General features: G+C 42.8%; 50 protein-coding genes, 1 tRNA gene and 2 pseudogenes (2 of these 53 running past the window's edge). 19 read left to right on the top strand and 34 right to left on the bottom strand.

Features of this window, described 5'->3' with window-relative positions; all coding sequences use genetic code 11:
* Both recN and EHV08_RS06265 read left to right on the top strand, forming a co-directional pair.
* Positions 1-412 carry the final stretch of a DNA repair protein RecN gene (gene recN / locus EHV08_RS06270; protein ID WP_126678557.1) on the top strand. Its footprint begins 1256 nt before the window's first position, so the window shows 412 of its 1668 coding nt (coding positions 1257-1668); its start codon lies beyond the left edge, outside the window; it ends in the stop codon at positions 410-412.
* A gap of 54 nt (positions 413-466) precedes the next feature.
* Positions 467-2143 carry a tetratricopeptide repeat protein gene (locus EHV08_RS06265; protein WP_148108147.1) on the top strand — a complete coding sequence of 559 codons (1677 nt, stop codon included), beginning with the start codon at positions 467-469 and terminating at the stop codon, positions 2141-2143.
* A 301-nt stretch (positions 2144-2444) separates the two neighbouring features.
* Here the strand turns inward: EHV08_RS06265 and EHV08_RS06260 are convergent, their stop codons facing one another.
* The 5 genes from EHV08_RS06260 to EHV08_RS06240 all read right to left on the bottom strand — a co-directional run bounded on the left by EHV08_RS06260 (position 2445) and on the right by EHV08_RS06240 (position 7555).
* Positions 2445-3443, bottom strand: a complete 999-nt coding sequence (locus EHV08_RS06260; RefSeq protein WP_126678555.1) for a DUF6261 family protein — start codon at positions 3441-3443, stop codon at positions 2445-2447.
* Positions 3444-3797: 354 nt separating this feature from the next.
* A complete protein-coding gene (locus EHV08_RS06255; RefSeq protein WP_126678554.1) occupies positions 3798-4133 on the bottom strand; it encodes an addiction module toxin RelE in 336 nt (111 codons plus the stop codon).
* Positions 4130-4369: a hypothetical protein gene (locus EHV08_RS06250; protein ID WP_126678553.1), complete on the bottom strand. Its 240-nt coding sequence runs from the start codon at positions 4367-4369 to the stop codon at positions 4130-4132. The genes EHV08_RS06255 and EHV08_RS06250 overlap by 4 nt, the downstream gene beginning before the upstream one ends.
* 173 nt (positions 4370-4542) lie before the next feature.
* Positions 4543-7302: a fimbrillin family protein gene (locus EHV08_RS06245; RefSeq protein WP_126678552.1), complete on the bottom strand. Its 2760-nt coding sequence runs from the start codon at positions 7300-7302 to the stop codon at positions 4543-4545.
* A 49-nt stretch (positions 7303-7351) separates the two neighbouring features.
* Positions 7352-7555, bottom strand: a complete 204-nt coding sequence (locus EHV08_RS06240) for a hypothetical protein (RefSeq protein ID WP_126678551.1) — start codon at positions 7553-7555, stop codon at positions 7352-7354.
* Positions 7556-7660: 105 nt separating this feature from the next.
* Here EHV08_RS06240 and EHV08_RS06235 point away from each other — a divergent pair, with 105 nt between their 5' ends.
* Both EHV08_RS06235 and EHV08_RS11930 read left to right on the top strand, forming a co-directional pair.
* Positions 7661-8386, top strand: coding sequence for a hypothetical protein (locus EHV08_RS06235; protein ID WP_126678550.1), 726 nt, complete (start codon positions 7661-7663; stop codon positions 8384-8386).
* 150 nt (positions 8387-8536) lie between these two features.
* A pseudogene (locus EHV08_RS11930) lies at positions 8537-8653 on the top strand (IS982 family transposase); the annotation flags it as partial.
* A gap of 104 nt (positions 8654-8757) precedes the next feature.
* Here the strand turns inward: EHV08_RS11930 and lpxA are convergent.
* The 5 genes from lpxA to EHV08_RS06210 form a co-directional block, all read right to left on the bottom strand.
* The gene (lpxA, locus tag EHV08_RS06230) at positions 8758-9531 is read right to left on the bottom strand and encodes an acyl-ACP--UDP-N-acetylglucosamine O-acyltransferase (protein ID WP_126678549.1); all 774 of its coding nucleotides are present in this window, start codon (positions 9529-9531) and stop codon (positions 8758-8760) included.
* A gap of 141 nt (positions 9532-9672) precedes the next feature.
* Entirely contained in the window at positions 9673-11058 is a 1386-nt protein-coding gene (locus EHV08_RS06225; RefSeq protein WP_126678548.1) for an efflux transporter outer membrane subunit, read from the bottom strand.
* Positions 11059-11079: 21 nt separating this feature from the next.
* Entirely contained in the window at positions 11080-14337 is a 3258-nt protein-coding gene (locus EHV08_RS06220) for an efflux RND transporter permease subunit (protein WP_126678547.1), read from the bottom strand.
* A 63-nt stretch (positions 14338-14400) separates the two neighbouring features.
* Complete coding sequence (locus tag EHV08_RS06215; RefSeq protein ID WP_126678546.1) at positions 14401-15594, bottom strand: efflux RND transporter periplasmic adaptor subunit; 1194 nt, start codon at positions 15592-15594, stop codon at positions 14401-14403.
* Between the two features lie 137 nt (positions 15595-15731).
* The gene (locus EHV08_RS06210) at positions 15732-17345 is read right to left on the bottom strand and encodes a CCA tRNA nucleotidyltransferase (RefSeq protein WP_238988023.1); all 1614 of its coding nucleotides are present in this window, start codon (positions 17343-17345) and stop codon (positions 15732-15734) included.
* Positions 17346-17676: 331 nt separating this feature from the next.
* Between EHV08_RS06210 and EHV08_RS06200 the strand changes: the two genes are divergently transcribed.
* From EHV08_RS06200 to EHV08_RS06175, 6 genes are all read left to right on the top strand, one after another.
* Positions 17677-18135 (top strand): outer membrane protein assembly factor BamD, encoded by a 459-nt coding sequence (locus EHV08_RS06200; RefSeq protein WP_126678545.1) that lies wholly within the window; start codon positions 17677-17679, stop codon positions 18133-18135.
* Between the two features lie 135 nt (positions 18136-18270).
* Complete coding sequence (locus EHV08_RS06195) at positions 18271-18825, top strand: DUF1599 domain-containing protein (protein ID WP_126678544.1); 555 nt, start codon at positions 18271-18273, stop codon at positions 18823-18825.
* A 150-nt stretch (positions 18826-18975) separates the two neighbouring features.
* A complete protein-coding gene (locus tag EHV08_RS06190; protein WP_126678543.1) occupies positions 18976-21105 on the top strand; it encodes a BT_3928 family protein in 2130 nt (709 codons plus the stop codon).
* 69 nt (positions 21106-21174) lie between these two features.
* Positions 21175-21813, top strand: a complete 639-nt coding sequence (locus EHV08_RS06185; RefSeq protein ID WP_126678542.1) for an SPOR domain-containing protein — start codon at positions 21175-21177, stop codon at positions 21811-21813.
* 4 nt (positions 21814-21817) lie between these two features.
* Positions 21818-22411 carry a GTP cyclohydrolase I FolE gene (gene folE, locus EHV08_RS06180; RefSeq protein WP_126678541.1) on the top strand — a complete coding sequence of 198 codons (594 nt, stop codon included), beginning with the start codon at positions 21818-21820 and terminating at the stop codon, positions 22409-22411.
* A 97-nt stretch (positions 22412-22508) separates the two neighbouring features.
* Positions 22509-23123: a DUF4840 domain-containing protein gene (locus EHV08_RS06175; RefSeq protein WP_126678540.1), complete on the top strand. Its 615-nt coding sequence runs from the start codon at positions 22509-22511 to the stop codon at positions 23121-23123.
* Positions 23124-23325: 202 nt separating this feature from the next.
* Here EHV08_RS06175 and EHV08_RS06170 read toward each other — a convergent pair whose 3' ends face one another.
* The 21 genes from EHV08_RS06170 to EHV08_RS06070 all read right to left on the bottom strand — a co-directional run bounded on the left by EHV08_RS06170 (position 23326) and on the right by EHV08_RS06070 (position 44681).
* Positions 23326-24435: a nucleotidyltransferase family protein gene (locus EHV08_RS06170; protein ID WP_126678539.1), complete on the bottom strand. Its 1110-nt coding sequence runs from the start codon at positions 24433-24435 to the stop codon at positions 23326-23328.
* Positions 24435-25397 (bottom strand): capsular polysaccharide synthesis protein, encoded by a 963-nt coding sequence (locus EHV08_RS06165; RefSeq protein WP_126678538.1) that lies wholly within the window; start codon positions 25395-25397, stop codon positions 24435-24437. Before EHV08_RS06165 ends, EHV08_RS06170 begins: the two co-directional genes overlap by 1 nt.
* A gap of 46 nt (positions 25398-25443) precedes the next feature.
* Positions 25444-26232, bottom strand: coding sequence for a WecB/TagA/CpsF family glycosyltransferase (locus EHV08_RS06160; protein WP_203227059.1), 789 nt, complete (start codon positions 26230-26232; stop codon positions 25444-25446).
* Between the two features lie 241 nt (positions 26233-26473).
* Entirely contained in the window at positions 26474-27607 is a 1134-nt protein-coding gene (locus tag EHV08_RS06155) for a glycosyltransferase family 4 protein (RefSeq protein WP_126678537.1), read from the bottom strand.
* Between the two features lie 19 nt (positions 27608-27626).
* Positions 27627-28799: a glycosyltransferase gene (locus EHV08_RS06150; RefSeq protein WP_126678536.1), complete on the bottom strand. Its 1173-nt coding sequence runs from the start codon at positions 28797-28799 to the stop codon at positions 27627-27629.
* A gap of 30 nt (positions 28800-28829) precedes the next feature.
* Positions 28830-29633 (bottom strand): hypothetical protein, encoded by an 804-nt coding sequence (locus tag EHV08_RS06145; protein WP_126678535.1) that lies wholly within the window; start codon positions 29631-29633, stop codon positions 28830-28832.
* Positions 29634-30057: 424 nt separating this feature from the next.
* Positions 30058-30774 (bottom strand): glycosyltransferase family 32 protein, encoded by a 717-nt coding sequence (locus EHV08_RS06140; protein ID WP_126678534.1) that lies wholly within the window; start codon positions 30772-30774, stop codon positions 30058-30060.
* The gene (wecB, locus tag EHV08_RS06135) at positions 30771-31934 is read right to left on the bottom strand and encodes a non-hydrolyzing UDP-N-acetylglucosamine 2-epimerase (RefSeq protein WP_126678533.1); all 1164 of its coding nucleotides are present in this window, start codon (positions 31932-31934) and stop codon (positions 30771-30773) included. Before wecB ends, EHV08_RS06140 begins: the two co-directional genes overlap by 4 nt.
* A 2-nt stretch (positions 31935-31936) precedes the next feature.
* Positions 31937-32860 carry a hypothetical protein gene (locus tag EHV08_RS06130; RefSeq protein ID WP_126678532.1) on the bottom strand — a complete coding sequence of 308 codons (924 nt, stop codon included), beginning with the start codon at positions 32858-32860 and terminating at the stop codon, positions 31937-31939.
* Complete coding sequence (locus EHV08_RS06125) at positions 32857-33276, bottom strand: acyltransferase (RefSeq protein ID WP_238988022.1); 420 nt, start codon at positions 33274-33276, stop codon at positions 32857-32859. The genes EHV08_RS06130 and EHV08_RS06125 overlap by 4 nt, the downstream gene beginning before the upstream one ends.
* Before the next feature lie 292 nt (positions 33277-33568).
* Entirely contained in the window at positions 33569-34246 is a 678-nt protein-coding gene (locus EHV08_RS06120) for a CatB-related O-acetyltransferase (RefSeq protein WP_125233915.1), read from the bottom strand.
* The gene (locus tag EHV08_RS06115) at positions 34243-35058 is read right to left on the bottom strand and encodes a glycosyltransferase family 2 protein (protein ID WP_126678531.1); all 816 of its coding nucleotides are present in this window, start codon (positions 35056-35058) and stop codon (positions 34243-34245) included. Before EHV08_RS06115 ends, EHV08_RS06120 begins: the two co-directional genes overlap by 4 nt.
* Positions 35059-35060: 2 nt before the next feature.
* On the bottom strand, positions 35061-36029 hold the full coding sequence (locus EHV08_RS06110; protein ID WP_126678530.1) for a glycosyltransferase family 2 protein: 969 nt from the start codon (positions 36027-36029) through the stop codon (positions 35061-35063).
* A 3-nt stretch (positions 36030-36032) separates the two neighbouring features.
* Positions 36033-37187, bottom strand: a complete 1155-nt coding sequence (locus EHV08_RS06105) for a CDP-glycerol glycerophosphotransferase family protein (protein ID WP_158676060.1) — start codon at positions 37185-37187, stop codon at positions 36033-36035.
* Positions 37188-37191: 4 nt separating this feature from the next.
* The gene (locus tag EHV08_RS06100) at positions 37192-38460 is read right to left on the bottom strand and encodes a protoporphyrinogen/coproporphyrinogen oxidase (RefSeq protein WP_126678528.1); all 1269 of its coding nucleotides are present in this window, start codon (positions 38458-38460) and stop codon (positions 37192-37194) included.
* Positions 38457-39368, bottom strand: coding sequence for an NAD-dependent epimerase/dehydratase family protein (locus tag EHV08_RS06095; protein ID WP_126678527.1), 912 nt, complete (start codon positions 39366-39368; stop codon positions 38457-38459). Before EHV08_RS06095 ends, EHV08_RS06100 begins: the two co-directional genes overlap by 4 nt.
* 183 nt (positions 39369-39551) lie before the next feature.
* Positions 39552-39992, bottom strand: a complete 441-nt coding sequence (locus EHV08_RS06090) for a dTDP-4-dehydrorhamnose 3,5-epimerase family protein (RefSeq protein ID WP_126679437.1) — start codon at positions 39990-39992, stop codon at positions 39552-39554.
* The gene (gene rfbG / locus EHV08_RS06085; RefSeq protein WP_126678526.1) at positions 39989-41089 is read right to left on the bottom strand and encodes a CDP-glucose 4,6-dehydratase; all 1101 of its coding nucleotides are present in this window, start codon (positions 41087-41089) and stop codon (positions 39989-39991) included. Before rfbG ends, EHV08_RS06090 begins: the two co-directional genes overlap by 4 nt.
* Before the next feature lie 4 nt (positions 41090-41093).
* A complete protein-coding gene (gene rfbF / locus EHV08_RS06080; protein ID WP_126678525.1) occupies positions 41094-41900 on the bottom strand; it encodes a glucose-1-phosphate cytidylyltransferase in 807 nt (268 codons plus the stop codon).
* 157 nt (positions 41901-42057) lie between these two features.
* Complete coding sequence (locus EHV08_RS06075) at positions 42058-43524, bottom strand: lipopolysaccharide biosynthesis protein (RefSeq protein WP_126678524.1); 1467 nt, start codon at positions 43522-43524, stop codon at positions 42058-42060.
* A gap of 23 nt (positions 43525-43547) precedes the next feature.
* Positions 43548-44681, bottom strand: coding sequence for a transcriptional regulator (locus EHV08_RS06070; RefSeq protein ID WP_203227058.1), 1134 nt, complete (start codon positions 44679-44681; stop codon positions 43548-43550).
* Positions 44682-45101: 420 nt separating this feature from the next.
* Here EHV08_RS06070 and EHV08_RS06065 point away from each other — a divergent pair, with 420 nt between their 5' ends.
* A complete protein-coding gene (locus EHV08_RS06065) occupies positions 45102-46265 on the top strand; it encodes a nucleoside recognition domain-containing protein (protein WP_126678523.1) in 1164 nt (387 codons plus the stop codon).
* A 272-nt stretch (positions 46266-46537) separates the two neighbouring features.
* Here the strand turns inward: EHV08_RS06065 and EHV08_RS06060 are convergent, their stop codons facing one another.
* Positions 46538-47632, bottom strand: a complete 1095-nt coding sequence (locus EHV08_RS06060) for a mannose-1-phosphate guanylyltransferase (protein ID WP_126678522.1) — start codon at positions 47630-47632, stop codon at positions 46538-46540.
* Positions 47633-47788: 156 nt separating this feature from the next.
* On the opposite strand from EHV08_RS06060, the gene EHV08_RS06055 reads away from it, so the two are divergent.
* Together EHV08_RS06055 and EHV08_RS06050 are read left to right on the top strand one after the other, a co-directional pair.
* A tRNA-Leu gene (locus EHV08_RS06055) sits at positions 47789-47870 on the top strand.
* 186 nt (positions 47871-48056) lie between these two features.
* Positions 48057-48689, top strand: coding sequence for a DUF559 domain-containing protein (locus tag EHV08_RS06050; RefSeq protein WP_238988021.1), 633 nt, complete (start codon positions 48057-48059; stop codon positions 48687-48689).
* Positions 48690-48726: 37 nt separating this feature from the next.
* Here the strand turns inward: EHV08_RS06050 and EHV08_RS06045 are convergent.
* Positions 48727-49908: pseudogene (locus tag EHV08_RS06045) on the bottom strand (IS4 family transposase).
* A 535-nt stretch (positions 49909-50443) separates the two neighbouring features.
* Here EHV08_RS06045 and EHV08_RS06040 point away from each other — a divergent pair.
* The 6 genes from EHV08_RS06040 (at position 50444) to EHV08_RS06015 (ending at position 57050) form a co-directional block, all read left to right on the top strand.
* A complete protein-coding gene (locus EHV08_RS06040; protein ID WP_455430455.1) occupies positions 50444-51382 on the top strand; it encodes a PorP/SprF family type IX secretion system membrane protein in 939 nt (312 codons plus the stop codon).
* A gap of 89 nt (positions 51383-51471) precedes the next feature.
* On the top strand, positions 51472-52893 hold the full coding sequence (gene porK / locus EHV08_RS06035; protein WP_238988083.1) for a T9SS ring complex lipoprotein PorK/GldK: 1422 nt from the start codon (positions 51472-51474) through the stop codon (positions 52891-52893).
* 18 nt (positions 52894-52911) lie between these two features.
* On the top strand, positions 52912-53727 hold the full coding sequence (gene porL, locus EHV08_RS06030) for a type IX secretion system motor protein PorL/GldL (protein WP_126678520.1): 816 nt from the start codon (positions 52912-52914) through the stop codon (positions 53725-53727).
* A 38-nt stretch (positions 53728-53765) separates the two neighbouring features.
* On the top strand, positions 53766-55322 hold the full coding sequence (gene porM, locus EHV08_RS06025) for a type IX secretion system motor protein PorM/GldM (protein WP_126678519.1): 1557 nt from the start codon (positions 53766-53768) through the stop codon (positions 55320-55322).
* Positions 55323-55344: 22 nt separating this feature from the next.
* Positions 55345-56385: a type IX secretion system ring subunit PorN/GldN gene (porN, locus tag EHV08_RS06020; RefSeq protein WP_126678518.1), complete on the top strand. Its 1041-nt coding sequence runs from the start codon at positions 55345-55347 to the stop codon at positions 56383-56385.
* Between the two features lie 65 nt (positions 56386-56450).
* Entirely contained in the window at positions 56451-57050 is a 600-nt protein-coding gene (locus EHV08_RS06015) for a porin family protein (protein ID WP_126678517.1), read from the top strand.
* An 83-nt stretch (positions 57051-57133) separates the two neighbouring features.
* Here the strand turns inward: EHV08_RS06015 and EHV08_RS06010 are convergent, their stop codons facing one another.
* Positions 57134-57671, bottom strand: the 3' portion of a protein-coding gene (locus EHV08_RS06010) for an aminotransferase class IV (RefSeq protein ID WP_126678516.1). It continues 59 nt past the right edge of the window; 538 of the gene's 597 nt are visible here — the last part of the coding sequence; its start codon lies off the right edge, out of view; its stop codon occupies positions 57134-57136.

The raw sequence follows: 57671 nt of genomic DNA, 5'->3' as shown, positions 1-57671 counted from the left end.
GAGTACAGAGATGAGACCTGTCAGCGAGGTGGCTTCGGGAGGTGAAATTGCCCGCGTAATGCTGTCGGTAAAGGCGATGATAAGCGGTGCTGTGAAACTGCCGACAATTATCTTCGATGAGATTGACACCGGAGTGAGCGGTAAGATAGCCGAGCAAATGGGAAACATAATGCAAGAGATGGCCGGAAACAACCGTCAGGTAATAAGCATTACGCACCTGCCACAGATAGCCGCGCGTGGTGAAAACCACTATAAAGTGTATAAGGAGGAGACCACAAACGGCACCGTCTCGAACATGATAATGCTCTCTGAAGAGGAACGGGTGCAGGAGATTGCGCAGATGTTGAGCGGTTCTGACATAACAGAGGCGGCTGTTAATAATGCAAGAGAATTGTTGAATAAGATGCCGTGAAACAGCGGTGGGATAGGGGGGCTTTTCTCCCAAACTCCTTTTTAAAGAATAAATATGGATAATTCATCAGTAAGAAAGTTTATTATGGCATTTGCGATAATGGTTCTGCCATTGTTGGCAAATGCACAACCTTCGGCGGTAAAGAATGTCGGCAAGGCGGTGTTCACACTCACTACGTTCAAGGAAGACGGAACGTTGCTGGTCTCGTCACGCGGTATTTTCGTTGGAAAGAACGGCGAGGGGATAAGTATGCTGAAACCTTTTGAAGGTGCGGCAAGTGCCGTTGTGATAGATAACAGCGGTAAGAAGATGAACGTTGTGAGAATACTGGGGGCTAATGACATGTATGATGTTGTGAAATTCCGCGTGGACGGTAAGACAACTCCTGCCAAACTCGCCTCCGGACAGGAACAGACAGGCGCGAAAGTGTGGGTGGTGGGCTATGCAAAGGACGCGGCAGCACCCACGGAGAACAGCATAAAGAGCGTTGAAACATTCAATGGAAGTTTTCCGTATTACATACTATCTGAGACCGCTCCGGAGTCTTTTGCTTCGTGTCCGTTGGTGAATAGTGCCGGCGAGGTGCTGGCATTGGTGCAGCCTTCGCTGACATCGAGTGAAACACATGCCACAAGTGCTTTGTTCGCAAATGGTCTTACCGTGAGCGGACTGTCGCACACCGACCCTGTGTTGCGTCGCATCGGTATTACCGCAGCACTGCCTGCCGACTATAAACAGGCATTGGTGGCACTGGCTATGGCGCCGCAGATGCTTGACGAAAAGAAATATGAGGAACTGGTGAACGACTTCATAGAGCAATTTGCCGACTATCCCGACGGATATTCGGCACGTGCACGTATTGAGATGTCAAAGCAACTGTTCGCCGAAGCCGACCGAGATATGCAGACAGCGATTGCCAAGTCGGGGAACAAAGCCGATGCGTATTACTCCTATGCACGTCTGATGTACGACAAGGAAACATTGTTGCCCGATGTACCTTATGCCGAATGGAGTCTCGACAAGGTAGTAGAGATGGCACAGAAAGCATTTGAAACAGACCCACAGCCGTTGTATAACTATCTGCAATATCAGGCAAAGTATATGCAGAAAAAATACCAGGAGGCTTACGATGGTTTTATTTCTCTTACCAAAACGCAGTTTCGCAGCCCGAATATCTTTCATGAAGCGGCACTCTGTAAGAAAGAGATGGGAGCACCGATAGATGAGGTTATCTCGCTTGTTGACAGTGCTATAATGTCGGTTGACACGCTCCGACTGAACGAGGCCGCGCCTTATCTGATTATACGTGGAGGTCTGCTTGACGAGGCCGGGAAATATCGTGATGCGGTGTTCGACTATGCAAGGGCAGAGATTTTGATGCAGGAAAATTTATCTGCGGAGTTCTATTATGGTCGCGAACAGTTGGAGATAAAGGCGAAGATGTATCAACAGGCACTTATTGACATCAACCATGCCATACGCTTGGACTCTCAAGAACCGTTCTATTATGCAGAGAAAGCCTCGCTGCTGTTACGTCTGAACATGAAAGAAGAAGCCGTTGATGTGGGGCGGCAGTGTGTTGGTATAGCACCGGAATATAGCGAGGGCTATCTTGTTCTCGGCATAGCATTGGTCACATCGGGAAAGAAAGAGGAAGGATTACAGAATCTTCAGAAAGCGAAAGAACTCGGAAACGAACAGGCGGAGGGAATGATTTTGAAGTATCAATAAGGTTTCCGTAAGTCGGAGGCATACCGGTGTGTTGATGATACGGCGCGGATAGGGATATTGTGCGTTTGGATTTTCAGCGGATTATATATCGACAAATAAAAACGAAATGCTCCAAAAGTCTTCCACATGACTTTGGGAGCACTTCGTTTGTGTGGTTGAAAAGTTTTGCAGTAGTTGAAACAACACGCTCGGAAAATGTTCAAATAGCGTAATCGGAGGCATAAAAGCACCGGCACTTGGGTTGACATCTATGTCAGGTGCCGGTGCTCTTATCGTTTTATGAACTCCCGTTGCGGATGTCTTACGTATTTTTGGAAGAGGATTTTTCAGTGCCCGTAGGTGTGGCCGGTTTGCCACTCTCTTTATCCCAAATGTACAGAGTACCATCCTTGTTTATACCTACCCAGATGTTCTTGGGCTTGCTGTCTTCGGCGGTTTTGCCTTTCACTGCGAGTTCGTAGTGACGGTTTTTGCCCGTACCCTCGGTTTTGCCCGTGAACGAAAGGGCTCCGGAGGAGAGTTTGAGGAACTGCTCCAAGGAGGCGAAGCCTGGTTTCAGGAGTGCCTCATACCCTGCGGTGCGCTTATCGCGCGCAGTCTGTGAGGTGGCTGCACGGTGTGATAGCGTGTTGCGTTTCTTGTCCACGAGGGCGTTGTACAGAGTTATGAGTTCTGCAAGTCCGGACGTGTTTGGTTCGAGGTCGTCAAGCGAGTCCATACGACGGACTACTGCGTTGATGGCTTTGTCTGTTGCTGCGCGCAATGCCTTGATGTCGAACGTTCCCGACGGTATTGCACTTTTCAGGCGTGAGCGGTATCGTTGGTCAAAGGCAGTGTTGGCCTTGTCGAGGCGGTCGATGTAGGGCTTGGCAAGAAGTTTCGTCACGTGGAAGGTCATTGCTTTGGCACGCAGGTCGGTGATGAGGTTCTTGAGCATGCCGCTTTCCTTGTCGTAGTTTACATGTAGCATCTTGGGATAGCGTGCAAGTACCTCCGATATACTTTCGGCGGATGTCTTGAAGGCATCATCGTCAGAGTGCAGGTGCAGGTCTGTCAGTATTTGCAAAGAGCGGTAGGCTTGGTCGCGAATCCTGTCAAGTACCTCCAATTCTTTCGTACCTTCTTCCTGTCGCGGCAGATTGAGAGCCTTGTCCTCGTCCTCAAATGCCTTTTGCAGTGGAAAGAGTATTTGGGTGATTTTGGCGATGTTCGCCTCCCGACATATTGCCAGCACATGGCCGGCGAACTGGAAATGCTCCATGTTTTGGAGTGATGTCAGTGCAATAGACTTGATTTTCATAAAAACAGGTTTTAAGAGATAAAAAAATATGGTTTTGATATTTCCGAGCTCTCGGACAACCGTCCTACGGACTTTTTCTCGTTTCCGAGCCCTCGGAAAGCATGGATTTTTATGTTTTTCACTAATCCGAGTTCTTGGAAAGTCGGAAAACTCTATTTTACGTCTTTCCGACCACTCGGAAACGTTGTTTTTCCTGTTTTCTGACCGTCCGTGCCCTCGTATGGCGAGAAAACAGGGACATTCTATACTGACCACATGACGGAAAGCGAAAATCTCGACAAGTATAGAAAATAATCGTCCCACGTTCTTGATTGGAGCGTGGGACGGAAATAGTTTTTATTAAAAGTTCTGAGGTCAGAGCAGCCCGGTCAACAAACTCTTGAGATAACTATCAGAAACATTGGCGAGTTCGCCCTTGTCATAGATGGTGAGTAGGTTGATTTCAATGTGTTCGTGCGTAAGAACCACATGGTAGGCTATCACTCTTGCACCGCTACTCTTGCCCTTGCCTTTCGATGCAATAGCCATTCTTACCTTGCGCATGCTGTTGCCGAGGTCTACCCCTTGCATAGGGTCAGTTTCCATGGCTTGCATGAAAACCTTGAAGTCGTTCGTGAGCGAATGGTATTTCTTGGCCAATCGCTTGAACTGTCGCTTAAACTCTTCGCTAAGATAAATCTTCACTGTCATACGCCTTCTTCAAGTTCCTTGATGAAATCTTCAGCCTTCTGCATTTTCATGCCTTTTTTCTTCGCGGTCTTCAATTCGTCAACGGCGCGTGTCAGTGTTTTCTTCACATACGCCTTGCGTGCCTGCTCCTCTCCTTTATAGATAGAGGTGGAAGCCACGCCACGAAGCATGCTTATTGCGCGTCGTATGCTTTGTGCGGTAGAGTCTTCGTTAAGTGTTACCAAAATCTGTGTCATATTCTTGCCTCCTATTTTCTGCAAAAATACAATTTTCCGGCGACAATTCCAAATATCAGAGGAGATTTTCGTTTCCGCCGTGTGTCAGTATGTCAAAGAGCGAAGGGTGCGGACACTGCGATGCGCCGCAGCCCATGATTGTTACTAAATATTGTTGTCCGGTTTTCAGCAGATTATTTTGCCACGGGGCGAACGGAGAATCCCCATGACCGGCCGTCGAATCCCCGCGGCCCAATCTTGTTCAATCCGAAATACAGATCGCAACCGCGTTGCGTGTCGCCCGGAACGGCCAACCAATAGTCGCCGAAGTTCCCCACGCTGTGTAACGTGCCGTCATGCCCACGATAGCCCGAAGCGGGGAAATAAACCGTGGCATTAGGACTGGTAATCTTGTTGTTGAAATTCCAACCATAGTCCCAGTTTCCATAAACATTAAACTCGGATTGATTTTCGGAGTTGTTGCCAGTGGTAGTGAATCCGGTAAAGGCATAGCCGGCAGCCATGTGGAAGCCCGCGGGACAAGGATCGTAGATGGTTTTCACGACAGGGTTGTCGTTGTGGCCGTAGCCGGTATTGTCCATAGACCAAAGGTTGTTGTAAGAGTAATTATTGATCCATGACGAACCTTCAGTATAGAATATTTCGGGATGGCGGATGCCGTTCTGGATGGACATGTTGTTGCCACCGTTCTTGTTGAAAGAACCCTCGGAAATTGCGTCCGTACCGGGGAAAGCGTCCTTACGGCCGAATTGGTACAACGTGCTGTAGCCTTGCCGCACTCCGCCGTTGTTCTGGGTGATGGTAATGATGCCTTCCTGCTTTACACCACCATTGGCAACGGTCTGCTCCACCTTGACTTTTACGCTGCGGGGAGCTGAATAGGTGCTAGCTTTCCAAACGGTGTATTTCCAGCCGAGTGTCTCATTGGGGATGTTGTAAACCTTCTTCTGGAAATTCGTGCAAGCCGTAGTCTGAAGTACGCTTTGGGGAGCGAACCACAGGTGCCAGGACCATACGACCACACCGGCTTTGGTCACGGCGATGACTGCATTTCCGTTTTTGATGGCAGAGGCGGGCACTTTGAACTTGACAAAAGCGTTGGTACCGCTGCCCGACACGGCGAGGTTGGTTACGAGTCCGCTTTCGTCTGCCCAGACAATTTTGGCACCATTGGGTGAATTGACTCCGCCGTTGCTCTCCGTAATCCAAGGTCTGGTAATATTTTGGTTATTATGATTCTTGAAATGTTTGAGGATATGACTACCCGTATTGCTGGTTTGTACGGCATGGACATTAGTCGTGCCGTTCTTGATAGCATTGCCATAGACCAGCGGAATACGGTAATGTCCCGGTGCGGAGATGACGTAGCAGTTGGCTGTGCTGCGCTGAATCGTGCCGCCCTTTGTGGAAAGGTCGTAGGGAGTGCCGGAGGAACCTAATGCCGTTGCATTCTTTAAGGCCTTGTTGCGTTTGGTAAGCAGGTCGGTAATGTTGGTCGTGAGCGTGCCGAATCCGCTCTCGGCAGAAGTTCCGCCGTTACCCTCGGTCATGCTCAGAGAGGTAAGCCATGCGGGTTTGACCGTTGTCTCGGCTCCCCATGTCTGACCGCCATCAGTACTCTCCTGATAGCTCACTACTTTCCACTTCACGGGTTGCTGTATGTGGGTGACGGGATCCTCGCGATAACTCTTGACAGTGTAATCGCCGGTCGTGGTGACATCGTAGCCGACGGCGGCGGGACTGGTCACGGTGAGTTGATAGTCCCATGTAGATGTATTCTGCGACAGGGCATAGGTCTTCGTAGTGCCGGGCTTCCATGTGCCCGAGAGATTGGCTGTGATAGGCGTTGAGCCATCGGAAAAGTGCACTTTTACTTGTACGCCTGCGAGCGACTGTGGTATCATATAAAAGGTGTAGTTGTCGCCGTTGTTGCCCAGAATGATGTTGTTCACAGCTGTTGATGTGCTCACGTTCACTGTGCCATCACCGCCGAGAGTGAAGGTCTGTGGAGTGGAGAGGTCGCTCCATGCAGCACCCGTTCCATCAGTTTGCGTGGAGAGCGTGTAGCGTCCCTTGCTCATGGCTCCGATAATTTCTACCTTGGTGATAATCTTGTTATACGAAAGGTTCTGCCCCACTTTGAAGCGAACGGCTGTCAGGGCATGACGGAAACGGAGATTAATGTCGGGTGCAACGAACTGCGTAGCATAATGCACAACGCCCGAGCAGGCCGTCATGAGGTCTTTCTGGTTCTTCACATCTTTCTCTACCTCTAAGTCTATGTAGGGTGTGCCGATATAGGTCTCGCCCGAAAGTTTTAACTTGCCGTTGGCATTTTGCTCGCGTGGGAATATGGCGAAGAACTTGCCGTAGGGCTTTTCCCATGACCAGTAGATAGGGTTGACGAGCGTACCGTCGGGATTAGTGTCCTTGTCGTAGAACCACGGTGTATTGCTGATGCCGACCTCCGTGGTACCACGGTAGCCGATGGTGGAGAATTTGCCGAGCGTAGCCATCGTGGTAATGTTGGCGCGAGTCTGCCCTCTCTCCTCTTTCACGGGAGACACGCCTGCCGTGGTGGTCTCGATTATGCACAGGTCGTTTGCACCCGTGCCGCCGTTGACGGCGAACTTCTGCGTGGTAAGATCCTCGGGTGTGAGAGCCTGCATGGCAAGTCCTTTGGCAAAGTCTGCACTGGTTATGGTGCCATCGAAAGGTGCAATCTTGGCAGCAGCTCTCGCCGCGTCGTTTTGAGCATCGCTCACGTTGAATGTTACGGTAGTGCCTTTGTCGCCACCGTTGCTATTGGCGAGATCGTCGTCGGTACACGAACCGAGCATGAGACCGGCCAAAAAGACGAACACCGCGGAACATATACTTATGAGCACTGCTCCTTGTAGTTTGCACTCCGGATTTTCTTTGAATCTTCTCATATTATTTACTTGTTAATTGATGGTTGTTAATTCTTTAATCTTTTCATTCTCATTCATCTTCCCAGCAGTCTAATCCAATGAATGTCTTGGCTCCGGAGATTTCCGTATCCTCGTCATCCTCCACAGGGTCTTCGATACTGACGTTCCCGCCGACATTCGGGCTTCCTACCATGAGACATTCTTCAATGTTCATGCCTATCAGCTCGCAAAAAGGAGCGATATAAGATTTCTTTTCTTCTTTTCTTTTGTTCATAATTCTTATGATGTTAAAATGATACTTTTTAGCATAATAAAACGGTCTTGTTTCTTCTTGTTATACGGAAAGAAAAAACACGGTGAAACGAGGCAATGGAAACTTGTGAAAGTCCTTTGCCTATTGGTGTTGCGCGGGGGCATCTCGCGCGCGTATGATAAAGTGTATAGTGAGGGTATAAGCGACGGTGCGCCTATGAGAGAGAGAGAGAGAGAGAGAGAGAGAGAGAGAGAGAGAGAGAGAGAGAGAGAGAGAGAGAGAGAGAGAGAGAGAGAGAGAGAGAGAGAGAGAGAGAGAGAGAGAGAGAGAGAGAGAGAGAGAGAGAGAGAGAGAGAGAGAGAGAGAGAGAGAGAGAGAGAGAGAGAGAGAGAGAGAGAGAGAGAGAGAGAGAGAGAGAGAGAGAGAGAGAGAGAGAGAGAGAGAGAGAGAGAGAGAGAGAGAGAGAGAGAGAGAGAGAGAGAGAGAGAGAGAGAGAGAGAGAGAGAGAGAGAGAGAGAGAGAGAGAGAGAGAGAGAGAGAGAGAGAGAGAGAGAGAGAGAGAGAGAGAGAGAGAGAGAGAGAGAGAGAGAGAGAGAGAGAGAGAGAGAGAGAGAGAGAGAGAGAGAGAGAGAGAGAGAGAGAGAGAGAGAGAGAGAGAGAGAGAGAGAGAGAGAGAGAGAGAGAGAGAGAGAGAGAGAGAGAGAGAGAGAGAGAGAGAGAGAGAGAGAGAGAGAGAGAGAGAGAGTAGCAAATTATTTGGAACTGCCAAATAATTCAACGACTTTTTTACAAGAAAACTGTTGTTTTCCTGTTCCCTGCATATACTTTTATAATATAAAGATTGGTGCGTAGGATTGTTGTATCTCTCTAATACGTTCAATTTCTGCTTCTTCTTAGAATTGTGGGGGCAAAGGTAATGATTATTTCCTTAACTGCCAAATTATCAGAAATGTTTTTACTTTGCAGGGAGAAAGAGTATATAAGAAAAGTGTTTAAAAAGTTATGCGTAATGAGTTTTCCCGAATATCATTTGATATGATTGCTTTGCAAGAACGTCAGGCTCGTGTCCGTTTGCATCCCATGCTGTTCTTACAGACACGTGCATTGGGAAAATGCACCTGAATATCCATTATTGACTCTACTCCTAAACTTTTTAACCCAAATCTCTAAGTTTGCAATTCATATTGCAAACTTAGAGATTTGGGTTAAAGAACATTATGTGGTTACATCTTGCTTATAATGCCAAGCGATGTGGCGCGTATGAAAGCGATGATGTTACGAATTTCTTCTCCGTCGGGCACCTGTTCCTCTACCTGTGACACTGCATCGAGAACGCTTGTCTTTCCTTGGAATATCAGACGATAGGCATTTGCAATGTGCTTTTGGTTTTTTTCATCAACTCCGTGGCTTGAAAGCACATGTGAGTTGAGTCCGCTATAATTCACAGGAATTCCGCTTGCCACGATATATGGCGGCACGTCCTTGCTTATGCGGCATCCGCTACTTATCATTGCGGCCGTTCCGACACGCACTTCGGGATTTACGATGACGTTTGATGACAGTATCACTCCGTTCATGAACTCGGTATCACCGGCAATCTTCGTGCCATAACCGAATACGCATCTGTCGCCAACCTTTGTGTCGTGCGAGAGATGCACACCCTCCATTATGAAGTTATTGTTGCCGATACGTGTCAGTCCTTCGCTTCGGGTGGCGCGGTTTATCACCACGTTCTCTCGTATGATATTTCCGTCTCCAATCTCCACACGGGTCATCTCTCCATGATAATTGAAGTCTTGCGGTACGGCACCAATCACCGTTCCCTGATGTACATTGTTCCCTTTGCCCAACGTAGAGCCTCTCATGATGCTCACGAAAGGATAGATAACACATCCGTCACCGATAACAACGTCATCCTCTATATATGCAAAAGGATAGATAGTAACGTTGTTGCCTATTTTCGCGTTAGGGCTTATCACTGCTTTGTCGCTTATCATAGTCTTGTGCCCCCCTCACGTATTTCTCGGCTACAGTTTGCATGTCGCGTATATACGGAGGTTGTAGGGGCGTTTTTTTAAAGGTTTTTATTCTATTTTATTGCCATTCCTGATTGTCATGTAAGGCGTATGTGGGTAACTTTATCTCGTCCCTCCGCCCAATGCTTGATAGAGGCTTACCACGGCCTGCATCTTGTTGAAGTCGTCGGTAAGTTGTGAAATTTCGGCGTTGAGCAACGAACTCTGTGCCTGTATCACCTCAAGATAGGTGCTCGAAGACTCCGAAACGAGCATTTTTGCGTGTTCCACGTTCTGACGCAACACCGCAACCTGATGTGCATCGAGTTCGCTCTTTGCCGCATTGGAGTTATATTTCACAAGCGCATTGCTCACCTCACTGCCTGCCTGGAATATTGCATTCTGCCAGTTGTTGTAGGCCTGTTCGTACTTTGCTTGTGCCACCACGAGTCCTGCTTTCAGTTGTCCGTTCATGAATATCGGTTGCACGAGCGAACCTATTGCCGATGCGAGTATCTTTCCGGGGTTCACAATCATACCGCCACCGTTGTTTGTATATGCACCGCTACCGCTGATAGTGATTTTCGGATAGAAGCGCGAGCGGGCTGTGTTCACATCGTAGAAACATCCGGCAAGAGTCATCTCGGCACGGTGAACATCGGCACGGTTGGCCAGAAATTGCAGTCCGACGCCGGTAGAGAACTCCGAAGGGAGAGTCTGATTGGCAAGTTTTCCACGTGCAATGGCCTGCGCCGGCTGTCCTATCAGTATCGATAACGCATTCTCCGTCTCACGTATCTGCCTCTTCATGTCCTCTGCACGTGCCAGAACATTATAGTGGGCGGCCTCCGCACTCTGCACACTGGTGGAGCGATAGCGTCCCAGTTCCATCTGCATTTTCATCACATCCCATGTGTCTTTGGTCAGAGTGCTCATCTCGTTGATTATCTCCAACTGTCTGTCGAGCATCAAAAGGGTGTAATAAAGATTGGCAATGTTAGACACGATTTGTGTCTTCACTACCAGTTGATAGTCCTTTGTTGCAAGCAGAGCCATCTGTGCGGAGCGTTTCTGATTGAGCAGATTGCCGAACAGATCGATGGTCCATGAGGCATTGACCGGCAGCGAGTAAGTTTGCCTTGCCTTATCGAAATCCCATGAAGACACGGTGGCCTGCGGTGTGAAGGTGAACTGCGGAACAAACGCAAGTTTTGCTGCCGTCAGTTGTGCCTCCACCATTTTCACGTTCAGTGCGGCATTTCTCATGTTCACGTTGTTGTCTATGCCTTGCTGAATGAGGCCTTGCAGCATCGGGTCGGTAAACACCTGTCGCCACGGCAGGTTTCCGAACGAAGCCGTATCGGTGGTTTCCTTCATATCGGATGCCGACATCCGGTCGCGTATTATGCCATCGGTATTGATGTCTGGGCGTTCATATTTGCTGTATATTCCGCAACTGCCCATCATCATTGTGGCCGACAACATTGCAATTATAGTTGTTTTTCTCATTGTATATTAATGTCACATTCTTTATTTAACATTGTCATTCTTCTTATCATCGATAGGTCTGCTGTATTGCAACAGTTCGCTATCCACGTTTGCATTGTTGTCTTCAAACGTAATAGGCTTCACTTTCTCTTGCAACCATTGGAACATAACAAAGAGTGCCGGCACAACGAATATCTGTAGAATCATACCGATGAGCATACCACCCACTGCCGCTGCACCCAGAGTCTGGTTACCGTTGGCACCCACACCATTGGCGAACATCATCGGCAACAGACCGATTATCATTGCGAACGAGGTCATAAGGATAGGACGCAGACGCGATGCCGCTCCCAACACTGCCGACCACTTGATTGCCATACCCATGCGTCGGCGTTCCAAGGCGAACTGAACTATAAGGATAGCGTTCTTGGCCAACAGTCCGATAAGCATGATAAGCGAAATCTGCATGTAGATGTCGTTGCTGTGACCGAACAACTGCGTGAAGAGGAATGCACCTGCAAGACCGAACGGTATGGAAAGGATTATCGACAGTGGCAGCAGATAACTCTCATACTGTGCACTGAGAATGAGATATACGAACACAATACATAGCACGAAGATTAGTCCCGTGGTGTTGCTTGATCGCGCCTCTTCGCGAGTCAGTCCGCTATATTCGTAGGTGTAACCCTGCGGCAATGTCTCTGCCGCAACTTCCGAAATGGCTTCCATTACTTCACCGGACGAGTACCCTTCGTTCGGTGTCACGTTGGCCGAAATACTTGTGAAAAGGTTGAAGCGGTTGATGTTCGAGGGGCCATATACGCGATTCAGACTACAGAATTCGGTTATCGGCACCATGCCCGATTTGGTTCTCACGTAGATGTTCTTCATTCCGTCCGGTTTCATTCGGCTCTCCACGTCACCCTGTATCATAACGCGATAGAGTTTACCATACGAGTTGAAGTTAGACGCATAGAGTCCGCCGTAATATCCTTGCAGTGTGGTGAGTACTGCTGATGGTCCGATGCCGGCCTGCTTACACTTTGCCACATCAACGTCAACCATATATTGCGGGTAGTTCGGGTTGTATGATGTCATGGCCGTTTGCACCTCCGGACGTTTCTGCAACTCGGCAAGGAACTCTTGCGTACGATTGAAAAAGTTACCCAAATCGCCACCGGTCTTATCTTGAAGGTTCAACGTCACGGCATTGGTAACAGAGAATCCGGATACCATTGGTGGTGGGAATGCCAAGATTTTAGCATCTTTTATTGTTGCCGTTTGCTTGTATATCATTCCCAGAACAGTACCATTGGCACGCGGATTAAGGAAGAAACGCATAATGCCGTCGCCCTCCCAGAGTCCGGAAAGTTTATACCAGAAACCGCCGATACGTTCTTCGAAGGGTTTCAGTTTTATGATGAATGTGGCCTGGTCGGAGCCTTGTCCGGAGATGAAGTTATAGCCCTGTATCTGCTCGCGGCTTTGTATCGCAGGGTTGGATGCCAACATCGAGTCCACTTGGTCTATCACTTGCTGCGTGCGATGAATGCTGGTTCCGGGCGGCATGGAAATCATACAGAAGAGTACTCCCGTGTCTTCGTCAGGCACAAGACCGGTCTTTGTCGTTGCCATACCTAAAACGAGGGCAGCAACGCCCACCGCAACGGATATTCCAACTGCAATTTTATGATTCACGGCACGCTCCACTCCCCTCTTGTATTTTCCAAGAATCTTGTTGTATTGAGTGTTGAAAGAGGCGTGGAAACGGTCAACCATGCTCATTTTCTTCTCCCCTTCCTCGTGCGGCTTCAGGAAAATGGCACAGAGGGCGGGCGAGAGTGTAAGGGCGTTCAGTGCCGATATGAAAATAGACACGGCCATGGTGACACCGAACTCTTTATAGAATGAGCCGGACACACCGCCGATAAACGACACCGGAATGAACACTGAAGCCATCACAAGCGTTATGGATATGATTGCACCCGAAATCTCATTCATCGCATCTATACTTGCCGAAAGTGCGCTCTTATAGCCCATGTCGAGTTTTGCATGTACCGCCTCGACCACCACAATGGCATCATCGACCACAATGGCAATGGCAAGGAGCAACGCCGAGAGGGTGAGCAGGTTTATCGAGAAGCCGAAGATATTTAGGAAGAAGAATGTTCCTATCAGCGACACAGGCACCGCAATGAGCGGGATAAGGGTGGAACGGAAGTCTTGCAAGAAGACATACACCACGATGAACACGAGTACAAGGGTCAGCACAAGCGTGAAAATCACCTCCTCGATAGAGGCATAGAGGAAGTCCGTTACATCATAGTTCACATTCAGTTCGCAACCCGGCGGCAGCATCTTCCTTTGATTTTTAAGTTCTTCTCTACAGTTTTGTGCAATCTGATTGGCATTTGAGCCGGCCACTTGTTGCACCATACCTACTACCGAAGGCTTGCCGTCGTGGCGCATCGATACCGAATATTGCAGTCCGCCGAGTTCTATCTTGGCTACGTCTTTCAGTCGCAAGGTCTGTCCCTCGGTGTTGGTAGAGATAAGAATATCTCCATACTCTTCGGGAGTTTTCAGACGTCCCTTGTAGCGCATCACATATTCGTATGCCACATCACTCTGCTCTCCGAACGCTCCGGGGGCAGCCTCTATGTTCTGGTCGGCCAGTGCTGCCGAGATGTCTGAAGGCATCAGACTGTATTGTTTCATTACCTCTGGCTTCAACCATATTCGCATCGAGTAGGTCTTCATACCCGGACTATTCACCTCACCGACACCCTCAACACGTTTGAGAGCAGGGATTATGTTTATCGCGAGGTAGTTTGTCAGGAACTCATCGTCATAACGCCCATCGGTTGACGAGAGCGAAAATATCATCACCTGCGATGTCTGACGCTTCGATACCGTAACACCGGCACGCGTAACTTCGGCCGGCAACAACGATTGAGCCTGCTGAACGCGGTTCTGAACGTTTACGGCAGCCATGTTGGGGTCAATCCCTTGGCGGAACATTACGGTAATCATCGCCATACCGTTGTTGGTGGCGGTGGATGTCATATAGTCCATTCCTTCCACACCGTTTATGCTCTCTTCAAGCGGTGCGAGCACAGAGTTTTTGACGGTCTCGGCATCTGCTCCCATATACGCGGCTTGCACTGACACGGTAGTAGGGGAGATATTTGGATATTGCTCCACCGGAAGTGCCACGAGACCGATTATTCCCAGTATCACGACGAGCACCGAAATCACCGTTGATAGTACCGGGCGTTTTATAAAGTTTGTAAATGTCATATATCAGTATTTTACCGGCATGGCCGGTGTTTCTTTATTCATAACTCAAAAAACAGCAACCGCCTACTTGCTCATTGCGTTGATAAAGCCCTTGGCGGAGTTTTGGTTCTCGCCGAGTTTTGTGGCCTCCTCTATTTTCTTTTGGTATTGGGCGGTGGTGATTGGCTTAATCTCCATACCGTCGGTGAGTTTTGTAATGCCGTTGGTGACATACTTGTCGCCGGCCTTAAGACCTGAAAGCACTATGTAGTTTTTACCATCGTTCTGGGTGTCAACCTTGATTTCGGTATATTTTACCTTATTGTCTTTACCCAACAAATAAACGAAAACCTTGTCTTGAACCTCAACGGTGACGCTCTGCGGGATAACGATAGCGTTGTTATCTGAGCGCGGAACGACTATCGAACCGGATGCTCCCGACTTCAACAACCTCTGCGGATTGGGGAAACGGGCTATCATCTGCACGCTTCCCGTGGCAGCATCCACCACGCCGCTTGCCTTCACCAGTCGGCCTGCCTCAGAGTATATCGAGCCATCTGAGAGTTGAAGTTTCAGTTCAGGATATTGGTCTATGGCTGCTTGCATGCTGCCGGCGGTCTTTGTCATTTCAAGAATGTCTTTCTCGGTCATTGAGAAATAGGCCTCGATGGTACTGATGTTAGACACCGTTGTCAGGGCAGGCATGCTCGAAGCACTCACCATTGCGCCTTCCTTGTATGGCAATGTGCCCACCACACCGGCCGTCGGACTCTTCACATAACAGAAACTCAGCATCTCCTTCGCCGATGCAAGACCGGCCTGTGCCTGCGCAAGTTGTGCCTTTGCACTCTCGTAGTTGTTCTTCGCACTTTGCAGTTCAAAGTCTCCTATCACCTTATTCTCACGGAGTTTTATACTGTTCTCGTAGGCCATCTTCACCGTGTTACACTGCGCCGTGGCAGTGTTCACCGAAGCCTGTGCCTGTCTCACGGCCGCCTGATATGTTGCATTGTCTATTACGAAGAGCAACTGGCCGGCGCCCACCGTCTGTCCTTCCTTCACACAAACTTGCGTAATGAATCCCGCAACCTTCGGACGTATCTCTACGTCCTGTATTCCTTTCAGTGACGTGGGGTAAGATGTCTGCATCGAAGTGCTTTGACTCTTTACGGTCTCAACCGGGAATTCGTTGTCATTGAAATCCGTATTGCCTTTCTTGCCGCACGAAACGAGCACGGCAACGATAAAGGCGAACAGTAAGATTTTATCTCTCTTCATATCTGTTATATATTGTTTTTATCTGTTTGTTTTAAAATATAATTAATCGTATTACGGGAAAACTATGTGTAACTTGCAAGTTTTCGACACGCAAAGATATACATTTTATTAATACATGCGACACTTCACGCGAATAATTAAATAGAATTAACAATATTAAGCCCCATGCTCTTTGCCTTTTCCATGAGCAGTTGCATCAGCGGTTCGCGTTCGTTGGCAACGCTGTTGTCAAGCACGGCCTCTTTCAAACATTTCTTTAGTTCGCCCACTTCGCGTGACGGTTTCAGTCCGAACATCTGCATTATCTCGTTACCATCTATCACCGGCTGCAACTTTCGCTTGTAATCATCCTCCTTGAGTTTTGCAAGTTTCTCGCGCACAAGGCGGAAATTGTCACGGAAACGAGCCTTGCGCACTTCATTCTTCGACGTTATGTCGGCCTCGCACAGCGTCATCAGGCTGTCTATGTCGGCATCAGCATCGTTGATGAGTCGGCGCACAGCACTGTCGGTCACTTCTTCATCGGCAATCACTATCGGGCGCATGTGCAGGTCAACCATTTTCTGCACAAACTTCATTTTTGAATCGAGCGGCAGTTTTATACGGCGGAATATCTGCGGCACCATTCTCGCCCCGATGTAGTTATGGTTGTGGAACGACCACCCCACGGCATTGTCCCAACGCTTGCTCTTTGGCTTGCCCACATCGTGCAGTATGGCCGACCAGCGCAACCACAGAGAATTATCGTCGCTTGCCGCCACATTGTCGAGCACTTCAAGGGTGTGGTAGAAATTGTTCTTATGAGATTTTCCGTTACGCGTTTCCACAACATCGAGGGCGCACAGTTCCGGAAGGATATACTGTAGCAGTCCGGCGCGGTAAAGGTCATAAATGCCTCGACTCGGCTTTTCTGTCATTATTATTTTGTTCAGTTCCTCTTGTATTCGCTCGCCGCTGATTATTTTCAGTCGGTGAGCGTTTCGTTGCAGGGCATCGAAAGTCTCTTCTTCGATGTCAAACTTTAACTGCGCCGAGAACCTTACACACCGAAGCATGCGCAACGGGTCGTCAGAGAAGGTTATGTCGGGGTCGAGCGGGGTGCGTATTATCCTGTCTTCCATGTCGTATATTCCATCGAAGGGGTCAACGAGTTCGCCGAACCGTTCTTTGTTAAGACATATCGCGAGTGCGTTTATTGTGAAATCGCGTCGGTTTTGGTCGTCTTCCAGCGTGCCATTTTCAACTATCGGCTTGCGCGAATCATGACTGTAACTCTCTTTTCTTGCCCCTACGAACTCCACCTCGATTGGTTGAGCGTTGAGCGTTTGGCGTTGAGCGTTGAGCGATGAGGGTTGAGGGTTGAGCGATGATTGTTTTTCTTGCTTCTCGCTCATCGCTACATCCTCATCACTCAACGCTACACGCTCAACGCTCAACGCTACACGCTCATCACTCAACGTTACACTCTCATCGCTCAACAAAAAAAACTTCACCTGTGCAGTTCCGAAATTGCGGAACACACTGAGGTGAGCGCGTCTTCCGAGACGCTTTTTCAGTTCGGTGGCCACGGCGATGCCGCTACCCACAACCACCACATCTATATCATTTGACGGCCGTCCAAGAAATATGTCGCGCACAAAACCGCCCACAACATAACATTCCACTCCGAGCGAGTCGGCAGCATCAGAAATCTTGCGAAATATGTCCTTATCGAGAATCTGAGCCAATTCGGCATCACTATACAATCTCATACGTAACAGAATTTGAGTGCAAAGATAAGGTAAAAAGGGCATAATTCAAAACTAACAACCCCTTTTTTCATTACAATAAATGCCCTTTTGCAATGCAATTTCGCCCATTTTGCTCAGCAATTTCGCCCAAATTGGTCGGCAAATTCGCCCAAATTGCTCTGCATTACATCATAAATGGGAAAAGGAAAGGTGTGAAAAGGCAAAGGTGGAAGGGCGGAATGATGATGGATAAAGAGGAAAAGCATGACGTTTTGCTATGAAACTTTTGCCATTTCAATAAATATCAGTACTTTTGTAAACCGAAAAAGAACAAGAGAACAATCATAGAGCAATGAAAAGAATAATATTTTTGGCAATTACAGCAGTATTCGTATTGGCATCGTGTAAACAAACCAATGCACAGAAGGAGGCGGAGGGGCTGCTGAAAAAGGCTACACTGGAATATGAAAACGAGAAGTACGAGGATGCTCTGCGCAGCATCGACTCCCTGCGCAACGTCTATCCCAACTCCATTGATGTGCGCGAACGTGCGCTGATTCTGTATCAAGATGTGTGTCTTGGACAGGCACAGAAGAACGTGGAGAGACTGGATGTGGAATTAGAGAAACTTGAGGCGGAATACAACTCAAAGAAATCACTCGCCGAAGCGCATCATGCCGAGGGAACGGCCACCGAGGAAGAACTCGAAGGGGTGAACAGAATGAGGCTGCAACGCGACTCGCTGAAAGTGAAGTTCGACACAGAATGCGCCAAGGTGAAACTGATAAAGCAGAAGCAGAAAGAGGGATAAAGCGTGTTGGAAAACAGAATTGACACATAACCCGATATGGGTCTCAAATATTGGGGGACAAGTCATTTTTATCATTATTCTCTTCTCAAATTCAGAAAAATAGATTAATTTTGCACCCGACTAAGGTATAAAATAATGTGTAACACACAGAACAACACGGAGGAACAATTCAAGACCGCGATGAAAGAATGTCGCGAGTTGTTTCGGAGCAAACTGCACGACTACGGTGCTTCATGGCGTATCCTGCGCTCATCGTCGCTCACAGACCAACTCTTCATCAAGGCGAAACGCATACGTTCGCTCGAGATAAAGAGAGAGTCATTGGTGGGTGAAGGCATACGTCCGGAGTTCATCGCCATTGTCAACTATGGTATTGTGGGACTGATACAACTCGAACGTGGGTTTGTTGACTGTGTTGACATATCGGCCGAGGAGGCTATGGCACTATACGACCGCCATGCCGACGAGGCATTGCAACTGATGTTGCGCAAGAACCACGACTACGACGAGGCTTGGCGCTCGATGAGAGTGAGCAGTTATACCGACTTCATACTGACAAAACTGCAACGAATAAAGGAGATTGAAGACCTCGACGGAAACACACTCGTGAGCGAGGGGATTGATGCCAATTATATGGACATCATCAATTATGCTGTGTTCGGGGTGATTAAGTTGAGCGTTGAGGGATGAGCGTTGAGCGATGAGCGTTGAGCGTTGAGGGATGAGGGATGAGTGTTGAGGGATGAGTGTTGAGCGTTCTTTCTGCACTTCGCTTTGAAAGCGTTTCCTGTCGGAGCCGGGCGGAGTGTTGAGCGAAGAGCGTTGAAGTAAATACGAAAGATGAACGAAGGGAAGAATGAAACGAACGGAAGGACGGCAGAAGAAACTGTCGTTAGTCGTACCACGCTGTTCGTTCAACATGCAATAGTAAACCTGTGCCGTCTGGTTGTAGCCGTGACGTTTATCGTTTCCGGTTTCGTCAAAGCAATTGACCCGTTAGGCACACAATATAAGATTGAGGACTATGCCGCAGCAGTAGGAATAATGCAACCGGCAGGTTCTTTGGCAACATTAGGGCTTTCGGTAGCGTTATCGGCAGTGGAGTTCAGCCTTGGTGTGCTGCTATTGTTCGCCATTCACCGAAGAGTGGTGTCGCGCATCACGGCAGTGTTCATGGCCATAATGACCATTATAACGCTGTGGCTCTGGATTGCCGAACCGGTGAAAGACTGCGGTTGCTTCGGTGATGCGATACATATCAGCAATGCCCAAACGCTGATGAAAAACATCGTGCTGCTGGCAAGTGCTGTGATTGTGGCATGGCGACCGCTGCAAATGGTGAGGTTCATCAGTCGCTCCAACCAATGGATAGTGATAAACTACACAGTGCTGTTCATCGTCGGAGTGAGCATCTACTGCCTGTATATGCTGCCACTGTTCGACTTCCGCCCATATCACATCGGTGCAGACATAAAGAAAGGCATGGAGATGCCGCCTGGAGAGAAAGGTCCGGAGTTTGAGACGACATTCATAATGGAGAAAGACGGGGAGCGTCGCGAATTCTCGCTCGACAACTATCCCGACTCCACATGGACGTTCATAGACAGCAAGACGGTGCAGGTGAGCGAGGGTTATGTGCCCCCGATCCACGACTTTTCAGTCGTTATGCAACCTGACGGTGTGGATGTCACGGAGGATCTGCTTGCCAATAAGGACTACACATTCCTGCTCGTGTCTCCGCAATTAGAAAAAGCAGACGACTCAAACTTCGGTGACATAGACCGTATCTATGAATATGCCACCGGCAACGGCATGAATTTCATCGGACTCACGGCAAGTTCAGATGAGGCGATAAGCCGCTGGAGAGATATTACCGGAGCAGAATATGACTTCGGAATAACCGACGGCACAACGCTGAAAACAATGATAAGGAGCAATCCGGGACTCTTCTTGCTGAAAGAGGGGCGCGTGATTGGAAAATGGAGCCATAACGACCTGCCCGACCCTGCGTCGCAGGAATTTAAGGCACTGATAAAGAATGGTATCGACAATGGCAACTTCGACACGGCAAAGAAAGTGGTGAAAGTTGTTATATGGTTTGTCATTCCGCTCTTCCTCCTCACACTTGCCGACCGCCTGTGGGCGTGGAGCAGCATAGTAAGAAACACGAGAAAAAAGAACAAATTATATAAACTATTAAAAAAGAAGAAAATGAGAAAGAAAATCGTAGCAGGTAACTGGAAGATGAATCTCAACCTGCAGGAAGGCGTGGCTCTGGCAAAAGAACTCAACGAGGCACTGACAGCAGAGAAGCCAAACTGTGACGTGATAATATGCACGCCATTCATTCACCTTGCATCTGTTGCGCAGGCAATAGACCAAAACGTACTCGCACTCGGAGCAGAAAACTGCGCCGACAAAGAGAAAGGGGCATATACAGGTGAGGTAAGTGCAGAAATGGTGAAGAGCACCGGTGCACAATATGTCATCATCGGCCACTCGGAGCGTCGTAGTTACTATGCCGAAACTCCCGAAATACTGAAAGAGAAAGTGCTACTCGCACTGAAAAACGGACTGAAGGTGATTTTCTGCATAGGCGAAAGCCTTGAAGAACGTGAAGCAAACAAACAGAATGAGGTGGTGAAAGCCGAACTCGAAGGCTCGGTATTCAACCTTTCTGAAGAGGACTTCCGTAAAATTATCATCGCATACGAGCCGATATGGGCCATAGGAACCGGTAAGACTGCAACCTCAGATCAGGCAGAAGAAATACATGCTTACATACGTTCGATAATAGCAGAGAAGTATGGCAAGGCCGTTGCCGAAGACACGTCAATACTGTATGGCGGTTCTTGCAAGGCAAGCAATGCCCCCGAACTGTTTGCAAAGCCTGATATCGACGGCGGACTTATTGGTGGAGCGGCACTGAAAGCAGCCGACTTCAGAGGAATTATCGATGCTTGGAAATAATAAGTTGAGCATTGAAAAGTTGAAGGTTCTACAATAAAAAATCACTAAACAACAATACCCAACAGCATTATGAGACATATAATACTGACAATGATTTTGGCAATAGCAGGCTTTACGACTGCCGGTGCACAAACTTTCCTGCAGCATTTGCAGCAGAGGCAGCAAGGCCAGGGGATGGTCACCGTGAACGAAAGCAGGGGGATTGACAGTCTGGTGAACAATATTCTGCCACCGGTATCGGAAAGGAAAACCGATAAATCGAGCAAAAAAGACAGCGAGAAAATATCCGACAAGGATAAGCACGACTCGGCCAAGAACGAAACTGACAAGCACGACTCTGCCGGAAAAGAACCTGACAGAACAAGGACTGAGTATAAAAGACACGAACCGACGACCGACGAGAATGTGACCGTGGACAAAAGAAAGAAGGTCATGGTGAACGGACACCGCGCCAACGGTTACAGGGTGCAGGTGTATCGTGGTGGCGGAACGCGCGATGCCAAGCAAAAGGCTCAGTCTATCGGCAACAAACTGAAGAATAGTTTCCCCGGACAACCGGTCTATGTGCATTTCTATTCGCCAAACTGGATAGTGAGAATGGGTAATTTCAGATCTCAGGAAGAAGCCGTTAGAGTGCTCAGGCAAGTGAAAAACGCAGGATTTGGTTCAGCAACTTTAGTGAGAGGACCTATAACAGTATCAAGATAAATATATGAATCCGGAAATAGAATTTCGCGAAGGTCTCGACGAACTTGCGACACATTATAAGGAAATAATACAACTTCTCGGCGAGGATACCGAGAGAGAAGGACTGCAGAAAACACCGATGCGAGTGGCAAAGGCAATGCAGATACTGACACGCGGATATACACAGGACGCAAACAAGGTTCTGACCGATGCCCTCTTTGCGGAGAAATATAACCAAATGGTCATTGTCAAGGACATAGACTTCTTCTCTCTCTGCGAACATCACATGCTGCCGTTCTATGGCAAGGTGCATGTGGCATATATACCCAACGGATATATCACGGGACTTTCTAAAATTGCACGCGTGGTGGACATCTTCAGTCATCGACTACAAGTGCAGGAGCGTCTCAACTTGCAGATAAAGGATTGCATCCAGAATACCTTGCATCCGCTCGGCGTTATGGTCGTAATTGAGGCAAAACACATGTGCATGCAGATGCGCGGTGTCGAGAAACAAGGGGCTGTTACCACGACAAGCGATTTCAGTGGGGCTTTCAATCAAGCGAAGACTCGCGAGGAATTTATGAATCTCTTGCACAGTGAGGGAAAGCATATATAACCATTTGTGTTAAATAATGTGAAGTAAATACGCCGCCGATGCAATATTTTGCATGGCGGTGTATTTATATTACAGAAACTTTTAAATAATAAAGAATATGAAAAATTACAATTATCTCGCAACGTTAATGTTTGTAGCAATGTTCTCTTTAGTGATGTCATCGTGTCTGGGAAATGATGATGAACCAAGGAAACAAATCGACCCCATCTACTACAAACACGTAAGTGGAAGTTATTCAGGATTCGTGCAGTATCTGGTAAATTGGGAAACAAAAGAGTTCAAAAAGGAGGATGGCATAAATATGACTGTTACCCCTGACTCAACAATAAAGATTACAGGCATACCCGCTGCAGTTTTCGCAAAGAACATCAGTGACGAAAAAATCAAGGCAGCAATATCGGCACTGCCAAGTCCGACGTTGGTGGTACGCTTCCTGATAGTAGATGTCAACGCGAACGGAGTTGCCATGTATTCAAAACCATTGCCATTGGAGTTCAAGGGAGTAATTGTTGACGGGAAGTCGCACGACTACCTCATAAGATTCTACGGTCCGTCGCTTGCCGGAACTACACCTGATTATTCTAAATTCTCTCTGAACGCATACCTATACAGCCTTCATGAGGACGGTTTAGAGAAAGAAAAGTTCATAAAGAAGAATAACGTTGTGAATGAAAACACAATAATATTCGTGGAATGTCAAAGGGCGAAATAACAGCGAACACATATAAAACAGAAAGAGAGAAAGGGAAGCATAAAGCCGCCCTTTCTCTCTTTTTGATTTATGTCCGGTATGAATAAACTTAGAGATTGGAGTTGAAGGATAGAATAGATGTCATGCTCTTCGATATGATCTACTATTCCACACAGATTACATCTTTTTGTTTTAACACGAATAATTAACATCGTGGCATTTCTCAATTCATCTTTCGCCGCCAATACCAGTGGTAAAGTTTGAACAAAGGATTCCACAGTACCTCCTCGGGATAATATCGGAAAAACTTCATGTCATAACCTACTACTCTAACAATTCTGTGCCAGTTGCTCTCCTTTGATTTGTCACCGAACCGAGTATCCATTTGTCCGAAGTTTCCTGTCGCTTCAATTTCTTCAAGCAACAATCGCCCTACCTTTTCGTCCGGTTCTACATATTGAAATTCCTTTTCCAATCCGAAAACCTCCTGCATTACCCACATCACGGCTTTTGCAAAGTTCAGCATCCCAGAGCGTCTTATTATCATTAGAGCATCCTGCTGTTTCTCTGTATTTATAGGAGTGTTTTTCAACACATAATAATAGTCCATCAACTGTCTTAGTCCTACACCCTCCTCGAACAAATGCTTGTAGATATGGCACAACTGGAACACCATGTTGAACTCTCTCGTAGGCATTATTATTTCGCCATATTGTGTATTCACCACATTGCGGAACTGCTCTTCCGAATTTTCAAGAAACCATTGCTGAAGTCGCCTGTTGCGATAAGGAGTGTAAAGGAATGCCGGACGATAATGCACCTCTGTCTCAACATTTTTCATGGCAGGGAAATCAATGTGGTGATATGTTGCTTTCGTGCCGGGCGTCAATTTATGGACATAATCTATCACCATTCTTATCGACTCCAACTCACCTTTTTCTTTATAGCCCTTTGGCAATGTCCATACATCAATATCTCCGCTCATGCGTCTCTTTCTCAGATGCTCCGGATATAGCAAAGCATTGCCTTGTCCTTTCAGTATGCAAGCCTCGAAACTATTGCTATGAAGATGTTTTATCATTTTCACGCACGATTCAGTGAGTTTTTCGTTTCTCGTTTCTATATGTTGCACAAACATATATTGTCTGATAATCGTATCTCTTGGCGGTCGTTGCTCCTTCGGCAAGCGTTCTATTGCAGAGAAAGCCACCCCAATCATGGTCTGCTTGTTTGCAGTTTCGATAAGGCTTTCCCACTCTTTTTCAGTAGGAGCTACATCAAATCTATCCTTTCTGCCTATCGCAATAAGAAGAAGTTCTATAAATCGCTTCATTATACAATATAGGTTTCGATGATTTTATCATAGAATGTCGGCTCTGCATTTCTGTTGTCAGGCTTTATTCTGTAGTTCAGTTTATGAAAAGCACAAGCAGATGTAAGTTTCTTCATCCAAACATCATCATACTTATGTGTTATTCTTTTACCTAACATCAATGTCACGCTATTGTTGTTCTTTAGCATCTTGGACATTTCTTCCGGACATTCATTGATAATCATAGAGAAGAAAAGGTGGAAAATATAGTAATCAATGACACAATCATAGTCGCGCCAATATTGATAGAGCATTTCACGTAGCACGAGCAGCACGCGGTTATTGGTACACGATGTTATGAACCAATTGGAAAAGCCAACAATCTTGTTTGTCTGCGCATCACGATATTGAAACAGGAAAAGGTCAGAGTCCAAGACCTTCTCGGGGAAATTGTTTCCGGTGCAAAGTACGGTGGAATCAATCCAAGTTCCTCCATATTTTATTAACAGTTCAAGACGAATGAGATCGGAGAATTGAGGATGTGGTATCTTTCCCTGCTTGTGTTTCTTAACAATATAATCGGGAAGTTCAATGAATTGGCCGTATGTATCGTATGAAATCAATTCTATCTTCTTTCCCACAAGGTTTCTTTTCTGTGACTCATAGCATGCCTTGACCAACAATGGCGCATTTTCCATGCCCTGAAGCCAGCAGAACCATATCTTGTCACTACGCTTCTGTTCAGGATTTACCGTGTTATATTTTTCAATCAGACCGTGCATGGTTTTCTCGTAACGTTTACGAAGAATCGGTTGCACCTTACGTTCAAGTGCTGGATAAATCTCTTTCGGGGGCAATCCCTTTCTTTGAATACGCACAATTTCCTTTACGAGAATATGCAATGCGCCGATGCGTGCATATTCTCTTAAAAGAGTAAAACCGCCAAGTTGGCGGAATTTTGTTATAAGTTTCTTAATGTCCACAGAGAGAGTATCTTTTCAGATTCCCTGAAACCAACATACAAAAGAACTATGCTTTCTCTTTTATTATGTTCCAAAGAAACAGTGCGTTTCCTATGATATACCTGCGCCACATGCGTCGAGGCTCTATAATAAGACGGTAGAGCCACTCCAACGAATGTTCTTGCCACCATAAAGGAGCACGTTTTGTCGTGCCTGCAAAGAAGTCGAACACGGCACCGATTGTTCCGCAATGGCAATTTATATCCAGTTCGTGCCAGTGCTTATAAACCCATTTCTCCTGCTTGGGGGCAGTCATGCCTATCCATAACAAGTCGGGATCAGCATCATTAATTGCTTTCACAATTGCTGCGTTATCCTCATCGGAGAACTCCGGTTTGTAAGGTGGGGAATAAGTAACTGTTTCAAGATTAGGATATTCGCGTTTTGCTTTCTCACGTATCAGTTCCAACACTTTTTCGGAACTTCCCATGAACATTACTTTTGGCTGTTTCCTGTCGTCGTTTGGTTCAGAATTTACGTTCGCCGCCTGTACATTGCTTCCTACTCTCAATTGTTCATCATTCAGTCTTCTCATCTCGAAAACGAACAAATCCCAGCCTGCAATTCTCTCTCTTGGTTGCGATTTTGCATTCAACCACTTGCAGGCCTTTACGATACTTGCTCCGTCCGGAATCAATGCGTCGCCATTCAAAAGTGCTTCAGCAAATAACGCGTCCTTTTGTGCAGTATTGTAAGAATGAGCATTGATTGTATTGATAAGACATTTGCCAATAGGTAGTGTACTCAAACTCCCCTTACTTTCTATTATATCGAGCGTCTTTAAACGAAATATCATTTTTACGTTATTTCAAAGTACTAAATTCTTATATTGATAAATCTTGTGTATTCAGTAATCAATTTTATAAGTATAGAGTTATATATCATAGATTTAGCATTTTAAATTAATTTTTCTTTCATATCTTTTACAAGTCTTTTTATAATAAACACAACACCCTAACTTTTCTATCAATGTAAGAAAACATATAACATAAAAGAGTCTTTTAATATAAATTATAAGTATAAATATAATAACTCATTTATGAACTAAAATTATTATAATCTATCACTGTTTGTAAGATATTAGTAATGCGTTTTTCAAAAACTTTTATATTGAATTCTCGTTCAAATTTCATACGTCCACGTTCTCCCATCAATTTCGCTTCATTTGGATTCTCAAGAAGCCATTGAATCCTATCTGCCAAAACATTTGCATTGCGTGGCTCTATAACAAAACCTTCTTCTCCATTCTCTATTTCTGCAGGTATTCCACCAATAAACGTGGAAATTACAGGTAACTTATGTGCCATTGCTTCTATATTCACTAGTGGGAAAGCTTCATTTGAATAAAAAGAAGGGAGAACAAATATTGATGCTCGCTGAAAAATCTCATCTTTTTCATCTCCCATCTTTTTACCATGATATTTAGTATAACCCTTTAAATCTCTTTTTATTGTTTCAATTTCAAATTTTTCTCTATTTATTTCCATCGTTTCTCCACCTACAAAATCGCAGAAAAATCGAACATTCTTCGTCTTTAAAATATTAAGTGCATCCAAAAGAACAAAAACCCCTTTGTCAATTAAAAGATTACTAAGAAATAAAATATGTGGAATAGTTTTGTCCAATCTTTCTGTTTCTAAAACAGATCTTGAGCATAAAGATATGTCAGGAATACCATTTGGGCATATATACACATTCTCGCGATTGACGTATTTTTTCATGTCATCATATAACTGTTCCGCTAATAAAATAACTTTTACTTCGGAAAAGAAATCCTTGTATAAAAGATTGTCAACAAATCTGTCCTGTCTGTTTTTAACACCTTTATTGTGATAATGCAAAACAACTTTATATCCCAATACTTTTATCATTTTTACTATTAGAAAATCTTTGTAGAAAGCGAATCCACAAGCATTTGGAGTTATATATACTAATTTAGGTCTTAATTTATGAAGTGTTTTGCGAATTTTTATAAGTTTTGTAAAAAAATCCCAGACCTTGTAAAATCCAAACTTTCCAATATCTTTCAAGTTTTTTGCTGTCGCAAGATTAATATAATGACAATCAAATGTTTTATTGATTAATTCACTATCATGAATATATTTTCCTACTACTGCAGCTCCATGAATAGGAGGTGGCATATGCATAATAAAAAGAATATTAGATTTCATATAAACATTAAAATATGTTTTATTGATCCGTAAAAGAATAACAACTATTTAAAACATTGAGCAAATCATTTTTCAAATTGCTTACCGCAAGACATGAAAAACGTTTATCATATTCCATAACTGCCAAACGATCTAATTCTAGAGCCATTAACATTTTTTTTGCAAATTCTTTCTCATCACGTCCAACAACAACAAACCCATTCTTTCCATCACTAATCATTTCTTTTGAACTACTAAAATCTGACACAACACAAGGCACACCACAAGCACATGCTTCAACTAAAGTAGTTGACCACCCCTCTCTCATTGAACCCATAACAAAAACATCCGCATCGTTAAGTATTTTCCCAATTTCTGCAGGCGTTTTTTTTCCGTCGCAAAATACTTTTCCTTCTAAATCTTTAGTTCTAATATAATTATTTATTTTTTTTTCGTCTTCACCATCTCCAATAAAATGAAATTCAGAATCTTTATTTTTTTTACTTACAATTTTGAAAGCATCTATCATAAGTTTCCAACCTTTGAACCAACCTAGACGACCTACCGTAACAAAAATATTACCTTTTTTTCTCTTTCTCGTATTATCCATATAGTAATATTTATCATCGTATCGTGTGGGAAATTGTATTATGTTTTTGGCTTCTATCATACCACTACTCCTTTTAGCAAATTCATCACGAGCTTCATAATCTGCTGCAGCTAAAAGCCACCTCGCTTTTGCGGCCTTTGGCATAAAGAAAAATTTATCGTAAATTTTTGCAAAATGATGTGCTAATGGGTATCTTGAAATTAACAATGGATTTCCCACTCCAGGAAGGATATAACAAGTTTTATTAAGAACTCTATCAGGAAAGAAATATATGACTTCAGGTTTCTGTGTTAATATTATATCGAAATCATTCCTGTCCAATATTTTCCGAATATATTTCCTTGTATATATGCAATTTTTTATCCGTTCTGGAATCAATGGTCGTTTGGAGGATGCCGTAACCTTTGCCATAGAGAAATAATCGTATTCTTTTCCATCGATTTTCTTTCTCGTCCATCTTCCCACAAGTGTTTTAGCATCGGTAGTTATCCCGGCAAGTAATAAGTCATTGCCAAAAGCAGGTAACATATTACGGTAAAAGTTCAATATTCCTCCGGTAGGATAGTCTTCGTAATTTACATTATCTATAACAAGAATCCTCATATTTTACTTGATTTTGCTATTTGTATTTTCTTATATTTGTTTATTATCAACAGCATTTATTTTATTTTTTTTGCGTATGGTATATGAGCCGCGTATAGCCATGGCAAGTAGCATGAAATATCCCATACCCTTTCCCGACAGATAACTCGTATCGGCAACTCCCTCAAAGAATAATGCCAACATACACATCAATGCAATTTTATAATTCAATAAATTACTTATTCTATTTATATCTTTATACCTTCTAATCCAAAACCATAAGAAAAAGAAAATTCCCATCAAACCATACTCTGCCAATGTTGGGAAATAGGCATCTGCAAGAAACATAGGATTATCTTTAGTGAGCCCCCATATCATATTCATTCTATATTTATAATATAATGGAGAGTAATGCACTGCAGCAGCATTGGTAGCAAATGTCCCAAGACCGCTACCAAATGGAACATAATCTTTGAAGATAATAGTTCCCGCAGTGGTATATGTCGCAGGACGCGCCAGCATCTCGGAAACTTTTGCTTCCTTAAATCCTTCTACATAATATGCGTTGAACTTATACCATGTGAAAAATACAATTGCGCATACAAGAGCCCCAATTTGAATATAAGACAACAAGTTATTCAAGCGGAATTTATTTTTAAGTAAGAAAACAAAACCGATAAGCATAACATACTCTCCATAAAACTTGGATTTGCCGGAGAAAAGTCCTAATGTAGCAATCAATATGCCAATATATATATGTTTTTTCTTATCCCCTCTAAAGAATATATATAGCAAACTACATTGGAAACATGCCTGTCCGATTGTCGCATCCTCACTTCCAAAATTAAATCCCATGAAATATAGGAAGATTCCTATTATATAAACATATAAAATTGTGTTCTGTTGTCGCTTAGTGAATGATGGCGCGAGCAAATATGTACAGAAGAAAATAGCATACGGACGCACTTGTTGCTGCAAATCAAGAAAAACTGCACTCGGGACGTTTACAGCCATAACTAACGAATAGACAACATAAAATAGCATCAATGCTCCATATACATATATCTCTTTCTTTATCTCATATCCCGAAGTGCTTTTTATGAATGTGAATATAACAAGACCAAGTGTCATAAACTCATCTATATACTGCAAACCTGACTTGTCGTAAAACAAGATACAGAAAGGAAGATATAAAACCCAAAACCAAGTAAAAAAAGTATTTGTTCTCATTTATAACAAAATCTTTTTGCAAATAAAAAAGAATTTATTTTTCTCCGTTTTAATCATTAATGTGTTTGATTGAGATTATTGCTCGAGTGATCTTTTTTCCGAGTATTTTCTTTAACCAATATTTAATGTTTTTTTTTGAAGAAACCCATGAGCCTGCAAAATGATGTATTGTCGCACTATTTTTAGTAAGATGAAGGCTCTTTGTTGTAATGTTTATAGGACAGAAGAATTCCGAAGGATAAAAAGTTACATATTTAGGAAAGTCTTGAAACATATCTTTCCTTTTCAATCCATGCAATACCATCAAGTTTGTAATGATTCTAACATTGGTGGTCATGTCGAAGGAACCATCTTTCATAAGAAAATGTTTACCCTTATAGTAATCTAAATTATCTTTAGCCCATTGACTACTTTTCTCTGCACCCATTATTCCTGTGGGGACATCACGGCTACTTTCAAAACCGGAAAATGCCGAGTGATGCAAAAACTCGTCCAAAGGTCTTAATACCTCTACGTCAGTATCCATATATATACCTCCTTCAGTATATAGAGCATACAATCTCACTATATCTGTCACGAAAGCAAATTTCCTATTGTCATACGCCTCCCTTGCATAAGGATACAAGTCTAAATCGAAATTATCCTCATTCCACTCTTTTACCTCATAATCCGGAAGATGCTTTTTCCAAGAATCAATGCATTTAACAGCAAGTTCTGGCATTTCTCCCCTGCCAAACCAACAATAATGTATCTTTTTAGGTATCATATATTTATGTTTTTTACAAATTCTACAATTCTCTCACATGCCATACCATCACCATACGGATTAACTGCATGACTCATTTTTACATACTCCACATCAGAGTCTATCAAATTTGATATTTCTTTTACTATTTTATTATAATCAGTACCAACAAGTTTTACAGTTCCTGCATCCAAAGCCTCTGGTCTCTCAGTAGTATCCCTCATTACAATTACAGGCTTACCCAAACCTGGAGCCTCTTCTTGTATTCCACCACTATCAGTTAGCACAACAAAGGATTTGCTCATAAGCAAAACAAACTCCAAATATTCTAATGGCTCAATGAAAAACATATTATCAATTTTCAATGAATTATCGCCAAATACCTTATGTATTGAGTTTCTAACATTTGGATTAAGATGCATCGGATATACGAAATCAACATCTTTATATTTTATCGCAAGATATTTAATAGCATTACATATATTTAAGAATCCATCTCCAAAGTTTTCTCTTCTGTGACCTGTAATTAAAATTAGTTTTTTACCCTTATCCAAACGCCTCAACTCATAACCTGCAAATAATAATTTTTCTTCTATATGAGCACGTAATTCGTTATCATTTTTTATTCTGTCAATAACAATGTGAAGTGCATCTATAACAGTATTTCCAGTAACTAAAATACTAGTATCTTTCACATTCTCTCTTATTAGATTTTCTTTGCTAAGTGATGTGGGAGAAAAATTATATGTTGCTATCCTTCCCGTAATTTGCCTATTCATCTCTTCTGGCCATGGGCTATACATATTATGAGTTCTCAATCCTGCCTCAATATGCCCTACGGGAATCTGCATATAAAAAGCTGCTAAGGCAGCAGCAGTACTTGTTGTAGTATCTCCGTGCACAAATACAATATCTGGTTTTGCTTCATTTAATACATCACGCATACCAATCAATACTTTTACCGTTACATCATAAAGATCCTGCCCTTTTTGCATTATATTGAGGTCATAATCTGGATGTATCTCAAAAATATTAAGCACTTGATCAAGCATTTCCCGATGTTGGCCAGTCACGCATACTACTGTACAAAAATCATCTGGATATTTTTGGAAAGTTTTAACAAGTGGCGCCATTTTTATAGCTTCAGGTCGGGTGCCAAAGACCAACATTATTTTTTTCATAATTATTTATATTCTAAGTTATATAAAAATTTCTGTATCTGTATAATCCTCTCTCTCCAATTACCTTTTTTCATCGCAGTATCAAAATTCTTGTTTACGAGATTCTGATATTCTTCTATATTTTCGAAAACATCCAATATTTGCCCATATATATTTTCCTTATTTAAATCAACAACAGGATTATAACCAATAAGCTCTGTCAATTCTTTTGGTGCCCTTCCAATCATTATTATTCTTGAAAGCATATTTTCCCAATACCGTTGAGTTAATGTTTCAATACCACCTGTAACTTCTGGCTGTACATCACACCTTGGAACACAAATTGTTATTTTCGTATCTTGAAGAGCATTATAAAAGTCAGCATTATTAACAAAAAGGCGACCGCCTTTACTATAAATATGATTAAATCTAGATGGAAGTGGTTTCTTGAACAAATATCCATTATTTCTACCGAACTCTAACAAGTCTATTTTCCTATATTTTAGTTCTTTTCCAGGTTTATATAATGATGTGTCTATACCCTCTGTAATTGTCATGATATTCATGTTGGGAAATCTCTCACGCATTCTTTCTGCTGTCTGTGAAGATGTGAAAATTGCTGTCTTTACATCATGTTTAACAAACCACCGGCAAGTCTTCTCAAAAAATATTGGCCAACAATCCCATACCAATGGAATAATCTCATATCGTGCATAGTCTGGAAAGGTGTCGAAACTAAGACTCACCGGTTCCACAAAACGTAATTGTGCAATATCATTATTTTTTGGAATTGTCGGCAGTTCGTAATTATATGCAAACCTATGAAATAGTCGCCAAGGATAATGGCTCGGCATTGTCTCTCCTCCCATCTTAACCCAGGCATCGTAAACCTGCATCTTGAAATTCACACCATGATTGTATGGTGCTACAGCAACTACTTTCTTCATTTTAAGTTTTTAATTACACGCGCAGGATTACCTACGGCAATACAATCAGAAGGAATGTTTCTTGTCACGACACTACCGGCTCCAATTATCGAACGAGCACCTATTCTTACCCCCTTTAACACCATCACATTTGCACCAAGCCAAACATCATCTTCAATAACTATGGGAGCAGACTTTACTTCTCCCTTTATTTCTCCACGTCGCGCTTTATAGTCAATTTCATGAGCATCATTATCCATGATAATACAATTTCCACCAACATTCACATTATCTCCTATAGTCAAACTATTCCTCACCCATATACATGGAGAACTCATTCCTACATTGTTACCAATCTTTACCACTCCACCATGAGTGATGTGTATGCATGCACGAATATTACGACATAGGGGATTGATACAATTACCGCTAGTCAAAGTGAAGTTATCTCCCACAGTAAGTGTACCATTTCTTACTTGCAAATACATCTTTTTATATATTTGCAGTTTTTTTGCAAACTTCACCCCTTTTATTCGAAAAAGTATTCTGTTATACCAATTCCATAGTACGAAGATTGCTAAAGAATAAAACGTATATGTTTTTTTAAACAAAGACTTCATTAGTAATATTAATTATCTTAGTTTTTGTCTTTCTTACAGACAACTTATCTTAATATATTAAATATCATTATGTAAATATTCCATAAAATTTAGCATGAGATTAACAAACTCATTTTTCGAAATACTTTTTTAATGCATCAATATCACATAACAAATCAGAATGACCTGAAAACCATTCAGGAGTATTATTCCACCATTTAATTCTCATAAGAAAATCAATGGTTTCTTTATCATATCTATAAGCAATTACTCTGGCAGGAATTCCTCCAACAATTGCATAAGGAGGAATATCCTTCGTAACAATACTGCCTGATAACACAACAACTCCATCAGATAAGGATACTCCACCGATGAAAGTTACATTATTGCCGACCCAACAATCATTACCAATATTTAATGCAATACTATTTTCTTCATCATAAAAACGATATTCCTGAAATTTCTGCTCTCTCGCAAATGTATGCCCATTTTGTTTTTTTATCGAAAAGAACATCGGACAGGTAGTTACGAATGGACTTTTCATAGGATGGGTCTCAACAATTTGCCGAGCTTCAGAGCCTATTGATGTAAAACGACCTATATAAGCAGTTATATGATTGTTATTTCCAATGTAAGTACCATATCCCATTTTTCCATAAAACGTAGAGTTCGCCCCAACTGCATTACAGCACTCGAATTCGGAGCTATGGGATATTTGTGCGGAATATGGAAATTTAACTTTTCCTTTCAACCTATGTTTGTTGTAAAAAAATAGCAAACAATGTTTTACCCTGTTCCTTATACTCATTTGTAAAATTTCCTTATAATTTTATACATTATCAACAAGTCATACCTAAAATGCAAGGAAGGATAAAGTTTGCGAATCTGCTTCTTGTAATAATTACGTTCACCCAAATATAGTTTATACAGACACATCTTTTCCCAAAATGACTTCCCCCTAAAATCCAAATGCCCGACAAAATCTTCACTAATATCTTTTCTTGCATTACTTGCTGAAGAAAAATTCGCATTTATCTTTGCTACAACGGAATCAATCAAAAAAACTTTATTTGTTCTATATTTTCGAAATAAGCAATCTAAATCTTCATAACGTCTAATACACTCATCATACATGTGTTCTTTACATAATTTATTATGATATAATGTACTTCCGGAACATTGATATAATTTATTTAAAAAAGTAGCTTTATAAGCATTCTCAAGTTTTCCTTCAATATATTTAGTTGCTATCCTATTGTTTATGTAAACCTCTCCACAATACATCATATATTGTGAATTATTTATAACACCTCTCCATAAGCAATCCAGAGCATTTGGTAACATCTCATCATCCGCATCTATAAAATACAACCAATCTGCCTTTGCATTTTTTATACCCGTATTACGCGCTTTACTCGGTCCACCATTACTCTGAACAATAATTCGAATTCTTTCATCTTTAATTGATTCTACTATTTTAAGACTATTATCAGTTGAACCGTCATCAACAATTATCAACTCGAAATCCTTGAATGACTGGTTTAGAACACTATTAACCGAACGTTCTACAATTTTTTCCTTGTTATATAAAGGTATTATAACTGATATTTTAGGGGTCATCTTTAATTATTTATTCTTAATATTCTAATAAACAAATTACCGAGTTTAGATTTTAGGAATAAGTCAGATGGCATGTAATTCCAAATATTGAAAAATATATATTCAAAGTTAGTAAGAATTGAGCAATATTTATTTATTATTTTTTTTCTCTGTGCTTCGTTAGTCAAATATCCCGAACTCAAAAGTAATCTTAAAGTATCATATATTAAAACTTTTTGTTCTCCTTTTAATACCGGATCTATATTATCACAAAAATCTTCAATCATTGTTTTGAAAGCATTTATTTCCTTTGATGTGTTAATCGATTTTGTAATCGAATTTGGATTTTCATAATAAATGTAACATTTATCTCTATATAATGCAAAAACGTGTATATGCTTTGCCAAGAAAAATGTCCAATAGTTATCCTCGTGGATAATTCCCTCTTTCATAAACAATCTTTTATCCAAGAGCAATTTGCGACTAAGCATTTTATTTGCCACACAAACAGGCAACATGTTATAATCGAGCAACATCTTTTTAATATGCAAATGATTATCCGAATAAGAAGGTATATCTTTATTCAAGAATTGTTTCATATATGGAGAGTCGTGCTCAAAAAGACCTTGTATAAGTTCTACTTCAGGATGTTGATTTATAATATTAACGAAGCCTTCAATACACGTTGGAACAATTGCATCATCACTGTCTAAAAAATATAGATATTTACCTTGGGCATTCTTTATCCCCGTATTACGAGCACAAGATAATCCCCCGTTTACATCATGCTTAATTATTTTAAACTTAATGTGTCCCTGGTAATTATTGATATAAGATTCTGCAATCTTTATGCTGTCATCCTGCCCGCAATCATCAACCAACATGCATTCAATGCTTTCTGTTAATGTTTGGTTCGCAACAGATTGCAAGCACCGTTCAATATAAGAGGCTACGTTATAAACTGGAATTATAATTGATACTAAAAAATCCATATACTATTGCATTACAGTTTTAAGATGTTCGATAACTCTTTCAGAGGCATGACCATCGTCAACACTTCCATATATCTTTTGGAATTCATCAATCTTTTTAAAATACTCTACTTCGTCATAATTCTCAATTGCATAAAATAACTCTTCATTAGATTTACACAAACTAAAAGGAACTTTCATGAACCAAGGCTTCAGTCCTCTCATATTCTGATATTCGTCAATGTCTTTCACATAAAGAAAAATAGGACGTTTCATAAGATTAAAATCAAACATTGTACTTGAATAGTCTGATATTAAGATATCCGAAGAAATAAGCAATTCCTGAATATCTTCATATTCTGTCACGTTTACTACATTCACATCTCTGATTATATCCGGTTCCCCGAACCAAATATAATTGGGATGTAGCCTTACAAGAAGTTTCCATTGTCCTCCAAATCTCTTTGATAGGGCTTGCAGAAGTTTAGTTGCATCAATATCATACACCTCATTATCTCCATTGTCACGAAAAGTTGGTGCGTAGAGTACAATTTTTATGTCAGTTGTTATGTTGAGCCTCTCTTTTATCTTTGCCACCTTTTCTTGTGTATAATTAAAAAATATGTCGTTTCTTGGTAATCCTAACTCCATAATATCACAATTGCACCAAAAGTAGTCCTTCATCTCTTTCGTCTGCATGGCACTGCTTGACAAAAACAAATCGGATACCTCTGAGTGCCATTTGCTACCATCTATATATCCTTGGCTTAACTTTTCTAAAGCCCCGGCCTCTACATATTTTGCACCGCTTTGTCCATGAGGGATATACACAAAATACTGTGCTGGTTTCTTCTTCAAATCGCAACGTCCTTTCATTGTTGTTACAATAACTTTTGCAGTTGCAAGTTCATAGGCACATTTTATTCGTCCCAATTTTGCTTGTTTTATCCATTTCGGTACAGAGTATCCGAATTTGTTCACAAGCCAGGTAATTTTTATGTTATTATCATTTTTAAGTTTTTCGGCTATATATTTAGGACTATCAGCATATCCATTTCCAAAATCATAAAGCATAACGATTTTGTTTTTTTTAATAGGAAGATAGTAGAATAATTTAACGGAAAATCTTTGCAATGGAGAATATATATATTTCCATATAAACGACTTAATTTTATTCATGCTCTTAAATTTTAACATTCAAACCTGTCAATAGACTTTGATCCGTCCACAAATAATCCCATTCTCCGAATCTTCCGATAAGTTTAATACCTTTGCTTTTTATGTAGCCTTGAACTTTCTTTCTATTATAATATACTGATTTTGAAAAAATGACATTGGCATATTTTTCAAAACCTATATGTGTAAACAATATGTCTTTTTCATTTATGATTCCTTTATCTACCAATTTCCCAACAGTTCTTTCCAGTAATTGTTTTTCTGAGTATTCTCCTTCTTTACAATAGACTTCCATCTGCAAACTACTACAACCGTTTGGTACATTGTCCGGAGATTTTATTGATGGCGAGTAAACACGTGCCGCAATTATGTCTTCATCATAAATATACCACCAAAGATATGGAGGAATGTTTTTTGTCTTAAGTGCAATGGAAATATGATATCCGGAAGTGTTTTCCAATTCGCTTGCCGATTTTTTTATATCCAGAGGTACATCATCCATCATAAGTATAATTTCCGGCAGGGGCAAACTACTAATGAGTTCATCGTAATGGTAAAGTTTCCCATCTTTTGTTTTTATTGTTTTCTCCCTATAATTTATACTCTGAACTTCTTGATTTAATCTAATATCTGCATCTTTAGCCAACTCTTTTAAATAAGCTTTAAAACCTCCCTTTGCTGGGTAACGCATCTCTTTGGCATAATATGTTACAGGTGTATCCTCTGTCTGACTGCCCTTTATTACTTCATCAATAGATGGCTTGTAAATTCTCGAGCCAACCCATTCCGTACGCAATTCGCAAGCTTCCTTCATCCAATATTTTCTCGTATAGACCATTGGAAAATGTTCTGCAAAATAGTTTCCGAATTGAAAACGAAGCCATTCCTCATAATTCTCTATTTTCGGAATTTCTGTCGGTCTTTTTAGAAAATCATTTATTATCAACTCCTTCTCATCATCATCCAAAACAAACAAATTATTTTGTACAGGATGTTTTACCCATTTGCCTTTATAAATATTATATGGGTTAGGAATATGCGTAATAATTTCAGGGGAAGATGCTTTAAAAATAGCATTTACACTTGTGTCCTTAGCAAAGGAAAGGTGAACAAATCGATCAAAGCGGAATCCATCAATCTCAAAACTACCACACAAACCTCCGTAATCTGCATCTTTTTCAAGAATAATCGGATTATATCCTTTTTTCCTTAAAGTGTATCCGGCACCTAAACCTGATATACCGGCACCTAATATGACTATTCTCTTATCTTTCATCTATTTAACATCTGTTCTTTCATCATCCTAATACCTTCCACTACATCTATATTTGCTCTCCAATTTACCATTGATATGTTTTTGGCAATTGGAGCAACTGCGTGCATCGTTTCACGCTCACGATAAGGACGTCCACCCCATTTTATATTACAAGTTTTGCCATATGTTTTTTCAACAATTATTGCCAAATCCTTTATGGAAAGTCCCTTACCTGTTCCTATATGAAACTCTTCACCGTTGTCTATCCCCCTGAACAATTCCATGTTTTTGAGAATATGAACATAAAAGCCTGCAAGATCACTAACATGTGTAAAATCAAGGATTTGTTCTCCATAGGTCATATCAACAGGATTTTCTGCATCCATACTTTCTATGATATAATCCATAATTCGTTTTACAGTAGGAATTCCTCCATAAATACTATATGGAACAACAGTAATATATTTATAACCAGACAATTTGGAGTAGTAATCGACAAAATGCCTGAAAGCACTCTTGGTCGCAGTATATAATTGGGCATCTTCTATCTTCCCAGGCCCATACATGTATTCTGCAAAAGAACCCGTATTGACAAAGAGTTTCAAAGATGGGCAATTACGTAGAGAGTTCAATAGGAATACACCGAATTCAATATTTGCGGCAAGCATAGGCTTTATTATCTCCGTGTCATTGCGAGGTGTCGTAACAGTTGCTAAATGAAATACCACTTCGGGATCAAATTTTTCCACGGCAACAAAATCGGTTGACAACACATGCTTACATTGTGGATAATTATACTTCTGCAATGCAAGTGGCTGATCTTTTGGAATATTTAATGTCAATATTTCAACATCAGGAAATTCAGATAGAATCATTGGCATAAGATTCTGGCCGACAAATCCTGTTATACCAGTTAATAGCAATCTCATTTTCTTCTAATTAAATGTAATTTTATTTATGCTTAATTATTACATACATAATTATAGAATTCAAAATTATAGAATTCAAATATTTTAACTCGATAGGTATAAGTAAATGTAATATGTATATATCAAAACAAGAAAGGTATAATTGAAACTAAAATCGATTCTTTTAATATGGGATAAAAAGAGTCATTTATCTTTAAAAGCATAAATAATTTCATTTATATTTTTCCTATCCGTTTCATCATCATCATGAGGCTCAGGGATAACATCCATAAGCATAGATGTATCGTTGCCCTCGCCATAGAATGCCATCCATAATCCGGGTGCGACTGTAAGACGTTGATAGTTTTCCTTGGGTGATAAGGTTATTTCTTGAAACATTCCTTTGGTTTCGCTACCGTCACGATCGTCATAAATTACAAATTTTATTTTGCCGACAATGACAATGAGATTGAGTGTCATTCTGTTATGCCTTTTCCATCCTTTTACAACTCCATGATGAATCTGTGTAAAATAAACTTCTCCAAACCCTTTATATCCCTCATCAAAAGAACGAAGTGCATGATATAAATCCCCTTTGGGATTTTCTATTTGCTTCAATGGATATAATGCCACTCCTTCTATCATAATGCCCATTCAAGTTTTTGTTTCTGCGCGATAGAAACGTATTCTTTTATTTGGTTGGCAGTCAATTGGTACATATCTTTGTCTTTGTCAATATAGAACGCACGATACCAATCTGCGATAAATTGCACACACTTTTCATAAGAAAGAGTAGAATGCCAATGAAGATATGCTAAAGCCTTGTCGCAGTTAAGTTTCAGCAAAGTGGCCTCTTTAAAAGGAACATTGCCCGTAAGTTTGGTTACATTATGTTTGTCAAGTCCCCATAAATCTGCAATATCCTGTACCAATTCATACACTGTCTTTGTCTGTTCTGCCCTTGGGCCAAAATTATAGGCACTCCCATTTTCACTTTTTCCTTCTGCAAGAGATTGAGCCAGTATCAGATAACCACTTAATGGTTCCAATACATGCTGCCATGGGCGAGTCGCTTTGGGCGAGCGTATTTCTACGGTTTTACCTTTTGAAAAAGCATTGACACAGTCAACAATAATTCGATCCTTTGCCCAGTCGCCACCACCTATTACATTACCGGCTCGGGCTACACCAAGTTTGATGTTGTCCATTCCTTTTATAAAAGAATGCCAATAACTCTTAATAACAAGTTCTGCAGCACCTTTGCTGCCGGAATAAATATCCTTGCCACCCATATTGTCTGTTTCACGATACCCCCAAATCCATTCCACATTGTCGTATGCTTTGTCAGAGGTTATCAGAACACAGGTACATTCCCATGAAATATTCTTAATTGCCTCACATACAGCCGCAGTACCCATGACATTTGTTTCAATCGTATCAAACGGTTCATTATAAGAGGTTAAAACTAAAGCCTGCGCTGCAAGATGAATTATAAAATCAGGTTTGACAACCTGAACATATTTGTCAAACTCCACTTTATTACGGATATCTCCATAATAATGATGAATTTTCTCCTCCATTTCCAATGTTTTAAACATTGAGGGGCTTGTAGGTATATTCAGAGAATAGCCATATACATCTGCCCCAAGCATGTTCAACCATGCTGACAGCCAAGTCCCTTTAAACCCTGTATTTCCTGTTATCAGGACTTTCTTTCCTTCGTAAATATTGTTAAATGCCATAAAATCACACAAATTTATTGATTGGTATTTCTCTTTCCCATTTCTTCCATGGGGCGTTGTTTGACGACAATAATTTTTCGAGCATAATTTTCTCTCTTATATTATCCATGCACTGCCAAAAGCCTTCATGGATATAAGACATTAACTGTCCTTCTTTTACCAGATTTTCTAAAGGTTCTTTTTCAAATACACACATGTCATCTGTAAGATATTCAAAAATCTTCGGTTCCAAAACCATATAGCCCGCGTTTATAGGTGCACCATCTGATAAACTTTTTTCACGAAAAGACTTGACCGCATTATCGCCACCGATATTCAGTACTCCTTTATCTTGGCTCATTTTTACCGCAGTCAAAGTGGCGGTTTTGCCATGCCCTTTATGAAATTCCAATAGTTTATTTATATCTACATCGCAAACTCCATCACCGTATGTCATAAAGAAAGGCTCATTGCCAACATATTTCTTTACACGTTTGATACGTCCTCCTGTCATTGTATTGTATCCGGTATCTACAACAGTAACTTTCCATGGTTCGCAATTGTTCTTATGTACAGTCATTTCATTCTTTCCGTTTCTGTAATCAAAAGTAACATCGCTATTATGTAAGAAATAGTTTGAGAACCATTCTTTTATATACTCTTGACGATAGCCGGCACAAATTATAAATTCCGTATGACCATAGTATGCGAATTCTTTCATTATATGCCACAATATTGGCATCCCTCCAATTTCAATCATTGGTTTTGGTTTGAACTGACTCTCTTCGCTGATACGAGTGCCAAAACCGCCGGCAAGCAAAATAACTTTCATATTTTATTGATTTATTTATTTTTTAAAACAGGAAATAAAAATAGTGTGACAAAATTAATATTGTATTATTATTGCATTATAAAATATTAATATATTTCATGTCAAATTGTTAAAAACATTAAGTAAGGAATATCGTATTTCAAATACTTATTTCAATTTAATTTTGCACTACGATATGACTTTTGTTTTTTATTTGATTTAGTATCATGTCTCTAACAAAAATATAACTTTCATTCTTGGTTAACATTGAAATAATAATATAATAAGCAATACCGAACATTATTTGAAGAAGCAAAACTATCAAATCGTTGAATTGTAAAATAATTCCAATGAAATAAACTACACTTCCCATTGATAACGCAAGTATGGAATTACTTCCAATATCTTTTAGTTGTTCTATTATTGGATATGAAAGCAGTTTGCGATTTGGGAACGCATTTACAACAAAAGAGTAAAATGAATATACCAACATACCTACACAGATTGCCAAAGGACTTATAAAAGCTGTAAAAATAAGTATTGCCAACATTAATGGTTTCTTATAGAATTCCAATTTCAATACAACATCTGCCCGCCCTATAGCATTAAGTGCTTGTAAATTAGCCGTAGCCAATAAACTTATACATTCCATAATACAAATTACCTGCATGAAAGGTATGCACTGACTCCATTTGTCTGTGTATAAAAGTATTACCAATTTGTCAGAAACTGCCGCCAAACCAATTAGAAGAGGTAGCATAATATAACTGCATGTCTTCATGGAACGGCTTAATGCGCGTTTCACGGCAAACTTGTCATCCTGTAGTTTTGTCAAAGCAGGAAAAAGAACACTGCTAATAGTTCCTGAAACATTCTTCGTTATTATTCCGGGAATTCCCTCACCCCTGTTATAAAAAGCCAAATCTGCTTTAGAATAATAGAAGCCTATGATATATCCACGTAATTGACTACAAATAGTTCCAATCAGACCTGCACTCGAATATTTCCACCCATACGAGAATAATCCAAGAAATCTCTCCTTGGAAAATTTCAGACTCGGCAACCATCTTACTTGTAAATATACAGTCAGTGTTCCAATTATACTGCTTGACATATATTGTCCAACCAAGGCCCATGCTCCATAGCCTTTGAAAGCCATGACAATGCCGATTACTCCTGATAATAACGAACTGGCCAAAGTACTGTAAAAATAAGTCTTAAATGCCATCTTCCTACTTATTATGGAAGTCTGTATGGTTGACAATGTACCGAGAGGCATTAACAGTGCAGACACGCGGAGTATAGGTGTCAATCTGTCGTCTTTGAACATTTCAGAGAAATATGGCGCAGAAAAGAATAGCATTGTGTATATTATCGTGGCAAAACACAATTGTGCCCAGAATATTGTGGATAAATCCAAGTCATCTACATCCTTTTTCTGAATTAAGGCTGCACCTAAACCGCAGTCGATGAATATTCCGAGCAATACGGTGTACATTCCGGCAAGGGCAACAGTACCATAGTCTGAAGGTAATATAAGACGTGCTAATACTACTGATACAGTGAATGTGATTATCTGTCCAAGCATCTTCTGCATAAATTGCCAGAAGACACCGGACATAGTTTGCTGTTTTAAAGAACTCATTGTCTCAAATTATTATCAGCCATTTATTCATGGACAGTAACTTGTTCATCTATTGCGCCGTTAGGTTTAAAAACTTCTCGTTGATACGGGAAATGTAGATTTTTATATTTTTTGAAAAACATTATTATTATCTGTTTATTATGCTTGGACTCTTTCTCCTCCTCCCATCTGTTTATTATATTACTTGCCTGTACCTGATAGCAAGCATTTCCTGTGCATCCATAGAGAGTTGTAAGGAGGAGGGCGGCAACTTGTTCTGCCTTTATTCCGCTTAATACGCTGTCAGCCTTGTGGAGCAAGGCGTTCATGTCTTCTGTTCGGCCGAGTACGAGGTAGGCGGGGAGTAGCAGAGAGTAGTGCTTGCAGCGGAGTATCGGTGTGGGCATTTCGAGAGAGCCGAAGAGGTTTATTATTTCTTGAGCCGTTCGGCGGTCGTCATCGGTCACTCTTTCTGCCGAATGGTAGTGGATTATGGCCTCGTGCATTTTCGTGAAAAGGCGGTCGTTATTGAGTTTGGTGTATATGTGTTTGCCGCTTTCGTTTAAAGCCACTACTTCATATTGCCCTTGCTTCACATATAGCAGCGGCACCCAAAGCCAGTCTTCCACACATACCATAACACTCTTTTGTCCTGCACCGGGTTGTATCATTACCGTTGCCTCTATCCCCATGAACTGCCCATCGGTTATTCTCACCCTGTCGCCTCTCATCAGTTTGTCCGGTTCGGGTGTATATACCGGCAGTACGTCATCGTATGCCCGCGCCACCCAGCGCAGGTTTTCCATTGCCGAATCGGTGAGATAAGGGTAGTATTGTCTGTCATCTTCACGAACTCGCGGCAGGAAATTATACTTATGCAACGTGCTGCGCTTCATTTTGTATATTTCGGCCTCGGAAGCATGCACAAAAACATAATTGAACAGAAGTGGGCGGGAGGTCTTGGTCATTTTTCCTCTGACGCTTTTCACCTCCATATAAGATGGGGCGAAATACTCGAACTCCTTTTCGCCCTTCCTTTTGCGCAATTCCAGTTCTGCTTGAAGTCCTGCTGAGGGCGAACCACGATGCCCATAAGGTAGTAAAAGTACATACCACCTCACCTCATTACAGTCGTTGGAAACTGTACGAATAGTTGCGTCTTTACATAACTCGGCCATATCGGCAAATATTGCAACTTGCTGATTTTGTGAACTTTAGCAAAGGAGGAAGATGCGTTTCTGAAAATTTCGGCATCCTCTTATACATACATTGAGTGCCTATAATTTTTATATTTTAGGTTGGCTGTAAAGCCTGTATGTAAAAATCAGACCTTGAAGAAAGGTTGAGATTGAGTGCAAAATTACAAATAAATTTTGATAAATGTTACATTTTTCAAAATAATTTTCGGGGTCATTTCATTTTATATGTGTAAAAAACAAAGAACCATTCAATGCTTCGTTACTGAAATGTGGGGGCACACAGAGTTTGTTCTTTCCGCCAAGAGAATATTTATTTGAATTTTTTCGTGACAAAATGTTTGTATTACAAATCTTATTCTTATCTTTGCGGCCAAAATAAAAAACCTTAAAATACTTGTAATGAAAAATCCGACAAAAATCATTGGTCGTTTCATTCCTTCGGGCATTTTATGCCTCGCCATAGTGGTTGGCATCTTCTGTTATATCGGTTCGATAATGGGTGTTTCACAAATGATGAACACTATCATGAAGACTGCTCACGACTTGTTGCTGAACACGTGTTTGTATCTCATGGCAATATGTGTGCTTACAGGTGCCGTAGGTAAGATTTTCATGGAGTTTGGTGTTGTGGCACTGCTGGAAAAACTTCTCCGACCAATGATGCGCCCGCTCTTCAATTTGCCGGGTGTTGCTTCGCTGGGTGCGGTGATGACATTCCTTTCTGACAACCCTGCAATCATTACGCTGTCGCGCGACAAGCGATTCAGTGGTTATTTCAAGAAATACCAGTTCATATCGCTGACCAATTTCGGTACGGCATTCGGTATGGGGCTTATCGTTGTGATTTTCATGGTGGGGCAGGGCTATGGCGTAGAGCCGTTCATAGGTCTTTTCGGAGCGTTCATCGGTTGCATTGTCTCAACACGTTTCATGCAGTATTTCGTATTGAAAGAGTATCCTAAATATGCCGAAGAGAATGCCGATGCGGCAACAGGAGAAGCGGCACAGGACACTCTGGTTAAAGCCGTCGAACATGAACAGCCCACCTCTCTATTCGTCCGCATACTCAATTCGTTGCTTGACGGAGGACGTTCGGGCGTTGACATTGGTCTTGCCATTATCCCCGGTGTGCTCATTATTTCCACCATCGTGATGATACTAACGTTCGGACCGAGTGCCGACGGAACATATACCGGAGCGGCGTATGAGGGAACACAGACATTGCCGATGCTGGCAGGGAAGATTGACGTGGTGTTCAATTTCCTGTTCGGATTCTCCGACCCGCATCAGATAGCATTCCCCATCACTGCACTTGGAGCCGTAGGAGCGGCATTGAGTCTGATTCCTAATTTCGCATCGCAAGGGTGGATAGACGGAAACGCGGTTGCTGTATGTACCGCCATCGGTATGTGCTGGAGTGGATTCCTTAGCACTCACACTGCCATGCTCGACTCGTTGGGCTACCGCGAACTCACATCGAAAGCCATCATCTCGCACACCATTGGCGGAATATGTGCTGCCATTTGTGCGCATTGGGTGTACATGCTTTATACGTTGATATAGATTTATCCCTCAAAACTCAAGGACGTTAATGCCCGATAGGGGTTAAAATCCAAATACTTCATACACCAATTTAGGCGAATTTGCCAACCAAATTGGGCGAAATTGAAAAGTAAAATGGGCGAAATTGCTGACCAATTTCGCCCATTTTGCAGGTCGGTTGTTATCCCAGTATCTTGTATTCGCAAGTATTTACGCGCCTTTGCAATATCCTTTCACGTGAAACGAGAATGGTCGATAAAGCACCTCGTGCCACAAAAACATTCGTGAATACGTCAAATATACTTGTCACCGTATTTCATCTGCACGTCATTGATATATTTCCTGATAAGTGCAGATGAGTCCTCACGCTTGCAGATTAGTAGCACATTGCCGTTCTCTGCTACAATGAAATCCTCCAAGCCATTTATGATACCGATGTGGTCGTCGGGCAGTTTGATTATATTGCCGTGACTCTCCTCTATTATCATCTTTCCTCCGATGCTAACGTTGTCATCATCACTCTTGCGCATACTGTCGTAGATGGTGTGCCACATGCCGAGGTCTGCCCAACCGAAATCACACTGCATGACATATACATTCTCGCTCTTCTCCAGAATACCCATATCGATGGAAAGATTAGGATAGGATGGGAAATTCTCGTTTATATATGCCGTCTCCTCCTCAAGATTCCATACATGGTTCTCGTCATCAAACTTTGTGAGCACCGTGGGGAATATCTGCCTCAACGAATGGCGCAGGTATTTCGCGTTTGCGATGAACAGTCCGCTATTCCAGAGAAACTCTCCGCTCTTCATAAACATTTCCGCGAAACTGCGCTCCGGCTTCTCCGTGAACGACTTTACTGGGAAAACAAAGTCTGTTTCGCCTTTTTCATCATATTGTATATACCCATATCCCGGTTCGGGCCGAGTAGGTTTTACGCCCATTGCCAGGAGAGCATCGCGGTCGGATACGAGCCCCAATCCTCTCTCTATGTTGTCAAGGAATGCCTCCTCGTTGAATACTGCCATATCGCTCGGTGTCATCACAATCCTCGCACTGCTGTTATTGTGGTAAATGCGATATGTGGCCCATGCAGTGCTTGGTGCCGTGTTACGGAATATCGGTTCGCTGAGAATATTTCCAATAGGAATTTCGGGGAGTTGTTCATCTACGAAATGAGCATATACGTTGTTTGTGTTGACATATATATTCTCCACCGGAATCAACTTGCTCATCCTGTCGAAAGTCTGTTGCAGCAACGTCCTGCCGGTCGAGAAGAAATCTACAAACTGTTTGGGCATATCTTCGCGACTGCATGGCCATAGTCTCCGACCCTTTCCACCCGCCAAGATAACACAGAAGTTATCTTTATTCCGAGTTCTCATATTATTAGATTTGAATTATGCTACGAAAATAACAAAAATAAACCGGTCAAACAAACTTTTGCGCATTTATTTAATTATTTTTTCCATTTCCTTTGTTTTTTGCCAAAAAAGAATTATCTTTGCACCCGCATTCGTCATCAAGACGTTTTTCGCTAAGCCCAGATGGCGGAATCGGTAGACGCGCTGGTCTCAAACACCAGTGGAGCAATCCATCCCGGTTCGATCCCGGGTCTGGGTACAAAGCAAAAAGCTAAGTAATTGACTTATCAATACTTAGCTTTTTCTTATTTTATAAATGTTCCCAAATTGTTCCCAGTCAGTTATGTAAAGGACTAAAGAGACTAAAGGGAGAATGATATGTATGCTATTTCTAATAGTTAATTTATAACTTAATATACTATTGAACTGTAATAATTACAAAACTATGAAAGATAATTATATGAATGAAAAAAAACAAAAGTGGGGTTTTCTTAGAGAAACTAAGCGCATGGCTGAGAAGGCTGGAAAAGACGAAGTTACGGGGCTTCATAGAACTGGAATGGAAGACTATCTTAAAGTTATTTTTCCAGAAATTCCTACAGAAGAATGGATTCATGATAAGACTATTAAAGGATCTAAACGCAAAATTAGACCGGACTACAGGTGTGAAAATCTAAAACTTATAATTGAGTTCGATGGTGTGCAACATTATCAAAACCCTGAACGTATAAAGGCGGATTTTGAAAACCAAAAATTTTATGAAGATATTGGATATAAAGTTGTGAGAATTCCTTATTTTATTCAATTAAGTAATAATGTTGTTAAATCTATATTTGACAGGAATATTGATGAGCCTTTATTTGATGAGTCTATTTCCTCAATGGGTGTCAAAGGGAAAAATACACCAGCCTATTGCTGTTATGAGGGCCTTAAAAGAATGGCAAGAGAGTTTTGTCATTTTCCAGAACAATATGATGTAAATGTAAAAGCTTTAGAAGAGGAAAACGATGAGATTTTAACAGGAGTATCAATACTTAAAGAAGAATATATCAAAGTAAAAAATGAAGAAACTAAATGATATTAAAATATTACTGATGCGATAAAATCGCGTTAAGTTATACATTATCAAAAAGAGTGAGTTCTTTGACATATTGATTGAGACTGACAGATTCGCATGGCTTGGTGATGATTTCTCTGAGTGAAGTCTTCTCCAAGGCTGATATTCTTATCAGCGTGGCCACCTCGGTGATGGAATATGGACTTTTGTAGTCCGCCTTGATTCTGGCTATAATCAGATAAGCGATGATTGCTATCCACAAATGGGTGCGCACGGCATTCTCGGAGTATCCCCACAGGGTCTTCACTACAATGTTCTGCTTGACCCATTTGAAGAAAACTTCAATATCCCATCTGTGTCTGTACAGGCAAGCCACTTCCAATGCGCTGATTTCGAAGTTGTTCGTAATGAATACGATTTCTTCTTCGGCTTCTTCATCATAGATGCAGACTGCGCGTATCGGCTCTGGATAGAGGGCAACCGTCTTGGTGGTCAGGCGAATGGTGAAATCACCTATGATACCACCTTCCACATCGGAAGCGCTCAGTTTCCTGTGTCCTAAGACTTCATATTTCATGTTCTCCTTCGGACGGCTTACCCAGTAAGCACCTGCCAAGTGGAAACGGAACAGTGCGTCGAAGTCGACATAAGCCTTGTCCATCATATAGAAGGCGAAAGGCTCAGGTTCGAGGACATCCAGTTCGTTGCTGTCATGCCATCTGCCATTGGTTATATGAATGTTGGCAGGAATGCTGCCTCGCAGATCCAGCAGCGTATGTATCTTCACAGCACCCCGGCTGTATTTCCCCAAGGCCCATGTAGCCAGTTTTATACTGGTGGAGATGGTTGTGGAATCAAGTGCATAGAGGACATTGTCGACGGTTATCTCTGGAATAGAAGTCTTTGCATACAACGGCCTTACAACGCTGATGAGATATGTTCCCAATTCCTCGTATATGCGATAGTCCCGCTTCTCGTTGGCACGGGAGAGTGACGACTGGTTGACGGTATTTCGAAAACCAATGTGATAGAGAATCGGCTTATGTGCTTCGAGGCACATGCATATATCACGCAGGGAATCGCAACTTGTAATCTGACCGAACAACAGGTGTAGCAACTGGTTGTAGCATGTCAAGTCCTTTGCGTGTCAGTTTCCACGATACTTATCTACGAGTTTGTCGAACTGATAACGAGGGATATAATCCACAACTTGGGAGAAAATATAGCTACCGACGTTCATAATCTTGCAGTCTAGACTGCAAAAAAACTCTGTCATTTTCAAATCAAAAAATCAAAGACCGCTCTGAAACCTTTATTAACAAAGGAATATATTGAGTTTAAATTAAAAATATTGCATCACTTATAATATTAAAAGTGAATAACTTCTGGCAAAGGAAACAGATTATACCTTAATGATTAATGGCGAATGGGGATGTGCTAAAACTTACAATCTTAAGTATGAATTTAAAAAGTTTGTTGAGCAACAAGAGTGCGCGAGGAGGTTGTTTCTTTCAATGCAAAGATACTAATTTTTAAGCAACTCACAACGCTTTGTGTTTCAAAATATAATATTTGGGACTGCAATTTCGGCGAAATTGCAGAGCAAAATGGGCGAATTTGCTTTGCAAAATAGGCTGAATTGGAATGCGGGGAATGAGGAATAGATGGCAGATGGATAGTTGTTGAGGCGCTGTTGTAGGGTTGTTTATATTAAATATGGTGTGCTAAAGTTGTGGTGAATGACAATAAAAGCGGGAATGCTGCGTTATAATTCTGTGTTTAAACGATCAAGGATAATTTTGTTTTTGTTTGTCATGGTTGCGCAGTCGGCTATGGCACAATATGACGTGGCCTTCAGTCACTATTTCGACATGGAACCCTATTTCAACCCTGCAGCCATTGGTAAGCAGGATAAGGTGAACATCGTGGGAGCCTACTCCATGCAGTTTGTAGGTTTTGAGAACAATCCGAAGACGATGTATGCAAGCGCGGATGCGCCATTTAGTTTCATGAATAGTTTTCATGGAGCCGGTGTTCAGTTGCTTAACGACAAAATCGGTGTTTTCACGCATCAGCGTATGTCGGTGCAGTATGCCTTGAAGCGTCCGCTTTTCGGTGGTGTGATGAGCGTGGGAGTGCAAGCCGGACTAATTCTTGAGGGCTTTGACGGCTCGAAAATCGATGTCGGCGACCCTTCAGACCCGGCCTTCACGGGCTCAGACTTGAAAGGAAACTCCGTTGATTTGGGTGCCGGAATTTACTATACACACGGCACTTGGTATTCCGGAGTGTCGCTCCAGCACGCAACGGCTCCGCTCATCGAGTTGGGCGAGAGGAACGAATTGAAGATAGATCGCACATATTATTTGACCGGCGGATACAATATTCGGCTGAGAAATCCGTTTCTAACTATACCGATGTCAACCATTGTGCGTTATGACGGTACGGGTTACCGTGCCGACGTTACGGCGCGATTGCTGTATCAGAACGAGAAAAAACGACTCTACGGAGGCGTTGGATATAGCCCGAAAAACTCGGTTACGGCGTTCGTGGGAGGGAGTTTCCACGGCTTCAACCTTGGTTACAGTTACGAGGTTTACACCTCTAAAATAAGTCCGGCAAACGGAAGTCATGAGTTGTTCGTGGGCTATCAAATGGACTTGAACTTCCGTAAGAAAGGCCGAAATCTGCATAAGAGCGTGCGCTATCTGTAACGTTGCTCGGTAGAGAAATAACTAAAAAAGAAACAAAACAGATATAACATAAGATGAAAAGGAATAGGATACTTATCGCTTTTGCCGTGATGTCGCTTGCCGTTCTTGCTTCGTGCATGGGCAGCAAGGGCACTTCTGTTTCGGGAAGAGGCGGCGAGGTGACCGGCATTGGCGGCGGACGTGGCTTCGTTGAGCCGACACCATACGGGATGACCCAAGTGCCACGTGGATTCCTACGCATGGGAATAGAAAAACAAGACAGTCTCTGGGGCAAAACCACTCCGGTGAAAGATATATCGGTTGACGGATTCTGGATGGATGAGACCGAGGTAACAAATTCCAAATACAAGCAATTCGTTTATTGGGTGCGCGACTCTATACTCCGCACTCGTCTCGCCGACCCGGCATACGGAGGCGATGAGACATACTTGATAACCGAAGACAAGAACGGCGATCCTGTCACTCCGCATCTCAACTGGAAAAAGGCATTGCCGCGAAAGCCCAACGAGGACGAACTCCGCGCTTTTGAAAGTCTGTATGTAACTAATCCCGTGACGGGCGAGAAACTTCTCGACGCTGCACAACTGAACTATCGTTACGAGATTTACGACTACACCACGGCAGCATTGCGCCGCAACCGTCTGCGCCCGGAAGAGCGCAATCTTAATACCGATGTCACAATAAACCCCGACGAGATTGTGATGATTTCGAAAGACACGGCGTATATTGATGACGAAGGAAGGATTGTGCGTGAGACCATCAATCGGCCGCTATCGAGCGAGTGGGACTTCCTTAACACATACATAGTGAACGTATATCCCGACACCACTTGCTGGGTGAATGATTTCCAGAACAGCGATAACGAGGTGTATATGCGCACATATTTCAGCAGCCCTTCTTATAATGAATATCCTGTTGTGGGTGTCACTTGGGAGCAGGCAAATGCTTTCTGTGCATGGCGAACAGACTATCTACTGAAAGGATTGGGCGGTGAGGCGCGATTCATACAACGCTATCGCCTGCCGACAGAGGCCGAATGGGAGTATGCCGCACGCGGAAAAGACGGCAACGAGTTCCCTTGGGAGAGTGGCGACCCGGCAAACGGTCGAGGCTGTTTCAATGCCAACTTTAAGCCCGACCGTGGCAACTATACCAAGGACGGCAACCTTATAACGAGCCGTGCGGGAATCTACACTGCCAACAGCAACGGACTGCACGACATGGCCGGCAACGTGGCAGAGTGGACAAGCACCATATACACCGAGGCGGGAGTTGATGCCATGAACGACCTTAACCCGCAGTTGGAATATAAAGCGGCCAAGGAAGACCCTTATAAACTAAAGAAAAAAAGCGTGCGTGGCGGCTCATGGAAAGACCCTGAAAGTTACATCCGTTCGGCATGGCGCACGTGGGAATATCAGAACCAGCCGCGTTCGTACATCGGATTCCGCTGCGTTCGCTCAATGGCGAACACCACAAGTGGTAAGCAGAAGAAAGGTAAGAAAAAATAAACTTTAAGAAATCAAAAGATGACAAGATACAGCAAATTGAATTTCGTTTACCGTCTGCAGAAGTGGATGGACAGCGTTCCGGGTCAGACTTTCCTCAATTATGCTTACAGTTGGGGTGCCTCGCTCGTTATTTTAGGTGCATTGTTCAAGTTGAATCACTTGGCCGGTGCGAGTCTGATGCTCTACATCGGTATGGGTACCGAGGTGTTCGTGTTCTTTATCTCGGCGTTCGACCGTCCGTTTGACAAGACAGCGATAGGAATGGATTTGCCTACTCATCTTGGTGATGAAGACAACGATGATAACAAAGTGCCTGATGTGGCCGAAGATGTGGAAACCGAAGGATTGCAGCATGCCGGCCGACCCGCTACTATTATAATAGGTGGTAGCGGTATTGTCGGTGGCAGTCAGAGCGGTATCGCTCAGGGAGGTGAGGCTTACGATGAGCCAATCGGTCAGCCGGTGGCCGCCGCTGTTGATCAGGCAGGCATCATCCCGCAGCCCGTAGTTCCCGATATGGCAGAGGCGGCAGGTGCATACGTGGAGGAACTGAAGAAACTCACCGAGGTGCTTCAGAAGGTTTCAGAGCAGAGTCAGCGTCTTACCACCGATTCGGAGGAAATGGAAAACCTCAACCGTACACTCACCGGTATATGCAAGATATATGAGATGCAACTCAAGAGCGCAAGTTCTCAGATTGGTACAATCGACGAAATAAATGCCCAGACACGCAAGATGGCAGACCAGATAGAGCAACTCAACAGTATATACACCCGCATGATAGAGGCCATGACGGTGAATATGCGTGCCGCAGGTGCTGCCCCACAGCAGTAAAAAACAAATCCGTAATACGTAAACCGGTATTCTAATAGATGGCAATAAAGAAAAGACCAGTATCTCCTCGCCAAAAGATGATCAATCTGATGTATATCGTACTTTTGGCAATGCTTGCGCTCAACGTTTCCACGGAAGTGCTGCAGGGGTTCTCTATTGTTGAGGAAAGTCTCAACAGAACCACCGAAAACTCCGGCAGACAGAACGCAACAATATACGGAGACTTTGAGGCTCAGATGGCTAAAAATCCCGAGAAGGTGCGCCAATGGTTTGAGAAGGCCACGCGGGTGAAGCAGATGAGCGATTCGCTATATAACATGGCGCAACAACTGAAAGAGGCTATCGTGCGCGAAGCCGATGGCAAGGACGGTGACGTTAAGAACATTGAAAACAAGGATAATCTTGATGCTGCTACCCATGTGATGCTCGCTCCGGGCTCGGGAAAGGGCAAGGCTCTGTATGATGCCATAAACTCTTACCGCCAACAGATTCTGTCAATGGTTACAGACGAGCAGCAGAAGAAAATCATAAGCAGCAACCTATCGACACAGGTGCCGAAGAATGCCACAACAATGGGCAAGAATTGGCAGGAATATATGTTCGAGAATATGCCTGTGGCAGCGGCCGTAACACTGCTCTCGAAGTTGCAAAGCGACATACGTTATGCCGAGGGTGAGGTGCTGCATACACTCGTGGCGAATATTGATTTGAAGGATATTCGCGTCAATAAACTCGATGCTTTCGTTATTCCGGAGAAGACTACGCTATATCCGGGCGAGCAGTTCGTGTCGCAGATAGTGATGGCAGCGGTGGATACAACGATGCAACCGGAGATTTATGTCAACGGAACGCGTGTGAATACCGTGAACGGGCGCTACTCGTTCACTGCCGGTGGCGTGGGCGAACATCAGTTCAGCGGTTATCTCATAACCCGCAATGCGGCAGGCGAACAACTGCGCCGCGACTTCACTCAGAAATATAGCGTCATACCGACACCCGACGGTGCAACGGTGGCGGCCGACCTTATGAATGTGCTTTATGCGGGATTCAAGAACCCGATGAGCGTCAGTGTGCCCGGTATTCCTGCCAATCAGGTTCGTGTTAGCATGAGTGGCGGAACTCTGACACCGACAGGTAACGGTCGTTTCATTGCCATACCATCGGCTGTGGGCAAGGATGTTACGTTCAACATCTCGGTTACCGATAATGGGAGGACACGTACGCTGGCTCCGTTCACATTCCATGTGCGCAAGTTGCCAGACCCGACTCCTTATATGATTGTAGGTGACAACCGATTCCGTGGCGGAGGACTGGCCAAGGCTTCGCTTATGAATGCTTCGGGCATAAAGGCAGCAATCGATGACGGACTGCTCGATATAGAGTTCCGTGTGACCGGTTTCGAGGCCGTGTTCTTCGATAATATGGGTAATGCCGTGCCTATGGTGAGCAACGGAACACAGTTCAGCGAGCGTCAGAAGGATGCATTCCGCAAACTGTCGCGCAACCGCCGCTTCTACATTTCGCGTGTCACGGCAGTGGGTCCGGACGGTATTTCCCGCCAGTTGAACGCTTCGATGGAGGTGATCATAAAGTAAAACAAGAAACAAACAGACACTTATGAAAAAGATATTGATGATATTGCTCGCAACGGTGGCTGTGCTCTCGGTAAACGCACAGCCGCAGAAACGCCGTGCAGAGCAGCAGCAACAGAAGAGTAACCGCTCGCAACAACTTTCCACAAGGGCGCAGATTTCTTTCCCTACGGCACAGTCGATGTCGGAAGATGTTGTGTGGCGACGCGACATTTATCGTGAACTCGACCTCAACGAGGATGCCAATGCCGGGTTGTATTACCCTGTTGAGGCTATCGGTTCGCAGATGAATCTCTTCACATACATCTTCAAACTGATGATGAGCGGCAGTGTGAAAGTGTATGAATATCGTCTTGACGGTAACGAGGTGTTCACCGATGATGCCCGTGTGGCACAGAAGGCATTCCTCGACAACTACCACATATTCTACGAGAAAGACCAGAACGGACGCACACGCATCGACAACAGTGACATCCCCTCGCGCGAAGTAAAAGGATATTATATAAAGGAGAGTGCCTACTACGATCAGGCTTCGGCCACATTCCATACCAAGGTGCTTGCCCTTTGTCCGATAATGAGCCGCGAAGACGATTTCGGTGACGGTGCAGCAAAGTACCCACTGTTCTGGGTTAAGTATGAGGATTTGGCTCCGTTCTTGAGCAAGCAGACGATAATGACGAGCAATCTCAACAACGCTGCCACTATGAGTGTCGATGACTATTTCACCAAGAACATGTATCGCGGTAAGATATACAAGACCAATAACATGCTTGGTAAGACGCTTGCACAGTATTGCAGCAACGACTCTGCAATGACAAAGGAGCAGAAACGCATAGAAATGGAGTTGCAGGAGTTCGAAAAGAATATATGGGGTAATCAGCAACGTAAGGACTCACTCGATAGCATTGCCAACACCGGCGGCAAGAAAGTGAAAACCCAGAAACGTTCGCGCCGCGACAAGCCGAGTCAGGCAGAGCCTTCGAAAGCGAAGACACGCACCCCGTCTCAATCGTCGTCAGGCTCCTCTTCGCAGCCTCGCGTGTCTGTGCGCAGGCAGCGTCATTAATATGAAACCTTTAATCGGGCAGGCTCGTTCTGCCCATAATATTAATCATTTAACACAAATATCTAATGAGAAAAACTATTACCCTTATCCTCGTTGCCGTGGCAATGATGGTAGCAACGCCGTCACAGGCGCAGGTGAAATTTGGTCTGAGAGCCGGTCTTAACGTGACTGATATGTCTCTCGACAAAAAAGTTGTAAAAACAAAGAACCGCACAGGTTTCTTCGTGGGCCCTACCGTTAAGTTCACTCTCCCCATTGTGGGTGTCGGTATTGATGCCAGTGCACTCTACGACCAGCGTGAGACTGAGATCGAAAATTCCAAAGAGAAAATTAAGGAGAAGGCAGTGAACATTCCGGTGAACCTTCGTTACGGCATCGGTCTTGGCTCAATGGCAAGTGGTTATATTGCGTTTGGTCCGCAATTTGCATTAAATGTTGGTAACAAAGATGAAAAATTGCTTGAAAATACTACATGGAAACTGGATAATTCGACGTTCAGTATCAATGTAGGTGCCGGCGTAATGCTGATGGATCACTTTCAGGTTGGTGCCAACTACAACATCGTTTGTGGAAAGACCGGCGAACTTGAAATTGTCGAAGGAGTAAAGACCGTGCTCAAGGGGCGTGCCAATGCTTGGCAGATACATGCCTCTTACTATTTCTAAGAAAGCTTTACCATAATGGTAATAATCGCGCGACGGGCGACTGCTCCATTGGAGTGGCCGCCCGTTTTTCGTGTAATGGTTTACTATTTTTTTATTGCCGATATTGGCAGAACAGCCTCGCCGAGTTCTATCATGGCGTTGAACAGTGCGATGCTGTGATAGTTGTTGATGTCTGAGGGTTTGATGTCGTGCTCCGTGATGAGGCCTTTTTCTATCAGAAGAGCGCGTTTCGTGCCTGCCAAAAGCGGTTTTCGCGGTGTCAGCCATTGCTTTCCGTCGTTGAAAACCACGTTGGTATAGGTGGTGTCGGTGACGAATCCGTCTTTCACTATCAGCATCTCGGTTTCTTTTCCGGAGTGTCTCTTCATGCTGTCGAGCATAGTCCGGTCTTCATATTTGAACGAGTAATCAATCGCATTGCCGTCAGCAAGCAATAGTTGGCTTATCCGGCGCATCATGTATGGCGTGCAAGTGATGTCGTGAATGCCTGTGCAGTCATATATGAAACGCAGTTTTGAAATGCCTACAGATGCCTTTGCGATGCTTTCAAGTCGCTCGCGGTCTATGTGTAATTCGTTGTATTGGAAGTGTTTGGCAGTCTTCATGACACGTTGCACATGT

The organism is Prevotella koreensis (assembly GCF_003977605.1).
In the GTDB taxonomy this organism is placed as follows: domain Bacteria; phylum Bacteroidota; class Bacteroidia; order Bacteroidales; family Bacteroidaceae; genus Prevotella; species Prevotella koreensis.
The sequence above is the reverse complement of the archived record's forward strand: the minus strand, read 5'-3'. Positions and strand labels throughout refer to the sequence as shown.

Excerpts from the sequence above, each read along its gene's own strand:
- EHV08_RS06265 (WP_148108147.1), top strand. The coding sequence starts at position 467 with ATGGATAATTCATCAGTAAGAAAGTTTATTATGGCATTTGCGATAATG.
- EHV08_RS06260 (WP_126678555.1), bottom strand. The coding sequence starts at position 3,443 with ATGAAAATCAAGTCTATTGCACTGACATCACTCCAAAACATGGAGCAT.
- EHV08_RS06255 (WP_126678554.1), bottom strand. The coding sequence starts at position 4,133 with ATGACAGTGAAGATTTATCTTAGCGAAGAGTTTAAGCGACAGTTCAAG.
- EHV08_RS06250 (WP_126678553.1), bottom strand. The coding sequence starts at position 4,369 with ATGACACAGATTTTGGTAACACTTAACGAAGACTCTACCGCACAAAGC.
- EHV08_RS06245 (WP_126678552.1), bottom strand. The coding sequence starts at position 7,302 with ATGAGAAGATTCAAAGAAAATCCGGAGTGCAAACTACAAGGAGCAGTG.
- EHV08_RS06240 (WP_126678551.1), bottom strand. The coding sequence starts at position 7,555 with ATGAACAAAAGAAAAGAAGAAAAGAAATCTTATATCGCTCCTTTTTGC.
- lpxA (WP_126678549.1), bottom strand. The coding sequence starts at position 9,531 with ATGATAAGCGACAAAGCAGTGATAAGCCCTAACGCGAAAATAGGCAAC.
- EHV08_RS06225 (WP_126678548.1), bottom strand. The coding sequence starts at position 11,058 with ATGAGAAAAACAACTATAATTGCAATGTTGTCGGCCACAATGATGATG.
- EHV08_RS06220 (WP_126678547.1), bottom strand. The coding sequence starts at position 14,337 with ATGACATTTACAAACTTTATAAAACGCCCGGTACTATCAACGGTGATT.
- EHV08_RS06215 (WP_126678546.1), bottom strand. The coding sequence starts at position 15,594 with ATGAAGAGAGATAAAATCTTACTGTTCGCCTTTATCGTTGCCGTGCTC.
- EHV08_RS06210 (WP_238988023.1), bottom strand. The coding sequence starts at position 17,345 with ATGAGATTGTATAGTGATGCCGAATTGGCTCAGATTCTCGATAAGGAC.
- EHV08_RS06200 (WP_126678545.1), top strand. The coding sequence starts at position 17,677 with ATGAAAAGAATAATATTTTTGGCAATTACAGCAGTATTCGTATTGGCA.
- EHV08_RS06195 (WP_126678544.1), top strand. The coding sequence starts at position 18,271 with ATGTGTAACACACAGAACAACACGGAGGAACAATTCAAGACCGCGATG.
- EHV08_RS06190 (WP_126678543.1), top strand. The coding sequence starts at position 18,976 with ATGAACGAAGGGAAGAATGAAACGAACGGAAGGACGGCAGAAGAAACT.
- EHV08_RS06185 (WP_126678542.1), top strand. The coding sequence starts at position 21,175 with ATGAGACATATAATACTGACAATGATTTTGGCAATAGCAGGCTTTACG.
- folE (WP_126678541.1), top strand. The coding sequence starts at position 21,818 with ATGAATCCGGAAATAGAATTTCGCGAAGGTCTCGACGAACTTGCGACA.
- EHV08_RS06175 (WP_126678540.1), top strand. The coding sequence starts at position 22,509 with ATGAAAAATTACAATTATCTCGCAACGTTAATGTTTGTAGCAATGTTC.
- EHV08_RS06170 (WP_126678539.1), bottom strand. The coding sequence starts at position 24,435 with ATGAAGCGATTTATAGAACTTCTTCTTATTGCGATAGGCAGAAAGGAT.
- EHV08_RS06160 (WP_203227059.1), bottom strand. The coding sequence starts at position 26,232 with ATGATATTTCGTTTAAAGACGCTCGATATAATAGAAAGTAAGGGGAGT.
- EHV08_RS06155 (WP_126678537.1), bottom strand. The coding sequence starts at position 27,607 with ATGAAATCTAATATTCTTTTTATTATGCATATGCCACCTCCTATTCAT.
- EHV08_RS06150 (WP_126678536.1), bottom strand. The coding sequence starts at position 28,799 with ATGAGGATTCTTGTTATAGATAATGTAAATTACGAAGACTATCCTACC.
- EHV08_RS06145 (WP_126678535.1), bottom strand. The coding sequence starts at position 29,633 with ATGGGATTTAATTTTGGAAGTGAGGATGCGACAATCGGACAGGCATGT.
- EHV08_RS06140 (WP_126678534.1), bottom strand. The coding sequence starts at position 30,774 with ATGATACCTAAAAAGATACATTATTGTTGGTTTGGCAGGGGAGAAATG.
- wecB (WP_126678533.1), bottom strand. The coding sequence starts at position 31,934 with ATGAAAAAAATAATGTTGGTCTTTGGCACCCGACCTGAAGCTATAAAA.
- EHV08_RS06130 (WP_126678532.1), bottom strand. The coding sequence starts at position 32,860 with ATGAAGAAAGTAGTTGCTGTAGCACCATACAATCATGGTGTGAATTTC.
- EHV08_RS06120 (WP_125233915.1), bottom strand. The coding sequence starts at position 34,246 with ATGAGTATAAGGAACAGGGTAAAACATTGTTTGCTATTTTTTTACAAC.
- EHV08_RS06115 (WP_126678531.1), bottom strand. The coding sequence starts at position 35,058 with ATGACCCCTAAAATATCAGTTATAATACCTTTATATAACAAGGAAAAA.
- EHV08_RS06110 (WP_126678530.1), bottom strand. The coding sequence starts at position 36,029 with ATGGATTTTTTAGTATCAATTATAATTCCAGTTTATAACGTAGCCTCT.
- EHV08_RS06105 (WP_158676060.1), bottom strand. The coding sequence starts at position 37,187 with ATGAATAAAATTAAGTCGTTTATATGGAAATATATATATTCTCCATTG.
- EHV08_RS06100 (WP_126678528.1), bottom strand. The coding sequence starts at position 38,460 with ATGAAAGATAAGAGAATAGTCATATTAGGTGCCGGTATATCAGGTTTA.
- EHV08_RS06095 (WP_126678527.1), bottom strand. The coding sequence starts at position 39,368 with ATGAGATTGCTATTAACTGGTATAACAGGATTTGTCGGCCAGAATCTT.
- EHV08_RS06090 (WP_126679437.1), bottom strand. The coding sequence starts at position 39,992 with ATGATAGAAGGAGTGGCATTATATCCATTGAAGCAAATAGAAAATCCC.
- rfbG (WP_126678526.1), bottom strand. The coding sequence starts at position 41,089 with ATGGCATTTAACAATATTTACGAAGGAAAGAAAGTCCTGATAACAGGA.
- rfbF (WP_126678525.1), bottom strand. The coding sequence starts at position 41,900 with ATGAAAGTTATTTTGCTTGCCGGCGGTTTTGGCACTCGTATCAGCGAA.
- EHV08_RS06075 (WP_126678524.1), bottom strand. The coding sequence starts at position 43,524 with ATGAGTTCTTTAAAACAGCAAACTATGTCCGGTGTCTTCTGGCAATTT.
- EHV08_RS06070 (WP_203227058.1), bottom strand. The coding sequence starts at position 44,681 with ATGGCCGAGTTATGTAAAGACGCAACTATTCGTACAGTTTCCAACGAC.
- EHV08_RS06065 (WP_126678523.1), top strand. The coding sequence starts at position 45,102 with ATGAAAAATCCGACAAAAATCATTGGTCGTTTCATTCCTTCGGGCATT.
- EHV08_RS06060 (WP_126678522.1), bottom strand. The coding sequence starts at position 47,632 with ATGAGAACTCGGAATAAAGATAACTTCTGTGTTATCTTGGCGGGTGGA.
- EHV08_RS06050 (WP_238988021.1), top strand. The coding sequence starts at position 48,057 with ATGAAAGATAATTATATGAATGAAAAAAAACAAAAGTGGGGTTTTCTT.
- porK (WP_238988083.1), top strand. The coding sequence starts at position 51,472 with ATGTCGCTTGCCGTTCTTGCTTCGTGCATGGGCAGCAAGGGCACTTCT.
- porL (WP_126678520.1), top strand. The coding sequence starts at position 52,912 with ATGACAAGATACAGCAAATTGAATTTCGTTTACCGTCTGCAGAAGTGG.
- porM (WP_126678519.1), top strand. The coding sequence starts at position 53,766 with ATGGCAATAAAGAAAAGACCAGTATCTCCTCGCCAAAAGATGATCAAT.
- porN (WP_126678518.1), top strand. The coding sequence starts at position 55,345 with ATGAAAAAGATATTGATGATATTGCTCGCAACGGTGGCTGTGCTCTCG.
- EHV08_RS06015 (WP_126678517.1), top strand. The coding sequence starts at position 56,451 with ATGAGAAAAACTATTACCCTTATCCTCGTTGCCGTGGCAATGATGGTA.